At 74.4% G+C, this 45,769-nt stretch carries 50 protein-coding genes; 16 read left to right on the top strand and 34 right to left on the bottom strand.

What is annotated here, in order from left to right; genetic code table 11:
- Nucleotides 1-48: 48 nt before the first annotated feature.
- A complete protein-coding gene (locus tag Q7T67_RS12100; protein ID WP_304789575.1) occupies nucleotides 49-546 on the bottom strand; it encodes an NAD(P)H-binding protein in 498 nt (165 codons plus the stop codon).
- Between the two features lie 188 nt (nucleotides 547-734).
- On the opposite strand from Q7T67_RS12100, the gene Q7T67_RS12095 reads away from it, so the two are divergent.
- Nucleotides 735-2,177, top strand: coding sequence for a wax ester/triacylglycerol synthase family O-acyltransferase (locus tag Q7T67_RS12095; RefSeq protein ID WP_304789572.1), 1,443 nt, complete (start codon nucleotides 735-737; stop codon nucleotides 2,175-2,177).
- 32 nt (nucleotides 2,178-2,209) lie between these two features.
- Here Q7T67_RS12095 and Q7T67_RS12090 read toward each other — a convergent pair whose 3' ends face one another.
- From Q7T67_RS12090 to Q7T67_RS12070, 5 genes are all read right to left on the bottom strand, one after another.
- Nucleotides 2,210-2,443 (bottom strand): hypothetical protein, encoded by a 234-nt coding sequence (locus Q7T67_RS12090; protein ID WP_304789569.1) that lies wholly within the window; start codon nucleotides 2,441-2,443, stop codon nucleotides 2,210-2,212.
- Between the two features lie 139 nt (nucleotides 2,444-2,582).
- On the bottom strand, nucleotides 2,583-3,488 hold the full coding sequence (locus Q7T67_RS12085; protein WP_304789567.1) for a heme o synthase: 906 nt from the start codon (nucleotides 3,486-3,488) through the stop codon (nucleotides 2,583-2,585).
- A gap of 40 nt (nucleotides 3,489-3,528) precedes the next feature.
- The gene (gene ctaD / locus Q7T67_RS12080; RefSeq protein WP_304789564.1) at nucleotides 3,529-5,199 is read right to left on the bottom strand and encodes a cytochrome c oxidase subunit I; all 1,671 of its coding nucleotides are present in this window, start codon (nucleotides 5,197-5,199) and stop codon (nucleotides 3,529-3,531) included.
- 26 nt (nucleotides 5,200-5,225) lie between these two features.
- The gene (gene coxB, locus Q7T67_RS12075) at nucleotides 5,226-6,176 is read right to left on the bottom strand and encodes a cytochrome c oxidase subunit II (protein WP_304789561.1); all 951 of its coding nucleotides are present in this window, start codon (nucleotides 6,174-6,176) and stop codon (nucleotides 5,226-5,228) included.
- A 166-nt stretch (nucleotides 6,177-6,342) separates the two neighbouring features.
- Complete coding sequence (locus tag Q7T67_RS12070) at nucleotides 6,343-7,164, bottom strand: enoyl-CoA hydratase/isomerase family protein (protein WP_304789558.1); 822 nt, start codon at nucleotides 7,162-7,164, stop codon at nucleotides 6,343-6,345.
- A gap of 114 nt (nucleotides 7,165-7,278) precedes the next feature.
- On the opposite strand from Q7T67_RS12070, the gene Q7T67_RS12065 reads away from it, so the two are divergent.
- The 3 genes from Q7T67_RS12065 (at nucleotide 7,279) to Q7T67_RS12055 (ending at nucleotide 9,737) form a co-directional block, all read left to right on the top strand.
- On the top strand, nucleotides 7,279-8,217 hold the full coding sequence (locus Q7T67_RS12065) for a phosphatase PAP2 family protein (RefSeq protein WP_304789554.1): 939 nt from the start codon (nucleotides 7,279-7,281) through the stop codon (nucleotides 8,215-8,217).
- Between the two features lie 156 nt (nucleotides 8,218-8,373).
- Nucleotides 8,374-9,351: a thioredoxin-disulfide reductase gene (gene trxB, locus Q7T67_RS12060; RefSeq protein ID WP_304789550.1), complete on the top strand. Its 978-nt coding sequence runs from the start codon at nucleotides 8,374-8,376 to the stop codon at nucleotides 9,349-9,351.
- A 224-nt stretch (nucleotides 9,352-9,575) separates the two neighbouring features.
- On the top strand, nucleotides 9,576-9,737 hold the full coding sequence (locus tag Q7T67_RS12055) for a hypothetical protein (protein WP_304789547.1): 162 nt from the start codon (nucleotides 9,576-9,578) through the stop codon (nucleotides 9,735-9,737).
- Nucleotide 9,738: 1 nt separating this feature from the next.
- Here the strand turns inward: Q7T67_RS12055 and Q7T67_RS12050 are convergent, their stop codons facing one another.
- Nucleotides 9,739-10,182 carry a cyclic nucleotide-binding/CBS domain-containing protein gene (locus tag Q7T67_RS12050; RefSeq protein ID WP_370695395.1) on the bottom strand — a complete coding sequence of 148 codons (444 nt, stop codon included), beginning with the start codon at nucleotides 10,180-10,182 and terminating at the stop codon, nucleotides 9,739-9,741.
- Between the two features lie 185 nt (nucleotides 10,183-10,367).
- Here Q7T67_RS12050 and Q7T67_RS12045 point away from each other — a divergent pair, with 185 nt between their 5' ends.
- Genes Q7T67_RS12045 through Q7T67_RS12035 form a run of 3 tightly spaced genes read left to right on the top strand, consistent with a single transcriptional unit; the run spans nucleotide 10,368 to nucleotide 11,673 of the window.
- The gene (locus Q7T67_RS12045; RefSeq protein WP_304789542.1) at nucleotides 10,368-10,769 is read left to right on the top strand and encodes a helix-turn-helix transcriptional regulator; all 402 of its coding nucleotides are present in this window, start codon (nucleotides 10,368-10,370) and stop codon (nucleotides 10,767-10,769) included.
- Nucleotides 10,770-10,804: 35 nt separating this feature from the next.
- Nucleotides 10,805-11,083, top strand: a complete 279-nt coding sequence (locus Q7T67_RS12040) for a hypothetical protein (protein WP_304789538.1) — start codon at nucleotides 10,805-10,807, stop codon at nucleotides 11,081-11,083.
- Between the two features lie 32 nt (nucleotides 11,084-11,115).
- Nucleotides 11,116-11,673: a hypothetical protein gene (locus Q7T67_RS12035; protein WP_304789535.1), complete on the top strand. Its 558-nt coding sequence runs from the start codon at nucleotides 11,116-11,118 to the stop codon at nucleotides 11,671-11,673.
- Between the two features lie 109 nt (nucleotides 11,674-11,782).
- On the opposite strand, the gene Q7T67_RS12030 is transcribed toward Q7T67_RS12035, so the two are convergent.
- The 16 genes from Q7T67_RS12030 to Q7T67_RS11955 all read right to left on the bottom strand — a co-directional run bounded on the left by Q7T67_RS12030 (nucleotide 11,783) and on the right by Q7T67_RS11955 (nucleotide 26,418).
- On the bottom strand, nucleotides 11,783-12,493 hold the full coding sequence (locus Q7T67_RS12030; protein WP_304789532.1) for a hypothetical protein: 711 nt from the start codon (nucleotides 12,491-12,493) through the stop codon (nucleotides 11,783-11,785).
- Nucleotides 12,494-12,768: 275 nt separating this feature from the next.
- Complete coding sequence (locus Q7T67_RS12025) at nucleotides 12,769-13,182, bottom strand: HIT family protein (protein ID WP_304789529.1); 414 nt, start codon at nucleotides 13,180-13,182, stop codon at nucleotides 12,769-12,771.
- A gap of 31 nt (nucleotides 13,183-13,213) precedes the next feature.
- On the bottom strand, nucleotides 13,214-14,356 hold the full coding sequence (gene alr, locus Q7T67_RS12020; protein WP_304789526.1) for an alanine racemase: 1,143 nt from the start codon (nucleotides 14,354-14,356) through the stop codon (nucleotides 13,214-13,216).
- A 35-nt stretch (nucleotides 14,357-14,391) separates the two neighbouring features.
- Complete coding sequence (locus Q7T67_RS12015) at nucleotides 14,392-15,954, bottom strand: NAD(P)H-hydrate dehydratase (RefSeq protein WP_304789523.1); 1,563 nt, start codon at nucleotides 15,952-15,954, stop codon at nucleotides 14,392-14,394.
- Nucleotides 15,951-16,328: a holo-ACP synthase gene (locus tag Q7T67_RS12010; RefSeq protein ID WP_304789520.1), complete on the bottom strand. Its 378-nt coding sequence runs from the start codon at nucleotides 16,326-16,328 to the stop codon at nucleotides 15,951-15,953. Before Q7T67_RS12010 ends, Q7T67_RS12015 begins: the two co-directional genes overlap by 4 nt.
- Before the next feature lie 82 nt (nucleotides 16,329-16,410).
- Nucleotides 16,411-17,757, bottom strand: a complete 1,347-nt coding sequence (glmM, locus tag Q7T67_RS12005; protein ID WP_304789517.1) for a phosphoglucosamine mutase — start codon at nucleotides 17,755-17,757, stop codon at nucleotides 16,411-16,413.
- 13 nt (nucleotides 17,758-17,770) lie between these two features.
- Nucleotides 17,771-18,166, bottom strand: a complete 396-nt coding sequence (gene rpsI / locus Q7T67_RS12000; protein WP_304789584.1) for a 30S ribosomal protein S9 — start codon at nucleotides 18,164-18,166, stop codon at nucleotides 17,771-17,773.
- Nucleotides 18,167-18,540: 374 nt separating this feature from the next.
- Nucleotides 18,541-18,978, bottom strand: coding sequence for a 50S ribosomal protein L13 (gene rplM / locus Q7T67_RS11995; protein WP_370695394.1), 438 nt, complete (start codon nucleotides 18,976-18,978; stop codon nucleotides 18,541-18,543).
- 98 nt (nucleotides 18,979-19,076) lie between these two features.
- The gene (locus Q7T67_RS11990; protein ID WP_304789514.1) at nucleotides 19,077-19,589 is read right to left on the bottom strand and encodes a hypothetical protein; all 513 of its coding nucleotides are present in this window, start codon (nucleotides 19,587-19,589) and stop codon (nucleotides 19,077-19,079) included.
- Entirely contained in the window at nucleotides 19,586-21,253 is a 1,668-nt protein-coding gene (gene guaA, locus Q7T67_RS11985; RefSeq protein ID WP_304789511.1) for a glutamine-hydrolyzing GMP synthase, read from the bottom strand. The genes Q7T67_RS11990 and guaA overlap by 4 nt, the downstream gene beginning before the upstream one ends.
- 1 nt (nucleotide 21,254) lies before the next feature.
- Nucleotides 21,255-22,406, bottom strand: a complete 1,152-nt coding sequence (locus tag Q7T67_RS11980; RefSeq protein ID WP_304789507.1) for a GuaB3 family IMP dehydrogenase-related protein — start codon at nucleotides 22,404-22,406, stop codon at nucleotides 21,255-21,257.
- Between the two features lie 209 nt (nucleotides 22,407-22,615).
- Nucleotides 22,616-23,587, bottom strand: a complete 972-nt coding sequence (locus Q7T67_RS11975; RefSeq protein WP_304789504.1) for a 1-phosphofructokinase family hexose kinase — start codon at nucleotides 23,585-23,587, stop codon at nucleotides 22,616-22,618.
- A gap of 14 nt (nucleotides 23,588-23,601) precedes the next feature.
- Entirely contained in the window at nucleotides 23,602-24,867 is a 1,266-nt protein-coding gene (locus Q7T67_RS11970) for a D-alanyl-D-alanine carboxypeptidase family protein (protein ID WP_304789501.1), read from the bottom strand.
- Entirely contained in the window at nucleotides 24,860-25,162 is a 303-nt protein-coding gene (locus Q7T67_RS11965; RefSeq protein WP_304789498.1) for a LysM domain-containing protein, read from the bottom strand. Before Q7T67_RS11965 ends, Q7T67_RS11970 begins: the two co-directional genes overlap by 8 nt.
- Nucleotides 25,163-25,213: 51 nt before the next feature.
- Nucleotides 25,214-26,098 (bottom strand): orotidine-5'-phosphate decarboxylase, encoded by an 885-nt coding sequence (gene pyrF / locus Q7T67_RS11960; protein WP_304789578.1) that lies wholly within the window; start codon nucleotides 26,096-26,098, stop codon nucleotides 25,214-25,216.
- Nucleotides 26,099-26,145: 47 nt separating this feature from the next.
- On the bottom strand, nucleotides 26,146-26,418 hold the full coding sequence (locus Q7T67_RS11955) for an HU family DNA-binding protein (RefSeq protein ID WP_304789496.1): 273 nt from the start codon (nucleotides 26,416-26,418) through the stop codon (nucleotides 26,146-26,148).
- A 335-nt stretch (nucleotides 26,419-26,753) separates the two neighbouring features.
- Here Q7T67_RS11955 and Q7T67_RS11950 point away from each other — a divergent pair, with 335 nt between their 5' ends.
- Nucleotides 26,754-26,894, top strand: coding sequence for a hypothetical protein (locus Q7T67_RS11950; protein ID WP_304789493.1), 141 nt, complete (start codon nucleotides 26,754-26,756; stop codon nucleotides 26,892-26,894).
- A gap of 80 nt (nucleotides 26,895-26,974) precedes the next feature.
- On the opposite strand, the gene Q7T67_RS11945 is transcribed toward Q7T67_RS11950, so the two are convergent.
- Nucleotides 26,975-27,562, bottom strand: a complete 588-nt coding sequence (locus Q7T67_RS11945; protein ID WP_304789490.1) for a non-canonical purine NTP pyrophosphatase — start codon at nucleotides 27,560-27,562, stop codon at nucleotides 26,975-26,977.
- 47 nt (nucleotides 27,563-27,609) lie between these two features.
- On the bottom strand, nucleotides 27,610-27,921 hold the full coding sequence (locus Q7T67_RS11940; RefSeq protein WP_304789487.1) for a hypothetical protein: 312 nt from the start codon (nucleotides 27,919-27,921) through the stop codon (nucleotides 27,610-27,612).
- A gap of 215 nt (nucleotides 27,922-28,136) precedes the next feature.
- Between Q7T67_RS11940 and Q7T67_RS11935 the strand changes: the two genes are divergently transcribed.
- A complete protein-coding gene (locus Q7T67_RS11935; RefSeq protein ID WP_304789485.1) occupies nucleotides 28,137-28,835 on the top strand; it encodes a zinc ribbon domain-containing protein in 699 nt (232 codons plus the stop codon).
- Nucleotides 28,832-29,287 (top strand): hypothetical protein, encoded by a 456-nt coding sequence (locus Q7T67_RS11930; protein ID WP_304789483.1) that lies wholly within the window; start codon nucleotides 28,832-28,834, stop codon nucleotides 29,285-29,287. Before Q7T67_RS11935 ends, Q7T67_RS11930 begins: the two co-directional genes overlap by 4 nt.
- A gap of 19 nt (nucleotides 29,288-29,306) precedes the next feature.
- Here the strand turns inward: Q7T67_RS11930 and Q7T67_RS11925 are convergent, their stop codons facing one another.
- Nucleotides 29,307-30,341, bottom strand: coding sequence for a histone deacetylase (locus tag Q7T67_RS11925; RefSeq protein WP_304789481.1), 1,035 nt, complete (start codon nucleotides 30,339-30,341; stop codon nucleotides 29,307-29,309).
- 19 nt (nucleotides 30,342-30,360) lie between these two features.
- On the opposite strand from Q7T67_RS11925, the gene Q7T67_RS11920 reads away from it, so the two are divergent.
- The 5 genes from Q7T67_RS11920 to Q7T67_RS11900 all read left to right on the top strand — a co-directional run bounded on the left by Q7T67_RS11920 (nucleotide 30,361) and on the right by Q7T67_RS11900 (nucleotide 37,038).
- Nucleotides 30,361-31,830 carry an L-aspartate oxidase gene (locus Q7T67_RS11920; protein WP_304789478.1) on the top strand — a complete coding sequence of 490 codons (1,470 nt, stop codon included), beginning with the start codon at nucleotides 30,361-30,363 and terminating at the stop codon, nucleotides 31,828-31,830.
- A 132-nt stretch (nucleotides 31,831-31,962) separates the two neighbouring features.
- Nucleotides 31,963-32,412 (top strand): hypothetical protein, encoded by a 450-nt coding sequence (locus Q7T67_RS11915; protein ID WP_304789476.1) that lies wholly within the window; start codon nucleotides 31,963-31,965, stop codon nucleotides 32,410-32,412.
- 156 nt (nucleotides 32,413-32,568) lie between these two features.
- Nucleotides 32,569-34,602, top strand: a complete 2,034-nt coding sequence (locus Q7T67_RS11910) for a hydantoinase/oxoprolinase family protein (RefSeq protein WP_304789474.1) — start codon at nucleotides 32,569-32,571, stop codon at nucleotides 34,600-34,602.
- Nucleotides 34,599-36,215 carry a hydantoinase B/oxoprolinase family protein gene (locus tag Q7T67_RS11905; protein ID WP_304789472.1) on the top strand — a complete coding sequence of 539 codons (1,617 nt, stop codon included), beginning with the start codon at nucleotides 34,599-34,601 and terminating at the stop codon, nucleotides 36,213-36,215. Before Q7T67_RS11910 ends, Q7T67_RS11905 begins: the two co-directional genes overlap by 4 nt.
- Nucleotides 36,216-36,390: 175 nt before the next feature.
- Entirely contained in the window at nucleotides 36,391-37,038 is a 648-nt protein-coding gene (locus tag Q7T67_RS11900; protein WP_304789469.1) for a DUF1802 family protein, read from the top strand.
- A gap of 168 nt (nucleotides 37,039-37,206) precedes the next feature.
- Here Q7T67_RS11900 and Q7T67_RS11895 read toward each other — a convergent pair whose 3' ends face one another.
- From Q7T67_RS11895 to moeB, 7 genes are all read right to left on the bottom strand, one after another.
- A complete protein-coding gene (locus tag Q7T67_RS11895; protein ID WP_304789466.1) occupies nucleotides 37,207-37,623 on the bottom strand; it encodes a M67 family metallopeptidase in 417 nt (138 codons plus the stop codon).
- Between the two features lie 55 nt (nucleotides 37,624-37,678).
- The gene (locus tag Q7T67_RS11890; protein WP_370695393.1) at nucleotides 37,679-37,954 is read right to left on the bottom strand and encodes a twin-arginine translocase TatA/TatE family subunit; all 276 of its coding nucleotides are present in this window, start codon (nucleotides 37,952-37,954) and stop codon (nucleotides 37,679-37,681) included.
- A gap of 34 nt (nucleotides 37,955-37,988) precedes the next feature.
- Complete coding sequence (locus Q7T67_RS11885; protein WP_304789461.1) at nucleotides 37,989-38,963, bottom strand: PLP-dependent cysteine synthase family protein; 975 nt, start codon at nucleotides 38,961-38,963, stop codon at nucleotides 37,989-37,991.
- Between the two features lie 76 nt (nucleotides 38,964-39,039).
- Entirely contained in the window at nucleotides 39,040-41,154 is a 2,115-nt protein-coding gene (locus tag Q7T67_RS11880; RefSeq protein WP_304789459.1) for a RecQ family ATP-dependent DNA helicase, read from the bottom strand.
- Between the two features lie 53 nt (nucleotides 41,155-41,207).
- A complete protein-coding gene (locus tag Q7T67_RS11875; RefSeq protein WP_304789457.1) occupies nucleotides 41,208-42,767 on the bottom strand; it encodes an AarF/ABC1/UbiB kinase family protein in 1,560 nt (519 codons plus the stop codon).
- 182 nt (nucleotides 42,768-42,949) lie between these two features.
- A complete protein-coding gene (locus Q7T67_RS11870) occupies nucleotides 42,950-43,228 on the bottom strand; it encodes a ubiquitin-like small modifier protein 1 (protein ID WP_304789455.1) in 279 nt (92 codons plus the stop codon).
- Nucleotides 43,229-43,241: 13 nt separating this feature from the next.
- Entirely contained in the window at nucleotides 43,242-44,432 is a 1,191-nt protein-coding gene (moeB, locus tag Q7T67_RS11865) for a molybdopterin-synthase adenylyltransferase MoeB (protein ID WP_304789452.1), read from the bottom strand.
- Nucleotides 44,433-44,586: 154 nt separating this feature from the next.
- Here moeB and Q7T67_RS11860 point away from each other — a divergent pair, with 154 nt between their 5' ends.
- Entirely contained in the window at nucleotides 44,587-45,222 is a 636-nt protein-coding gene (locus Q7T67_RS11860; protein WP_304789449.1) for an SCO family protein, read from the top strand.
- Nucleotides 45,223-45,259: 37 nt separating this feature from the next.
- Here the strand turns inward: Q7T67_RS11860 and Q7T67_RS11855 are convergent, their stop codons facing one another.
- Nucleotides 45,260-45,511 carry a hypothetical protein gene (locus Q7T67_RS11855; RefSeq protein WP_304789446.1) on the bottom strand — a complete coding sequence of 84 codons (252 nt, stop codon included), beginning with the start codon at nucleotides 45,509-45,511 and terminating at the stop codon, nucleotides 45,260-45,262.
- Nucleotides 45,512-45,769 lie beyond the last annotated feature (258 nt).

The raw sequence follows: 45,769 nt of genomic DNA, 5'->3' as shown, positions 1-45,769 counted from the left end.
CCGGCGGAGCGGCGCGGCCGCCGCGGTCCCGCGCGACCCCGGATGGGCTCAGCCGCGGTCGCGCGCGACGATCCGCTCGATCGCGTCCGCGGCCGAGGCCGCCCACCCGTCGAGGTCGTCCGTGTCGTGGTGCAGCAGGCCCCACGGGATCTCGTTGTGCCGGCACATCCGCTCGACGGTGCGCGCACCCTGGCTCAGGAGCTCCACCGGCAGACCGCCGTTGCACTCGTAGAGGACGCCGCGCACGGTCGTGTCGATGACGCGCTCCAGCAGCATCTCCAGCCGGGTCTGGTGCAACGCCTGCACGCGCAGCGGGTCGCCGGTGGCGGTCCCCAGCGCCCAGATCAGGACGGTGACGTTGTCCAAGGCGTAGCGCAGCGTGCCGATCCGGTCGGGGTCCCCGTCGTAGGGCTCACCCCCGGCGGCCACGATCTCCGCGTGCCGAGCCGGATCGCGGGTGACGACCCGGACGGCGTGACCCTCCGCGGCGAGCAGCCGCGTGAGCGAGAGGCCGCGGGCGCCGCCGCCGATCAGGAGCAGCCGCACGACGCCTGGGGGGTCAGGGGATCCATCGGGCGAGTCTAGGGGCCGGGCCGTCGGGCGGTGGCGCCCGGCGCTCCGGCGGGGTCGTGGGGCCGACCGGGTGCGGGGCCACGGACGCCGGTGATGGCCGCCGGTGCGCCGTGGACGTCGAGTATGGTCGGCGGCGACCGGCTCCCCGGGCGACCCACCTGATGCCGACCCACCCCCTCATCGAGCTCACCGCCGCCGACGTCTCGCTGCTCCGCGAGGAGCGCGACGCCTCCGCGCACATGCACGTCGGCGGCGTCTCGCTCTTCGACGGGCCGGCACCGTCGATCACCGACCTGCGGACCCACGTCCTCGAGCGGCTCGAGCGGGTGCCGCGCTACCGGACCACGGTCGTCCCGCCCCCGCTGGGCATCGGCCGACCGCACTGGGCGGTCGACCCGAACTTCACCATCGAGTTCCACGTGCGGCACGCCGCGCTCCCGTGCCCCGGCGACGAGCGGGAGCTGCGGACGGCCGCCGCCCGGCTGTTCTCGCAGCGCCTGGACCGCCGCCGGCCCCTGTGGGAGCTCTGGATGATCGAGGGCCTCGAGGACGGCCGCTTCGCGATCGTCACCAAGTCCCACCAGGCGCTGGTGGACGGGATCGGCGCGGTCGACCTGATGACGGCGCTGCTCGACGCCGGCTCGGAGCCCGAGCCCGTCGCGCCGTCGAGGCGCGCGGGGATCTGGCTGGCGCCGCCGCTGCCCACGTCGGCGCAGCTCGTCGCGTCCGCGGCCCGCGACGCCGCCCGGGTGGCGATCGTCCGGCCCCTGCGTCTCGCCGCGCTCGCCGCCCGACCGGCCGAGGCCCTCGCCGGGGCGGCGGCGGGCGCGGCCGGGCTCGGCGATCGCGTCTCGCGGCGCCTCAAGCCCGCCCCGCCGTCGCCGTTGAACGTCCCGATCGGCCCGCACCGGCGCCTGGCCCGGACCGCGATGCCCGTCGCCGACCTCAAGCGCGTCAAGGACACGTTCGGCGGCACCGTCAACGACGTGGTCCTCGCGGTCGTCGCCGGCGCCGTCCGGGCCTGGATGACCGACCGCGGGCTGCAGACCGACGGCGTCGAGCTGCGCGTCGCGGTGCCCGTCGCGGTCGAGGCCCGGCGCCGCGAGGCCCGGCCGATCGCCCTGCTGCACGCCCCGTTGCCGATCGGCGAGCCCGACCCGCTCGTCAGGTTCGAACGCATCCGCCGGGCGATGTCGGAGGCGACCGCCGGCCACGACGTCGTGGCCGCCGAGCGCCTGACCTCGTCGGAGCGCTTCGCACCTCCGACGGTGCTGGCGCAGGTGGCGCGGCTGCGCTTCGACGAGCGCCGGTTCAACCTGCTGGTCGCCAACGTGCCGGGGCCGACGGAGGACATGTTCCTGCTCGGCCGACGCCTCGAGACCGTGGTCCCCGTGCCGTTCCTGTCAGGAGAGCGGTCGCTCGCGATCGCGGTGACGTCCTACGCCGGCACGGCCGAGTTCGGCCTGCTGGGCGATCTGGACAAGCTCGCGGACATCGACGTGCTGGCCGAGGGCCTCGACACGTCGATCGCCGAGCTCCTGACGCTCGCCCGGCGCGGGCGACGCTCCAGGCGGGTCCGGCGCAGCGCGCCCACCGCCGACTGAGACGCGGCGGGCGACGAGCGCCCGCGACGCGTCTAGTGCTCGTCGTGGTGCAGCGGCAGCGCGTTGGTCTCGCGGATCGCGTCGCGCACCCACGCGACGAGCGTGCCGACCGTGATCAGGAGGCCCACGGCGATGATCCAGTGGCTCGTCGTCACGCCGACGAGCAGGATGGTGACGCCGACGGTGAGGATCAGCGGCTGGGCGCTGTTGCCGGGGAGGTGGATCTCGTCGCCGACGGGCGGGACGGGCTTCTCGAGCTCGCTCATGATGCTCCTAGGAGACGTAGATCACGGCCGCGACGAACGTCAGCAGGAACATCACGAGGATGACGATGCCGGCGATCAGCGCGTCGCGCAGGTTGCGCTTGGCGAGGTTGCGATCCATGTGAGGGTGCTTCTTCCGGGGTCAGATCTTGGCGTCGAGGACCATGCCGGCGAACAGCACCGTCAGGTAGATCAACGCGTAGAGGTGGAGGGACAGCGCGGCGGCGCGGGTGCCCTTGCGCAGCAGCACGAACGACTGGCGCATGAGCTCGACGCCCAGCAGCAGCGCGATCGCGAGGTAGATCGTCCCGAACGCACCGGTGATGACCGGGACGACGGAGACGACCACCGTGATCGCGGACCAGATGACGATCGCCTTGAACGTGTAGGCGTCGCCCTTGACCACGGGCAGCATCGGGATGTTCGCGGCCGCGTAGTCGTCCTTGATCAGCATGGAGAGCGCCCAGAAGTGCGGGGCGGTCCAGGCGAAGACGATCGCGAAGGGGTACAGCGAGTCGACGGCGAAGCCGCCGGTGACCGCGGCCCACCCGACCATGGGCGGGAACGCGCCGGCCAGACCGCCGATGACGATGTTGTTGGTCGTGCGGCGCTTGAGCCACATCGTGTAGACGCCGACGTACCAGGCGAACCCGGCCAGGGCCAGGAGCGCCGCGGTGACGTTGGCCGCCAGCGCCAGCAGCGCGAACGACGCGATCGTCAGCCAGAGACCGACCCACAGCGCGACGTGCGGCTGCATGCGCCCCGACGGGATCGGTCGGTCCTGCGTCCGCTCCATCAGGCAGTCGATGTCGCGGTCGTACCAGTGGTTGACCGCGCTCGCCCCGCCGGAGGCGAGCGAGCCGCCGACGACGGTGGCCAGCACGAGCCAGATCGACGGGCTGCCGGCCGCGTACATCGCGGTGACCGTCGTCAGGAGCAGGAGGACCTGCACCTTCGGCTTGGTCAGCGCGACGATGTCGGCGACGAGCTGCCGCGCGTCGGAGTGGACCCGCACGGGTGCGGACCCGGTGGTGACGGAGGTCGACATGCGGGTCACCTCCCCCCGGAGGCGCTGAGGACGCGCCGGATCACGCGGAGACCGGGTCGGGCTCGTTGTTCCGGCGCTCGATCTCGGCGCGGATGTCCTTCATCGGCTCGACCGAGCGCACGCGCGGGACCGCGTCGAAGTTGTTCTGCGGCGGCGGCGACTGCGTGAACCACTCGAGCGTGTTGGCCTTCCACGGGTCGGGCCCGGAGACGGCGCCGTGCTTGAGGCTGCGCAGGGCGTTGATCGCGGTCAGCAGGATGCCGATGCCGAGGATGAACGCGCCGATCGTCGAGATCAGGTTGTAGATCGCCAGGTTGCCGACGTCCGCGTACTCCGGGATGCGCCGGGGCATGCCGTCCAGGCCGATGGAGTGCTGGACCAGGAACGTGGTGTGGAAGCCGATCAGCATGGTCCAGAAGCTGATCTTGCCGAGCTTCTCGTCCATCATCCGGCCGGTCATCTTCGGGTACCAGTAGTAGAGGCCCGAGAAGACCGCGAACACCGCGCCGCCCATCAGCACGTAGTGGAAGTGCGCGACGACGAAGTACGTGTCGTGCAGCTGCCAGTCCACCGGGTAGAGCGCGAGGATCACGCCGGTGATGCCACCGATGAGGAACGTGCCCAGGAAGCCGACCGCGAAGAGCAGCGGCGTGGCGAAGATGATCGTCCCGCGCCACAGCGTGCCGATCCAGCTGAAGATCTTGATGCCCGTCGGGATCGAGATCAGCATGGACGAGACCATGAAGAACACGAGCACGACGCTCGGGCTCGGCGTGGTGAACATGTGGTGCGCCCAGACCATCAGGCCCAGGAAGGCGATGGTGAGCGTCGAGGCCGCGATCGCCTTGTAGCCGAAGATCGGCTTGCGGGCGAAGACCGGGAGGACCTCGGAGATGATGCCGAAGCCCGGCAGCACCATGATGTAGACCTCGGGGTGGCCGAAGAACCAGAAGAGGTGCTGCCACAGGAGCGGCGAGCCACCCTCGGCCGGGTCGTAGAAGTTCGTCCCGAAGTGCCGGTCCGTCAGGAGCAGCGTCACGGCCGCGGCGATCGCCGGCAGGGCCAGGATCAGCAGGACCGAGTACGTCAGGATCGTCCACGCGAACAGCGGCAGGCGGCTCCAGGTCATGCCCGGGGCCCGGAGGTTGGCGATCGTGACGTAGAAGTTGACCGAGCCGACGAGCGAGCCGATGCCCGTCAGGTGGACGAGGAAGATCCACGCGTCGACGCCGCCGTTGGGCAGGTAGTCCTTCGACGCCAGCGGGACGTAACACGTCCAGCCGCACTCCGGCGGGTTGAAGAAGACCGAGGCGTAGAAGACGAGGCCACCCGCGGCCAGCATCCAGAAGGAGAGGGCGTTCAGCTTCGGGAACGCCATGTCCCGTGCGCCGATCATCAGCGGCACGAAGTAGTTGCCGAAGCCGGCCATGACCGGCACCACGAACAGGAACACCATCGTGGTGCCGTGCATCGTGATCAGCTGGTTGTACGTCTTGAAGTCCAGGAGCGTGTTGTCCGGGACCGCGAGCTGCAGACGGATGAGGAGCGCCTCGACCCCGCCCACGCCGAAGAAGGCGAAGGTGAGGACCAGGTACATGATCCCGATCTTCTTGTGATCGGTGGTCGTGACCCAGTCGACCCAGCCCTTCATGGGCTTCTCGACGGAGTGGGCGACGACCTGAGGGATCGGCGTGGCGGTGACGGTGGCCATGGGAAGTCTTCCTCGTTACCGGGCGATCAGCGCTGGGCGGCGCCGGCGGCGGACTCGGCGTCGGTGCTCGACGTCGACGCTTCGGGGGTCGTGGTCTCGTTCTCGGCGGCCTGGGCCGCCGCTGCAGCGGCATCGTTCTTGGCCTGCTGGTCGCGGAACTGCTGGGCCGCGACGCCGGCCTGGGCGAGGCTCTGCTTCTGGCCCGCGAGCCACTGGGTGAACTCGTCGGGCGTGACGGCGCGGACCCGCGCGGTCATGTTCGCGTGGTTGCGGCCGCAGAGCTCGGCGCACTGGCCGACGTACGTGCCCTCCTTGCCGCGGGGGATCTTGAACCAGGTGTGGTTCGTGTAGCCCGGGAGCGCGTCGGCCTTGCCGCCGAGCTTCGGGATCCACCAGGCGTGACCGACGTCCGAGCTGCGGATGTCGAGGGTGACGGTCGTCCCGGTGGGGACGACCATCTCCTCGTACGCCTGGACGTTGTTCTGACGGTCCTGGTCGGCGTCTGGGTACGTGAAGCGCCAGGCGTACTGCTGGCCGTTGACGTCGATGTTCAGCGACTTGCCGTCCTTGGGCAGGAGCTCCTTGTCCTTCGCCGTCTGGTACCCGGCGGGGATCGCCCAGCCGTCGGCGTCGGAGTTGTCCGGGTTGCGGATGCCCGGGAGCATCAGGAACGTGACGATGCCCAGGACGAGCACGATGCCCGCGGCACCGGCCGTCCAGCCGATCTCCAGGCGGGTGTTGCCGTGGAGCTGCTCCGCCACCGCGCCGGGACGGGCCCGGAACTTGACGATGGCGTAGACGAGGGCGCCGAAGACCGCGATGAAGATCACGACGCCGACGCCGAACACCACGGCGTAGAGCGTGTGGATGCGGTCCGCGTTCGGAGAGCCGCCGTGTTGCGGCGCCCAGAACGAGGCGGAGGCTGGTCCGGCGGTGACGAGCGTCAGGCCGATCGCGAGGGCGATCGCCGACGTCAACGTGCGCCAGGAAGCCCTAGTGAGGTGAGGGATCCGGTTCGAGCGTCGCAAAGCCTGCCGGATTCTAGTGACGGACTGCACCGGAAGGAACCACCCTCGCGTCGTCGGACCCGAAGCCCGTTGGAATGGGGGTTTGGCGTCGAACATGGGGAGCGGGAACGCGCCGTCAGCGGCCGATGTAGGTCGGCTGCTCCTTCTTCATGAACGCCGAGACGGCCCCCGCGAAGTCCGTGGAGTCGCCCAGGAGACCCTGCTCCCGGGCCTCGAGGGAGAGGACCTCCTCCAGGCTCCGGAGGACCAGCGCGTTGAGGACCCGCTTCGTCGCGGCGTGGGAGGCGGTCGGGCCGGCGGCCAGCGCCCGCACCTGCTCCTCGAGCGCGGAACGGAAGCCCTCGGTCGGACGGACGCGGTTGACGAGACCGATGCGGAGGGCCTCCTCCGCCTCGACGACGCGGCCCTCGAGCATGATCTCCGACGCCCGCGTCCAGCCCAGCCGGGCGACGAGGAAGATCGACGCGCCACCGTCCGGGCCCAGACCGATCTTCGTGAACGCGTGGTTGAGCTTGGCCCGCTCGCTGACGGTCACCAGGTCGCACGCGAGCGCGAAGCTCATGCCGATGCCCGCCGCGGTGCCGTCGACACCGGCGAGGACGGGCTTGTCCAGCCCGCGGACCGCGCGCATGATCGGGTGGTACCTGGCGTGGAGCAGACGCTCGAGGTCGGGGCGACCGGAGGCCCGGGTCGGGAGGCCGCCCTGGGACATCGACCCGAGGTCGGCGCCCGCCGAGAAGCCGCGTCCTGCGCCCGTCACCAGCACGGCCCGGACGTCGTCGCCGGCGCAGGCGTTCAGGGCGTCCACGAGGTCGGTCGCGATCTGGCCGTTCCAGGCGTTCAGGACCTCGGGGCGGTTCATCTCCACGATCGCCGCCGCGCCGTCGCGCAGCAGGTTGACCGTCTCGTACTCCTGGACCGTCTCGAAGTCGCTCATGCGCGCCAGGATGACAGACTTCCGGGCGTCGGCTGGCTGGCTGGCCAACCCACCTCGCGGGCCTCGTGCGACCGGGCGCCGGGGGTGCACGCTCCCCCGCTAGGGTCCGGCCTCGTGACGCCCCGGAACCTCATCCGCGCGGCCGCCTGGGCGGCGGTCGGGCTCGGCGTCGCCGCCCCCCTGGCCCGCCGTCGGCTGCGGCTCAAGCCGGCGGTCGTGCTGGCGACCGCCGCCGCCGCGCCGGTCGCCGTGACGTTCCTGGTGCCGCGGTCGCGGTCCCGCGACGCCGTGGTCTGCACCCTGCAGATGTGGGCCTACTTCGCCGCCTACGAGATGCCGGCGGACGACCCCGAGCGCCTGCGCTCGCGCGTCCGCGTGGACTACCCGATCCGGAGCGACCTCCGGATCGGTCGTGGCCGGATCCCCACGGTGCGCCTCCAGCAGGCCCTCCACCGCGACGGGACGTTCCAGTGGTGGGAGAAGGCGCTCAGCGTCAGCCACTGGGTCTGGTTCTTCGTCCCCCACTCCACCGTCGCGTACGTCCTCCTGCGCCACCCCGAGCAGTTCCCGCGCGCGGCGGCCCGCATCTACGGCACGTTCGACCTCGGCGCGGTCGTGTACTGGGCCGTCCCCACCGCCCCGCCGTGGTTCGCGGCCGAGGCCGGGCGGATCGACTTCGGCCCGGACGGCCGGCCGCTGCGCCGACTCATGCGGGAGTACGGCGAGGAGCTCTTCGGCGACCGCTGGCCGCAGCTCTACGACGCGCTGGGGGGCAACCCGCTCGCCGCGATGCCCTCCCTGCACTTCGGCACCTCGGTCGCGTCCGCCCAGGTGCTGCGCGACGTGGGCCCGGTGGCCGGCGCGATCGGCTGGACCTACGCGGCGACGCTCGGCTTCGCGCTGGTCTACCTCGGCGAGCACTACGCGACCGACATCATCGCCGGCGGCGCGCTGGCCGAGGCCGTCCGCCGGGCGACCCCGCTGGCCGCCGGGCCGCTCGTGCGCACCGGCGACGCCATCGGGCGCGTCGCGGGGCGCGCGCGCACGGCCTGAGGGCCTCCGGCCCCCGTCGCCTCCGTGCCGCGTACCGTTGGGCGACCGCGAGGAGCCTGACGACCAGACCCCTGGCGCCCGGGCACTTCATTTTGTAAAGTGCAGGAAGACGGTGGAACGCGACCGCGCCCACCCGACGACCGAGAAGGACCTTCAATGCCGAACCCCGAGAACGTCATCATCATCGGCAGCGGCCCCGCCGGCTACACGGCCGCGCTGTACACGGCGCGCGCCGAGCTCGAGCCCCTCGTCATCGAGGGCTGGAACTGGGGTGGCCTGCTCCAGCAGACCACCGACGTCGAGAACTTCCCCGGGTACCCCAAGGGCATCCTCGGGCCGGACATGATGCAGGACCTGCGCGACCAGGCCGAGCGCTTCGGCGCCCGCCTGAAGACGGAGCAGGTCACGAAGGTCGAGCTCAGCGACGAGCCCGGCGGGCTGCACTCCGTCTGGATCGACGACGAGGAGCACAAGACGCGCGCCGTCATCGTCTCCACGGGTGCCGAGCACCGCAAGCTCGGGGTCCCCGGCGAGGACGAGCTCTCCGGCCGCGGCGTCTCGTACTGCGCCACCTGCGACGCCGCGTTCTTCAAGGACCACGACACGCTGATCGTCGGAGGCGGCGACTCCGCCATGGAGGAGGCCATCTTCCTGGCGAAGTTCGGCCGCTCCGTCACGGTCGTCCACCGCCGGGACGAGTTCCGCGCGTCGGCGATCATGGTCGATCGCGCCAGGTCCGTGGAGAACATCCACTTCAAGACGCCGTTCGAGGTCGAGCGGTTCGAGGCCGCCGCGGGCGACGGCCTGAAGCCCCTCTCGACGGTCGTCCTGAAGAACACCGTCTCGGGCGAGACGGAGTCGATGCAGATCACGGGCGCGTTCATCGCCGTCGGCCACGACCCGCAGAGCGAGCTCGTCGAGGGCCAGCTCAACACGGACGACGAGGGCTACGTCGTCGTCGAGGGGGTCACGACCGAGACCTCCAAGCCCGGCGTGTTCGCCGCCGGCGACCTCGTGGACCCCTCCTACCGCCAGGCGATCACCGCCGCGGGCTCCGGCTGCAAGGCCGCCCTGGACGCCGAGCGCTACCTGCGCGACGTCCCGGTCCTCGCCGACGACGTCGCGCGGGTCTAGCGGCGCCCCGCCGGGCGCGGCGCGGCAGGAGCCGCGGCGCGCCCGGCGAACCTCCGTCCACGGCGTCGCGGTGCGACGCCGGCGGGCGCCCGTCCCGCCGGTCGGCCACCGTTCGTCCAGTCGCGGGGCCCCGGCTGTGGTCGGTGACGACCACGGCCGATCACCCGATCACGACGAAGCCACCGCAACCGCACGCCGGTTCCGGTGTATCAGGAGGTAGACCCATGACGGACCAGAACACGTACAGCTTCCCCAAGGTCTCGCCGGCCGATCCGCACGAGCTCCGCGAGAGCCTCCGCGCCCGCCGCCGCGAGACCTCCGACGCCGCCGCGAAGGCGCGGCGCGACGAGGCCGCCGACGGCCGCCCCGACGCCCGCCACCACTAGCTCACGAGATCGCGACCGCGTCCGCGTCCTTCGCGGTCGCCGGGCCCGCGCCCGGGTCGCCGAGCAGCCCGCGGTCCTTCGCCCATGCGCGGGTGATGTCCCGGACGGACAGCACGCCCTGCAGCTCCGGTCCCTCGAGCACGACGAGGTGGCGGAACCCCCCGTCGACCATCGCGGCGGCCGCGTCGTCGAGCGACCAGGACGGCTCGGCGTAGACCACCGACGTCGTCACGTGGCTCGACACGAGGACCTCGGACGGGTCCTCCCCCGCCGCGACCGCGCGCAGGACGTCCCGTTCGGTGAGGATGCCCGGCCCCTCGCCGTCGGGATCCATGACGATCGCCGCCCCCACGTTGCGCTCGGCCATCAGGCGCGCCGCCTGGCGGAGCGTGTGACCCGGTCCGACCTCGACCACCAGCGGGCTCATCGCGTCTCGTACCAGCATCGTCCTCGGAACTCCTCGGGTCGGGTCGTCGTGCCCTTCGGCACCTACGCTCGTGCCGTTCCGCACAAGGAGATGGAGTCTACGCCACCGGGCGGCTCCTCGCGAGGACGGCGTATCGGCCGACCCGCGACGGATCTCGCGGCCGGAGTGATCCCTCCGAGGGGCTGCTCCGTACCCCCTGTGACATGCGGCGACCCGACACCATCTTCATCCGCACGGCCCTGTACGAGGAGGCCGTCTCCGTCCTGCGCGAGGAGTACGCGTCCGACCTCACGGTCGCCGAGCTCGCCGACCGCGTCGCGTGCTCGTGCCGCCAGCTGCAGCGGGCGTTCCACGACATCGGCGGCACGAGCTTCCGCTCCGCGCTGATCGAGATCCGCATGGAGGAGGCCGCCGAGATGCTCGCCCGGGGCCCCGTGTCGGTCCGCGAGGCCGCGCGCTCCGTCGGCTACCGCCAGCCGGCGCAGTTCGCGAAGGCGTTCCGCCGGCACCACGGCGTCGCGCCGTCGCAGTACCGGATCGGCCGCCACATCGGTCGCCTGCGCGACCTCCGCGAGGCCGCCGAGCGGCCCGCCGTCGCGGCCTGACGCCCGGACCCCCGCGGAGCAGGTAGATTTCGCGCATGGCCGCACGTCAGCGCTACCGGTTTCGCGCGCCCTCCACGGGTCGCGAAGTCATCATCGAGGCCCAGCCCGGGCACACCTACCGGGACCGCGAGACGGGCGAGGTGCTCGACGTCGTCGGCAAGCTCGTCCCGCTCGCCCCGAGCGCGTCGCTCCTCCCGTGGTCGCTCGAGAACCTGCGCCACTGCCCCAACTGCGGGCAGATGGCCCAGCGCGACCTCAACGACTGCCCCACCTGCGGGCGTCGCATGGCCCCGGTCGAGACGGCCTCGGCCTGATCCCCGGTCCCGGACGCCGAACCGGACCGATCATGCGCACCGCCCCGCTCCGCCGACTCCTCGTCACGGGGGTCCTGTGCGCGAGCGTCGGAGGCCTCGCGGCCTGCGGCAGCTCCGAGCTGGCCACCGACATCGAGCCCTCGCGGGCCCCGGCGCTGACCTCCCCCACGGGTGATGGTCTCGCCTCGGGCGCCGGGGACCAGGCGGGCGCGATCAGCGACCTGCCGGCCACCACGACCACGGGCCCGGCACCCCCGTCCGGCGACACGGCCGACACGGGCACGGCGGGCGACACCGGCTCGGACACGTCGTCCTCGTCCACGGACAGCGGCACCGCGACCCCGTCGACCGGCGGTGGCGGGACGGCGACGACGACCTCCACCCCGTCGGCCGCGGCCGGCAGCGGCGGCACGGGCGGCACCGCGACGCCCAGCGGCGGCTCGGGTTCGGGCACCAGCACCTCCGGCGGCGGCTCGGGCTCGGGTTCGGGCACCAGCACCTCGGGCGGCGGCGCGTCGTCCTCCGGTGGCGGGGCATCGCCGAGCGAGTTCGGCGAGTTCTGCGACACGAATCCCGGCGTCTGCCGCTGAGTCCCGGGGCCGGGCGACCGCGACGTCGTCACGGACCGGCCGCGTCCTGCCGGCGCACCGCGGGGCGCCGTTGGGTCCGGCGACGCGCCGGACCGGGACGGCCCGGCTGCTAGCGCGAGGTCCTCTTCGCCGTCTTCGTCGTCTTCGTCGGCGTCGGGACCAGCGTGGCCGTGTAGGACATGCGCTCGGCCTTGTAGAGGCAGTTGAACGTGCCGCTGCGTCCGACCGACAACGTCGTGTCGACGTAGTAGTCCTTCTTGCGCTCGTCCGTGGTGCCGCCGCAGCGGCCGGTCGGGCGGCTGGCGCGCCACGACGTGTTCGTCCCGTAGCCCTGGACCAGCGTCGGCGCCCACGACGGCACGCTGAGGCCGAGGACGTCGCCCTTCTTCACGGCGATCGACGTCGGCAGCGCGAACGTCGTCTCGCCCCCGAAGTACGGGTCGAGCTTCTTGATCGACGAGCCCGCGACGACGGACGCCGCGACGCTCTTGCCGCGCCGCAGCACGACGAGGCCGGCGCTCGCACGGCCGAGCTGCTTCTCGAGCGCCTTGCGGTCGTCGTCGGACGGGGCGCCGAGCGTGATGCTCCAGGCGACGATCCGGCCGTCGGACGGCACGACGTAGACGTTGCGGTTGCCGTCGACGCTCGTGGGCAGCGCCGTGGTGCGGGTGACGACCGAGCACGCGTCGGGGCAGCGGGGCGGCCGGCCGTCCGTGACCGTCCCGACCTCGGTGATCTTCGCGGCTGACGCACCGGCCGGGACCACCGCCAGGGCGGTGACCGCGAGGCCGAGGGAGACGACGGTACGACGACTGCTCATGGTGTTCGAAAACCCTCCGGGGGGCTGGAAGTTGCGGCCGACGGACGCGCGATGACGCGCCCCGGGGTCGATCCGCCGGCGGATCGGGGTGGACGCGGAAGCGGTCCGTTCCGGCCGACGGCGTCCACATCGGACGCCCGGGGCCGCTCCTGGAGCGGCCGACACGCGTCCATCGTCCCTCATCCCCCGCCGGCCCGGGACGGCTGCAAGGGGGCGCCCGCCACCGGCGGGCGGGGGCGGTCGCCGGGAGGGCCGACGACCGGCCGCGCGCGTCGTCAGGCGGTCAGCGTCGCGTGGGTCGCCGTGATCTCGTCGCGGTCGCCCGGCGCGGGGACCCACGGGAGCGTCAGCGGGTCGTCGGCGTAGCGCGGCACGACGTGCACGTGGAAGTGGAAGACCGTCTGCCACGCCTGCGCGCCGCAGTTGTTCAGGAGGTTCACCCCGACGGTGTCGAGCCGGTCCGACAGCAGCGTCGCGACCCGGCGGGCGGTCGCGGCGGTGGCGGCGAGGGCGTCGTCGTCGATCGTCAGGAGGTCGCGGTGGTGGTCCTTCGGGATCACCACGGTGTGGCCGGGCGTGGCCGGATTGACGTCGAGGAACGCGACCGTGCGCTCGTCCTCGGCGACGACGAGCGAGGGGAGCTCGCCCGCGACGATCTTGCAGAAGATGCAGTCCGGATCCTGGGCCATGGGCCCAGCCTATCCGGCGACGCCCGGGGTCTCAGGAGCGGGCGTCGTCCTGACCGGACGCCGGCACCGGGACGCCGTCGCGATGGTGCTCGCGGGGCACCCGCGGGCCGATGGCGCAGGTGACCTCGTAGTTGATGGTGCCCAGGCGCCGGGCGACGTCCTCGGCGGTGATGCGCTCGTCGCCGTCCCGTCCCACCAGCACGACCGTGGCGCCCGGTGCCTCGGCTGCGTCGGGCCCCAGGTCGACGCCGATGCTGTCCATCGACACCCGACCGGCGATCGGGACCCGCCGACCCCCGACGAGCACCTCGCCGGGATCGACCGGGGCGCGACGGACCCCGTCGGCGTAGCCGGCCTGCACGGTGCCGATGCGGGTGGGCCGGTCCGCCACGTACCGTCGGCCGTAGCCCACGCTCTCCCCCGGCTCCAGCGGCTTGACCGACGACAGCCGGGCGATCCACTCCAGGGCGGGCTCCAGCCCGTGGTCGTCGGGGTCGCGGTTCATCGGGTCCATGCCGTAGACGGCGATCCCGGGACGCACGAGGTCGAAGTGGGCCGCGGGCTCCCGCAACGTCGCGGCGCTGTTGGCGGCGTGCAGGACGACGCCGGGGTGGCGTCGGCGGACGTCCTCCCCCCAGGCCGTGAACCGCGAGAGCTGCAGGGGGAACAGCTCGTCGTCCGGGTCGTCCGCGGTCGCGAAGTGCGTCATCGCCCCCGACAGCCGCAGCGGGGCGGTCGTGGCGATCCGGTCGCACAGACCGAGGGCGACGGCGGGATCGCGCTGCCCCAGGCGTCCCATGCCGCTGTCGAGCTTGACGTGGACGTCGGCCGGGCGCCCGGCCCGCAGGAGGCGGTCGACGCCCTCGTCGTCCCACACGACGACCTCGGCACGGGCGTCCAGGGCCTCCGACAGGTCCTCGTCGTCCAGGGGGCCCAGGACGAGCAGGCGGGCGTCGATGCCACCGCGCCGCAGCGCGGTCGCCTCTCCCGCGGTGACGACCGCGAGCCAGGTCGCGCCACCGGACACCGCGGCGCGGGCGGCCGGCACCGCTCCGTGGCCGTAGCCGTCCGCCTTGACGACGGCGCAGACCGCGGTCCCGCGGCCCACGCGGTCCTGCAGGAGGGCCACGTTGCGCTCGATCGCGGCGACGTTGATGCGGGCGACGACGCGCATCGTCCCCACGCTACCGGCCGCGACCGTCCGTGCGGTCAGCCGGTGGCGTCGCGGCGCGCCCGGCCCAGGCGCTCGGCGACGTCCCGGGCCGCCACGCCGTCCGGACCGTGCTCCTCGGAGGCCAGGGCGCCGGCCCGCAGGTGCAGCCAGACCCCGGCCGCGGCGGCCTCGAAGGCCTCCGTGCCGCGGGCGAGCAGCGCGCCGATCGTCCCCGCCAGGACGTCGCCGGTGCCGGCGGTCGCCAGGCCGGGGACGCCGCCGGGGCTGACGCCGACCCGACCGTCGGGCGCGGCGACGACGGTGTCGTCGCCCTTCAGCACGACGACCGCCCGGGCACGGGTCGCCGCCGCCCGTGCGTGGTGCAGCCGGCGGGCGGCGACCTCGGCCGTCGGGACGTCGAGCAGACGGGCCAGCTCGCCGGCGTGCGGCGTCAGGACCGCCTGCCTGCCTGCCGGGTCGGGACCCGCGAGCGCCTCGGGATCCCCCGCGACGGCGGCCAGGGCGTCGGCGTCGAACACGACGGGACCCGCGTGGCGGGCGACGAGCTCGCGGAGCAGCGCCCCGCGCGATCCCCCGCGCCCCAGTCCCGGGCCGACCACGAGCGTCCCTCCGTGGCTGCCCAGGGCGTCCAGCACCGCGACCGCCGCCTCCGAGGTCACCCCGCCGGCGTCGTCGCAGGGGAGCACGAGCCCGAGCGTCTCCGTGGGGGCGCGGGCGAGGATCGCCGCCTCGATGCTCGCCGGCGCGGCGACCGTGACGTAGCCGGCCCCGGCGCGCATGGCGCCGTGCGCGGCCAGGCACGGGGCGCCGCTCATGCCGGGCGCGCCACCGAGCACCACGACGTGGCCCGAACGGAACTTCGTGCCGTCCGCGCCGCGGGTCGGGAGCGCCCCCACCACGCGCTCCGTCAGGACCCCGCACCACGGCGCGGGAACGTCCGGACCGGTCCGCTCCGGGATGCCGATGGGCGCCACCTCGACCCGGCCGGCGTGCGTCTTGCCGGGCGCGATCCAGTGCCCGGGGGCGGCGGCGTGGAAGGTGACCGTGGTCGTGGCCGTCACCGCGTGCTCGCCCGGGGTCTCGCCCGTGGTCGCGTCCACGCCGCTGGGGACGTCGCAGGCCACCACCGGGACGTCGATCCCGGCGAGCGCCTCGATCGCCTCGGCCGCCACGCCGCGCGGTGCGTCTCGTGCGCCGGTGCCGAGGATCGCGTCGACGACGACGGCTGCGCCCTCCAGGGCGCCGGCCCGCCAGGGCTCCGCCGCCCCGGTCGCGTCGCGGGCGGCGGCGGCGTCTCCCTGCAGGCGCTCGTCCGGGACCGTCGAGACCAGGCGCACGGGCCGGCCGCGTCCGCGGAGCAGGCGGGCGGCGACGTACCCGTCGCCGCCGTTGTTGCCGGCACCGCACACGACGACGACGAGGCCCTCGGGGACGAGCCGCACGACGGCGTCGGCCAGCGCCGCACCCGCGGGCTCCATCAGCGCGCCGCCGACCATGCCGAGCTCGTCGATCGCCCAGGCGTCCGTGGCGTGCATCGCCTCGGCGTCGACGAGCGGGTCCAGGCCCGCCGGGAGCGCCGGCCGGTCCGTGGTGCTCACGCCGCCGCCCCCGTGCCGCCGACGGCCCACGCGACGGCGGCCGCGCTGCGCCGCTCGTGCGTCAGCGAGATCACGACGGCCACCCCGAGCTCGCGGGCCCGCTCCGCCGCCGCACCGTGCAGGCGGACCTCAGGGGGTCCCCCGTCACCCACGACCTCGATCTCGAGCGGCCGGAACGCGTCCAGGCGCAGCGCCTTGGTCACGGCCTCCTTCGCGCAGAACCGGGCGGCGAGACTCCGGACGGCGCGCGGCCGGCCGGCGTCCGAGGTGTGCTCGCCGGGGTGGAAGAGACGGTCGCGCAGCCCGGGCCGGCGGTCCAGGGCGGACGCCAGGCGGTCCACGTCCATCAGGTCGATCCCGACGCCGTCGTTCATGGGCCGAGACTACCCGCGGGCCCGTCCTGCCCACACCGCCCCGCGGGCGACCCGCGGACCCGCCGGGCGATGCCCCGCGGACTCAGGGGCCGACGCGGCCCGGCAGACGCTCGACGAGGGCCTGGCAGACCTCGCGGGCCTCGGCCTCCGTCGGGGCCTCCGCCATGACGCGCACGAGCTGCTCGGTGCCCGAGGCGCGGACGAGCACGCGTCCGCGGCCCGCCAGACCGGCGTCCGCGGCACCGACGGCCTCGAGCACGACGGGGTCCGCCATCACGCCGTCGCGGTCGGACACCGGGACGTTGATCAGGACCTGCGGCAGGCGCTCCATCGCGGAGGAGTCCGCCAGCGGCGCGCCGGACAGCGACTCCATCAGCAGGAGCGCCGCCGCGACCCCGTCGCCCGAGGGTGCGAAGCCCATCTCGATCAGGTGGCCCGACTGCTCGCCGCCGAGGGTCCAGCCGCGCTCGTCGAGCGCGGCGACCACGTGGCGGTCGCCGACCGGCGTGGTCTCGACCTCGATGCCCGCGGCGTCCATCGCCGCGTGGAAGCCGTAGTTCGACATCACGGTGACGGCCACGCCGCCCGTCAGACGCCCCGCCCCGTGCAGATGACGGGCCATGATGGCGAGCAGCTCGTCGCCGTCGTAGGCCCGGCCGGCCCCGTCGACGGCGAGGACGCGGTCGCCGTCGCCGTCGAACGCGAAGCCGATCTCGGCCCCGGACTCGACCACGAGCCCCTGGACCGCGCCGGGGTGCGTGGACCCGACGCCCAGGTTGATGTTCCGGCCGTCGGGCTCGTCCCCGAGGACGACGACCTCGGCGCCGCGGCGCCGGAACGCCTCCGGTCCGACGACGGACGTCGCGCCGTTGGCGCAGTCCAGCGCGACGCGGACGCCGTGCAGGTCCAGGTCGCCGAATCGCTCGTCGAGGGCGCGCAGGTGGTCCTCGACGGCACCGTGGAAGACCGAGACGCCGCCGATGTCCGTGCCGTGCGCGGCGTCGTCCGGCAGGTCCTCGACGAGGCCGGCGACGCGCTCCTCGAGCGCATCGGGCAGCTTGCGCCCGTCCGGCCCGAACAGCTTGATGCCGTTGTCGGCGTGCGGGTTGTGCGACGCCGACACGACGGCGGCGAGGTCGAAGCCGAGGCGGCCGACGATGATGGCCGCCGCCGGGGTCGGGACGACGCCCGCCAGGTGGACGTCGGCGCCCGAGGCCGACGCGCCGGCCGCGAACGCGGCCTCGAGCATCGGCCCGGACTCCCGCGTGTCGCGGACGACCAGGACCCGCGGACGCGCGGGACCGGCGGGTCCGCCCCGGGGCGCGACGCCCCCCAGAACGGCAGCACGGCCGAGTCGCAGGGCGAGCTCGGCCGTGAGGACCGCGCCGGCCCTCCCGCGCACACCGTCGGTGCCGAAGAGCCGGGACATGTGGAGCCTGGTCCTAGCGCTTCGAGAACTGCGGGCGCTTACGGGCCTTCTTGAGGCCGGCCTTCTTGCGCTCCTTGACGCGCGCATCACGCGTCAGGAAGCCGCGCTTCTTGAGCTCGCCACGCAGGTTCGGCTGGGCGACCAGCAGCGCGCGGGAGATGCCATGGCGCAGCGCACCGGCCTGGGCCGAGACGCCGCCGCCCTGGATGCTGACGCGGACGTCGAGGTTCTTGTCCTGGCCGACGACCTCGAGGGCCTGACGGATGTTGCGGCGCAGCGCCTCGCGCGGGAAGTACTCGTCGAGGCCCTTGCCGTTGACGGTGTAGGTGCCCTCGCCCGGCGAGAGGATGACGCGGGCGATCGCGGACTTGCGCTTGCCCGTGGCGGCGTAGCGCGCGCCGGCGGACAGGTCGATCGAGACGTCGGCGATCGGCTCGTCGGACGCGTCGTCGCTGTCGGCGTTCTCGCCCTCGGCGGTCTCGCCGTCGGCGTCGCCCTCGGCGTAGTAGCCGAACTCGTCGGGCTTGTCGCCCTGGGCGCCGGCGCCCTCGAAGACGAGGTCGACCTCCAGGTCGGCACCCGGGATGGAGGGCTTCACGCGGGGCGCGTCGTCCTCCTCGTCGGAGTCGTCCTCGGCGACGGCCTCCTCGGCCGGAGCCTCCTCGGCGACGGGCTCGTCCGGCGTCTCGGCGACGGGGGCGGTCTCGGCGGCGTCGGCCTGGGGTGCGTCCTCGGTGACCGCGGGGGTCTCCTCGGGCGTCTCGTCGGGGGTGACGTCGTCAGTCATCGGGCGTTGATCTCCAGGGCCTGCGGCTTCTGGGCCACGTGCGGGTGCTCGGGGCCGGCGTAGACCTTGAGCTTGGTCAGCTGCTTCTTCGCGAGGCGGTTCTTGGGCAGCATGCCCTTGACGGCCTTGCGGATGATCTCCTCGGGCTGCTTCTCGAGCTGCTCCTCGAAGGTGCGCGTGTACAGACCGCCCGGGAAGCCCGAGTGACGGTGGTACAGCTTGTCCGTCCGCTTCTTGCCCGTGACCGCGATCTTCTCCGCGTTGATCACGACGACGAAGTCGCCGGTGTCCACGTGCGGCGTGTACTCCGGCTTCTTCTTGCCGCGGAGCTGCTCGGCGATCTGGGTGGCGAGGCGCCCGAGCGTCAGGTTCGTGGCATCCACCACGTACCAGGAGCGTTCACGGGTCTCGGAGCTGGCGACGTACGTCTTCACAAGGATCTCGGCTGGCGCGGGCAGGGATGGACGCGCAGCGACGGGGGAGAATAGCGCAGGCCCCCCGGGGGACGCCGTCCGGTCGGGACGGGCGTCGGTCAGGGCCGCGGACCGGCTGCGCCGAGCTCGCGGTCGCGAGCCCAGAGCAACAGGTTGACGGCTCCGAGCAGGAAGAGCAAGGCCGCCCACGTGATCGGGCGCTGCAGGGCCGGGACGTCGAGGTCGTCCAGCAGGGTCGCGACGGTCGCCGCGACGGCCAGGAGCGTCGCCGCGACGCCCCAGGGACGGCCGGCCAGCTCCAGCAGGACCACGCAGGCCAGGCCGACGCCCGCACCGACGCCCGCGGACGTCTCGCGGGCGACGTCGGAGCCCACGAGGTCGCCGGCCTGCGGCGCGAGGAGCGCGCCGGCCCCGGCGCCGGCGACCACCAGGGCGGCACCCCAGGGGCCGTCCTCGGCACCGCCGGCGAGGCCGACGAGGACCAGGACCGCGGCGACCGCCAGCGCGGTCCGCGGCAGGTCGAGGGTGTCCGTCAGGACGCCGGCGGCGACCGCCGCCGCGCCCGCGAGGTAGAGGACGGCCCGGGGACCCCGGGCCGGGCTCCGGCTCACTCCCACTCGATGGTGCCGGGCGGCTTGCTCGTGATGTCGAGCACGACCCGGTTGACCTCGCGGACCTCGCCGACCATCCGACCGGCGACGCGGTCGAGCAGGTCGTAGGGCAGGCGGGCCCAGTCGGCCGTCATCGCGTCGTCCGAGGTGACCGCGCGGATCGCCACGACGTAGCCGTACGTGCGCTCGTCGCCCTGCACGCCCACGGTGCGGACGTCGGGGAGGACGCAGAAGCTCTGCCAGAGGTCGCGGTAGAGGCCCGCGGCGCGGACCTCCTCCTGCAGGATCGCGTCGCAGTCCCGGAGGATGTCGAGCTTCTCCTGCGTGATCTCGCCGCCGACGATGCGGATGCCGAGGCCGGGGCCCGGGAAGGGCTGGCGCCAGACCATGCGCTCGGGCAGGCCGATCTCGTGGCCGACCGCGCGGACCTCGTCCTTGAACAGCGCGCGCAGCGGCTCGACGAGCTCGAAGGTCATGTCCTCCGGCAGGCCGCCGACGTTGTGGTGGCTCTTGATCGTCGCCGCCCCGGTGCCGCCACCGGACTCGATGACGTCGGAGTAGAGCGTCCCCTGGACGAGGAACTTCGCGCCGGTGTCGCCGCCCGCGGCCTCGACCTGGCCGTACGTCTTCACGTCGGCCCCCTCCACGTCGGAGGCCCCCGCCCCGACCGCGAGCTTCAGCGCCTCCTCCTCGAAGATGCGGATGAACTCGCCGCCGATGGCCTTGCGCTTGGCCTCGGGCTCGGTCACGCCCTTGAGCCGCGCGAGGAAGCGGTCCTTCGCGTCGACGACGACGAGCGGCACCTGGAAGTGCTCGCCGAAGGTCTTCTCGACCTGCTCCGTCTCGTTCTTGCGCATCAGGCCGTGGTCGACGTAGACGCACGTGAGCTGGTCGCCGACCGCCTGGTGGACCAGGAGCGCCGCGACGGAGCTGTCGACGCCGCCGGACAGGCCGCAGATGACCTTCCCGTCGCCGACCTGACGGCGGATCAGCCGGATCTGCTCCTCGGCGATGTTGGCCGCGGACCAGTCCAGGCGGCAGTGGCAGATGTCGCGCAGGAACGTCTGCAGCGTCTGCTGGCCGTACGGGGTGTGGACGACCTCGGGGTGGTACTGGATCCCGTAGAGGCCGCGGTCGACGGACTCGAAGGCCGCGACGGGCGACGAGGTCGAGCTCGCGAGGGCGACGGCGCCCTCCGGCGGCGTGTAGACCGTGTCGCGATGGCTCATCCAGGCCGGCTGCTCGTCGGGCTGATCCTTCAGCAGGGTGCCGTGCTCGGTGACCGTCAGCTGCGACCGGCCGTACTCGCCGATCTCGGCGGACTCGACGCGACCGCCGAGCTCCTTGGCCAGGAGCTGCATGCCGTAACAGATGCCCAGGACCGGCACCCCGAGGTTCAGCAGCTCGGGGTCCAGCGGCGGGGCGTCCGGGGAGTACACCGACGCGGGGCCGCCGGAGAGGATGATCCCCTTGGGCTTCCGGCGGCGGACCTCCTCGGCGCCCACGTGGTGCGGGAGCAGCTCGGAGAACACGCCGCACTCGCGGACGCGACGGGCGATGAGCTGGCTGTACTGGCCGCCGAAGTCGAGGACGACGACCTCGTCGACGTCCGCACCGGCGGGCAGCGGGTTCTCGGGGGCGGGCGTGGAGGCGGAGTCGGTCACGTCAGGCGATGGGGTGGTTGGCGGCGGGCGCGACGGCGATCTGCGCGCGGTTGAACTCGGCGAGGTCGAGCGATCCGCAGGTCGCCATGGAGCGCTTCAGCGCGCCGATGAGGTTGGTGGTGCCGGAGCCGTCCGTCCCCGGTCCGAGCAGGACCTGCTCGAGCGGACCGGCGGTGCCGACGTGCACGCGGCCGCCGCGGGGCAGCTCGCGGTGGGCGGCCGCCGGGGTCCAGTGCCAGCCGCGGCCGGGGGCCTCCGCGGCCCGCGCCAGCGGGGCGCCGAGCATCACGGCGTCCGCGCCGCACGCGATCGCCTTGGCGATGTCGCCGCCGGTCCGCATGCCGCCGTCGGCGATGACCTGGACGTACTCGCCCGTCTCGAGGACGTGCGTGGAGCGGGCACCGGCGACGTCGGCGATGGCGGTGGCCTGCGGCAGGCCCACGCCGAGCACGCGGCGGACCGTGGAGCCCGCGCCGGCCCCGACGCCGACGAGCACGCCGGCCGCACCGGTCCGCATCAGGTGCAGGCCCGTGTGGTAGCTCGAGCAGCCGCCGACGACGACCGGGACCGGCACCTCCGCGATGAACTCCTTGAGGTTCAGGACCTCGTGGAGCGCCTCGCCCGAGTTGGGGTCGTCCTTGGCCACGTGCTCCGCCGAGACGACGGTGCCGAGGATCGCGAGCACGTCGAGCCCGGCCTCGAGGGCGACCTCGTAGTGCCGGCGGACGCGCTGCGGGGTGAGCGCCCCGGCCACGACGACTCCGGGCTCGGACTTGATCTCGCGGATGCGCTCCGTGATCAGCTCGGCCTTCACCGGCGCTGCGTGGAGCTCGCGCAGGCGGTGCAACGCCTCGGCGTCGGGCAGGTCGGCCAGGGCGGCCAGCTGGGCCTCGGCGTCCTCGTGCCGGGTCCAGACGCCTTCGAGGTCGAGGACCGCGAGACCGCCGAGCCGCCCGATCGTGCGGGCCGTGGCGGGCGAGATCGCCGCGTCCATCGGCGAGGCCACCAGCGGCAGCTCGAAGCGGTAGGGCCCGAGCTTCCAGGCGATGTCGACCTCGTCCGGGTTGCGGGTCCGGCGCGACGGCACGATGGTGATGTCGTCGAAGCCGTAGGCGCGGCGGGCCTTCTTGCCCCGCCCGATCTCGATCTCCATTCACGGAAGGATCGCGCAGCGGGCGGACGGGCGTCGGGCGCCCGCCGTGCGGAGACCCGTCCCGGGTGGCCCGAGCCCGGCCGGGTCGGGATGCGCCCAGGACCCGCGACGCTCGGGTCGGGGCCCGGGACCCCCACCGGGTGGCCCGAGCCCGACCGCATCGGGATGCGCCCCGGAACCGCGACGCTCGGGTCGGGGCCCGGTCTCCTCTATTCGTCGTCGAGGGAGATGCGCTCGATCTCGACCTCGTGCACCAGCCGCTCGACCTGGCGCGGGTCGACGAGGCCGGCGCCGAGGCGCTGGGTCGCGTCGGCGCCGCAGGCCACGGCGTAGCGCAGGGCGCCCTCGTCGTCGCGCTGCTCGTAGCGCGCGGCGACCATGCCGGCGAGGAACGCGTCGCCGGAGCCGATGCGCGCCACGGTCTCGCGCACGTCGATGCGCGCGCGCAGCAGGTGCACGCCGACGGGCCCGCTGGCCCCGCCGTCGTGACGGACGCCGGCGACGCACCCGTCCTGCAGGGTCATGACGGCCTCGCGGACGCCGTGGTCGAGGAGCTCGCGGATCGCGAGCGCCCGGTCCTCGTCGTCGGCGAACTCGTGCCCGACGATCTCCTCGGCCTCGAGCTGGTTCGGCGTCAGACCGTCGGGCTCGGACTTCAGGAGGTGGCGCAGCGGCTCGCCGTCGGTGTCCGCGTAGACCTTGACGCCGATCTTGTGCAGCTCGCGGACGAGATCGCCGTAGACGGTGTCCGGCACGTTGCGGGGGAGCGACCCGGCGAGGACGACGATGTCGGCGCCGCGCGCCAGGTACAGGAGCTTGTCCTGGAACAGCTCGAGCTCGCGGGCGTCGACGCGCGGGCCCTTCTCGTTGACCTCGGTCTGGACGCCGGAGGTCGGGTCGAAGATCGCGGTGTTCGTGCGGGACTCGTCGGCGATGCGGACGAAGTCGTTGAGGATCGACTCGCGGGTCAGCTGCTCGACGATGCGGGTCCCCGTCGCGCCGCCCGCGAACCCCGTGGCGATGACGGGCTGGCCGAGCGTCTTCAGGGTGCGGGCGACGTTGACGCCCTTGCCGCCGGCGAGCGTCGTCTGCTCCACCGCGCGGTGCCGGTGCCCGAGGCGGATGTTGGGCACGACCAGCGACCGGTCGATGGCCGCGTTCAGGGTGACGGTGATGATCATCGCTCGGGGCCAGCCTACGGGGTCGGCGAGCCGCCGCGGCGCCCGCCACGGAGCGTCGCCCGCGAGCGCCCGACGAGCACCGCGAGGACGATCAGGCAGACGACGGCCAGCCCGATCAGGAACCGCACCCAGCCGCGCTGCAGCTGGTCGTCGAGCCGCTCCCAGAACGTGGCCGCGGCGACGTCCGTCGCGGTGACCGCCGGGACGCGGGCGACGACGCGATCGCGCTGGAGCACCTCGATCGTCCCCAACCGCGTCCCGCGCGGCAGCGGGCCCTCGACGTCGCGCGGCAGGCCCACGACCCGGTTGCGGAGCCGCTCGCCCTTGCGGGCGGTGCGCGTCACGGTGGAGGCGGCGACGACCCGGACCCGCTCGTCGCGGTAGCGCAGGGGCAGCCGGCCGGCGACGGCCAGGCGGCGCAGCGGGCGGACCCGGTCGTACAGCGAGGTCGCGTACCGCAGGAGCGCGATGCTGTCGCTGTCGCGGGCGGCCTCCGAGCCGTCGCCGAGCACGGCGCTGATGACCGAGATCCCCCGGCGCCGCGCCGACCCGACCAGGGCGTACCCCGAGGCGCGGGTGTGCCCGGTCTTGACCCCGTCGACCCACGGGTACTCCTGCACCAGGCGGTTGCGGTTGACCACCGTGATGGCCGGTGTGGCCGACTCGAGGGTCATGGACCGGCGGTCGACGATCTCCTTGAAGGCGGGGAAGCGCCGCAGCAGCAGCGTGATCTTGACGAGGTCCGCCGCGCTGGCGTGGTGCCCGTCGGCGTCCAGGCCGACCGGGTTGCGGAAGCGCGCGTCGATGCCCATCGCCCGCGCCCGGTCGTTCATCAGCCCGACGAACGCCGGGACGGACCCGGCGACGCTCTTGGCGATCGCCTCGGCCGCGTCGTTGCCCGACGGCAGCAGCATGCCGGCGAGCAGGTCGCGCATCGTCATCCGGTCGCCGGGGTGGAGGTCGGCCAGGGACTCCCCCGCGCTCGCCGCGTACCGCGGCACGGTGAAGCGCTCGGACAGGTCCGGCTCCCGCTCGAGGGCGACGAGGGCGGTCATGAGCTTCGTCGTCGACGCGATCCCGCGCTGCTGGTCCTGGCGGCGACCGAGGACGACGTCCCCCGTGGAGAGCTCGACCACGATCGCCGCGGGCGCCTGCACGTCCGGCCGGCCGTCGGCGGCCCCGGCGACCGCCGGGAGGGCCAGCGGCCCGGCGAGCAGCGCGAGCGGGAGCAGGAGGACGCGGACCAGGACGGCCACGGCGCGACGACGGGCGTCAGTCACGCGGCCGCAACCGGATCCGCTGGCCCGCCCGGAGCGCCTGGGGATCGACCTGGGGGTTCAGCTCGACGAGCTGCGTCACGTCGAGCCCGTACCGCGTCGCGATCGACGAGAGGTTGTCGCCCCGGCGCACCGTGTAGGTCCGGCGGGTGGTCGTCGGGGCGACGGTCGTGGTCGTCCCCGCCACCGGCCGGTCGGCCGGGTCGTCCGAGCCGGGATGGGCGACGAGCCAGACCGCGACGAGCACGGCGATGAGGGCGAGGGGCGGGACCACGCGGAACGGGCTGCGCGGTGGCATCGCGGGAAGGATAGGCCGCGGACGGACGACGACGTGCCGACGCCGCGTCCGTCACAGCGCGGCGGCGAGGGCGCGGAGCTCCTCGGCGGCGCGGCGCGCGGCGGGTGCGGGGTCCTCGGCCCCGTCGTCGGCACCCACGACGGAGCGCGACGCCGTGACGATCGCGCTGCCGGGTCCGGGGGCGAACGCCGGGGCGAGGTCCTCGACGCGACCGCCCTGCGCTCCGACGCCGGGGAGCAGGAACGGCGTGGCGGGCATCAGCTCGCGCAGTCGGCGCAGGCGCTCGGGCGCCGTGGCCCCGACGACGGCGCCGACGTCCGAGACCGCGTCGGCCCCGGCCACCGAGGCCTCGCCGAGAGCGGCGACCATGCGGGCCACGCGGGCCCACACGGGCTCGCCGTCCTGCATCGCGTGCTCCTGCAGGTCCGCCGCACCGGGGTTGGAGGTGCGGACCAGCACGAAGACGCCGCCGCCCGTGGGGCGCCCGGCGTCGATGAAGGGCACGACGCTGTCGCGGCCCATGTACGGCGCGACGGTCACGGCGTCGGCGGCGACGCCGGGGACCGGGCCCCACGGGGTCTCGACGCCGGAGAAGGCGGCGGCCGCGTACGCGGCGGCGGAGACGTCGATGTCCCCGCGCTTGGCGTCGAGGAGGACGAGGAGGTCGAGCTGCCGGGCGTGCTCCGCGACGTCGCGCAGGGCGCGCAGCCCGTCGGGCCCGAGGCGCTCGAAGGAGGCGCTCTGCAGCTTCACGGCCACGCAGGCCGGGGCCGTCGCGTCGAGTACGCGTCGGCAGTGGTCCGCGACGGCGGACGCCGCGGCGCGGCCGGGATCCGTGCCCGAGGGGACGGCCACCCCGCCTCGCCACAGACGGGCGGGGTCGGGGTCCAGCCCGACGGCGATCGCGCTCTCGCGTCGCCGTACCGCGGACGCCAGTCGGTCCCCGAACCCGGGAGCCGACCGGTCGTCGAGGACCTGGGTCCTCAGGCGACCGACTTCTTCAGCGCGGCGCCGGCGGAGAACTTCGGCAGCTTCTTCGCCGCGATGTCGATCTGCTCGCCGGTGGCGGGGTTGATCCCCTTGCGGGCGCTGCGCTCGGCGACGGAGAACTTGCCGAAGCCGGAGAACGTGACGTCGCTCCCGCGGGACAGCGCGTCGGTGATCGTGTCGAGCACGGCGTCGACGGCGGCCTGCGCGTCCTTCTTGCCGAGACCGGCCTTCTCGGCCACGTGGTCCACGAACTCTGCCTTGGTCATCTAACCGCTCCTCCTATGGTGGGGCACGCTTCGGATTGCGACGCTATCGCGTCTCCACGCCTCCCGCAGGAGCGGGAAGGCGGTCGGACGGGCGATGCGTCGCACGTGCCGGACGGCGAGAGTGTGCCTGCATCGCAGGACGGAACGTCGTCCGACCGCCCGCCCCCGGCCGGTCGCGGACCGCCGTGGGGAGCCCGCCGCGCCGCGACCGGAGCCCCGTCGGCGCGCCGACGGCCGGGGCGACGCACCGCACCCCGGCCGTCCGGCGAGGCGCCGGTGGAGCCCTCCGGTCGCCCCGGCGACCCCGGCCGGCCTCGAGGTGCTTGGATGTGCGCATGACCCTCGAGCGCGCCGCCTGGTCGGTCGTCATCCTGGCGTGCCTGATCACCGCGATCGTCCTGGTCGTGCGGGGATTCCTGGGCTACGCCGCCGTCTCCACGGCGGTCGGCCTGGCCGCCGCGACCAACCTGCGCTGAGCCCCGCCCCGGGCCCCGGCCTCGGCCCGACCCCGCCGCCGGTCGGCGTCGGGGCGACCCCGGGACCGGCCGACCCCTGCTCAGCGTGCCGCGGCCGTGAGCAGCGCGAGCAGCTCGCGCGCAGCCGCGCCGCGGTGCGAGATCGCGGCCTTCTCGGCGGGCGCGAGCTCCGCCATCGTCCGCCCGGCCGCGACCTCGACGTCGTCGGGCAGGAACACCGGGTCGTAGCCGAAGCCCCCGTCGCCGCGGGGCTCGGGGGCCATCGTGCCCGTGCAGCGACCCTCGACGCGGTGCTCCGTGCCGGTCGCGGGATCGACGTAGGCGATGGCGCAGACGTAGGCGACCGCGCTGCCCGCCGGGACCCGGCTGCGGAACAGCGCGAGGTTCTCGGCGTCCGTCGCGTCCTCGCCCGCGAACCGCGCGGAGCGGACGCCGGGGGCGCCGTCCAGCGCGTCGGCCTCGATGCCCGAGTCGTCCCCGAACGCGGCGGAGCCCGTGGCCGCGGCCGCGGCCCGCGCCTTGCCCATGGCGTTCTCGGCGAACGTCGTGCCGGTCTCGGCCGGCAGGTCCACCGAGTCGGGCAGCGCACCCACGGTCCAGGGCGCGAGGAGCTCGGCGAACTCCTCGGCCTTGTGCGGGTTGCGGGTCGCGAGCACGAGACGGGGCACGCGGCCATCGTAGGACGGCCGCGGGACGCCCGCCGGGCCCGTCGGGACTACTTGACCTTCGGCGCCGCGCCCGCGGTGCCGATGGCGGACTTGACCTTCTCGACGACGGCCTGGGCGATGCCGCCGCCCTTCAGGCCGCCGGCGGCGAGGACGACGCCGGCCATGACGGCGGCGATCAGCATCGCCAGGGCGACGTACTCGACGGTGCCCTGACCGCGGTCCTCCGACCGCAGGCGACGGACGGCCGCGCCGTCGTGCAGACGCAGCAGGCGGTGATGGGCGCGCGCGGCGAGGGCGAGCGACGGTCCGGGGGTGGCGACCGGGGAGGGCTGGGCGGTGACGAGGGCGGTGCGGGACACGAGGGTCTCCTGGGGTTCCGGAAGGGGTGCGGATGCGTCCCCATGGTCCGGCCGGCGCCCGTGTCGTCTCCACCGCCCGAACGTGCCGGACCTGCGCCGGAACCGCCCGCGCTCCCCGCCCCGCACCCCGTGGGGGCCCGGCGATCGGTGGGCGTGTCGTCGCTACACTCGCACCGCGGTCCGGCGTGACGAGAACCCGCGGGGCCGTCCGATCTATGAGCGACTCCCCCGACCGCACCCCCCACGACGCCGGCGAGGCCGGGCCGCGCCCGACCCCCGGCGAGGCCTCCCGGCCCGGCGAGGAGCCCACCCAGGTCCACCGGACGGCAGAGCCCGGGCGCCCGGACGGCAGGCGGCAGGACTCGAGCATCACGGCCTTCACCCCGGGCCCCGGCCCCGAGCCCTCGGCGCCCGGGACGGGCTCCGCGGCGGCCGCCGCAGAGCCGGCCGCCCAGGTCGCCCCGCAGGCCGTGCCGCGCAAGGTCAGCGTGCGCAACCGCGGCCGCATGCGCCGGCGCCTACGGTACCTGCGCCGGGTCCGCGAGCTCGGCTACCGCGACCTCGGCGGCCTCGTCTTCGAGCTGCGCCGCGCGGGCGTCGAGAACGAGGTCCTCGTCGGCGCGAAGGTCGACGCCCTGCACTCCATCGACCAGGAGCTGCACGTCCTGGAGCACGGCCTGCGCGACTTCCTGAGCGTCGAGGAGCTCCACGAGCCCGGCGTCTCGGTCTGCCTGCGCTGCGGTGCGCTGCACGGCAGCGACGCGAACTTCTGCCCCCAGTGCGGCATCCGCGTCGACCAGCAGCAGACCGGCCACGCCCCCGCCGACCCCGCGACGGTCGCGGCCGCGCCGGGCGCCGGGACGACCGGGTCCTACCCCGGGGCCACGTCCGCCACGGGCTCCGAGCGCCGATGAGCCGCACCCCGCCGACACCGGTGGTCTGCCCGCGTTGTGGGAACACCGTCGGGGCCGAGCAGTCGTGGTGCCTGAGCTGCGGCGCACCGGCACGGACGCGCATGCGCCCGACGCCGAACTGGAGGCTCCCCGTCGCCACGGTCGCGGCCGTCGTCCTGATCGTCGCGGGCGGCACGCTCGGCGCCTTCGTGGCGCTGACCACCACGGGCGACGACCCGGTGCCGGCCGCCACCACGACGACGGTGGCCCCCGCCGTCCCCGAGCCCGACCCGCAGCCGACGGCCGCCGTGCCCGCCACGCCGACGACCTCGACGCCCGCGGTGACGACGACGACCGCGCCCTCCGGCGGCACCCCGGCACCCGGGACGAGCACCACGTCCGGCGCCACCACCGCACCCGGCACGACGACGGCCCCGGCCCAGCCCGGGGCGGGCACCGCCACCACGCCCTGACCGGCGTGGATCCCGCCGCTCAGCCCGCGGCGTGCGCCAGGGACGGCCAGCCCGGCGCGAAGAACTCCCGCGCCCGGCGGACGACGTCGTCCTCCGGGACCGGCTCGGGTGCCGACGCCGACGCCGGGTCCTCCGACCACGCCTCGAGCGTCCGGGCCACCGACCGCGCGAGCGCGTCGACGTCGTAGCCGCCCTCGAGCACCAGGCCGAGCGGGACGTCGAGCTCCTTGGCCAGGCGGTGCGCCGCCCCGGCGATCCGGGCGAAGCCGTCGTCGGTGACCTCGCAGCCCGCGAGCGGGTCGTCCGCGTGGGCGTCGTAGCCCGCCGAGACCAGGACGAGCTCCGGGGCCCAGTCGCGGGCGATCGGTGCGACCACGTGCTCGACCATCCCGACCCAGGTGCGGTCCCCCGTCCCGCCGGGCACCGGCAGGTTCACCGTCAGGCCCTTCCCGGCACCGTGGCCGGTCTCCGTGGGCCGGCCCGTCCCCGGATACAGGGGGAACTCGTGGATCGAGGCGAAGAGCACCTCGCCGCTGCCGGCGAAGATCTCGGCCGTGCCGTTGCCGTGGTGGACGTCCCAGTCGAGGACGAGCACCCGCCGCAGGCCGTGCGTCAGGACGGCGTGGCGCGCCGCGATCGCGACGTTGTTCAACAGGCAGAACCCCATCGGCTCCGCCGTCTCGCAGTGGTGCCCGGGCGGGCGGTGCAGCGACGCCGCGCGGGTCGCCTCGCCCGACAGGAGGGCGTCCACGACGGCCACCGCGCCGCCCGCGCCGTGGACGGCGGCGTCCCAGGACCCCGAGGAGACGATCGTGTCCGCGTCGATCCGTCCGCCGCCCGACCTGGCGAGCGCACGGATCCGCTCGACGTGGGCCCGGGGGTGGACGGCGAGCAGCTGCTCGTCCGTGGCCTCCGGCGAGTCGCGGGGGACGAACCCGCACCAGTCGCGGGCCTCCAGCTCGCGCTCGATCGCCACCATCCGGTCGGCGCGCTCGGGGTGCGACCCGGTCTCGTGACGGAGGGACGACTCGTGACGGAAGAGGGGGCGGGCCACGACGGATACGGTACCCGCCATGTCCGCCGCCGCCGACGCGACCACCGACGCCCTGGTCGTCGGAGCCGGGGCCGCCGGGCTGTACGCCGCCCTCTGCGCCGCGCGCGACGGGGCGCGGGTCACCGTCGTGTCCGCCACGCCCCTCGCGGAGACCGCGTCCTACTGGGCCCAGGGAGGCGTCGCCGCAGCGCTGGCGGTCGACGACAGCGCCGCCGCCCACCTCGCCGACACGGAGCGGGCGGGCCGCGGTCTCGTGCGCCGGTCGGCCGCCGAGGTCCTCTGCCGGGAGGCGCCCGACGCGGTCCGCGACCTCGAGACGCTCGGCGTGCGGTTCGACGCCGACCGGCACGGGCGCCGCGTCCTCGGGCTCGAGGGCGGGCACACCCACCGACGGGTCGTCCACGCCGGGGGCAGCGCGACCGGCAGGCGGCTCGTGCGCCAGCTCTCGGCCCGGCTCGTCGCCCACCCCTCGGTCACGGTCCTGGAGGACACCCGGGCCGCGGCGGTGTGGACCACGGACGGCCGGGCCGTCGGCGTCGTGCTCGAGGACGGCAGGGCGATCGCGGCCCGCGCGACGATCCTCGCCTGCGGCGGCTCCGCGGCGCTCTGGAGCCGGACGACCAACCCGCCCGGGTCCGTCGGGGTGGGCGCGCAGCTCGCGTTCGCGGCGGGCGCCGAGCTCGCCGACCTGGAGTTCGTGCAGTTCCACCCCACGGCGGTCGCCGGGATCCCGGGCCGCGAGGGGTTCCTGGTGACGGAGGCGATCCGGGGCGAGGGCGCGACCCTCCTGGACGGGGCGGGCGAGCGGTTCGTCGACGAGCTGTCGCCGCGCGACGAGGTCGCCCAGGCCGTCTGGCGGACGATGCTGGCCGAGGGGGCCGACCACGTCCGCCTCGACATGCGGGACGTCGACCCGGGGGCCTTCCCGAACGTCGTCGGGGCGCTGCGCGAGTCGGGCCTCGATCCTGTGACCGAGCTCGTGCCGGTCTCCCCCGCCTGCCACTACACGATGGGTGGCGTCGCCTGCGACCTCCAGGGCGCCACGAAGGTGCCCGGCCTCCACGTCGTCGGCGAGACCGCGTGCACCGGGCTGCACGGGGCCAATCGCCTGGCGTCCAACTCCCTGGCGGAGTGCATCGTCTACGGCGGCCGGGCGGCCCGCGCCGGCCTGGACGCGCCCGCCCTGCCGCACCGCCTGGGACCGCCGCCCTCCGCCCCGGCGGTCGTCGCGCCGTCGCGGGAGAGCCGCGAGGCCCTGTGGCGGCACGCGGGCATCGAGCGCGACGCCGACGGGCTCCGGACCCTCCTGGACGACCCGCATCCCCTGGCCCGCGCCATCGGCTCGGCCGCCCTGGCGCGTGAGGAGAGCCGCGGTGCCCATCGTCGCCTGGACCACCCGGGCACGGATCCGGAGCTCGACGGGGTTCATACGGTCGTCCAGCCCACCGACGGCGTGCCGGTCGCCCGGCGCGAGCGGTGGGACGTCTAAACGGCGTATAACGCCTCGATCAATAAATCGGCCTTTATCACTCTCGCGAGGAGAAGGCGCCACATCTTCATCGAAACCCAACATTCGGGGTGTTTCGAGGGGTGGACGGTTCCGACCCACCGTCCCACTCTCATGTACCACCTCTCCAGGACTCTCTACCGCGACGTCACCCGCAACCTCCCCGGCGGTGCCTCCCGCACGACCCAGGAGCGCGTGCTCCGGGCGTGCGAGCGCACCATCGAGCGGCTCGTCACCGACCCCCACTACTTCGCGCACCCGGCGAAGAGCCTCTTCACCGAGATCAGGTTCCTCTTCCCCATGGCCGCCCAGGCCCAGGTCTGGCGGACCGTCGACACGTACGTCGGCACCGTGGCGGAGGAGCTCCGGCGCCGGCCCGACCTCGGGCACGACCTGACGGGCACGAAGCCCACCTGTCAGGCGACCACCCGGCGCGGGCAGCCGTGCCAGCGCGATCCGCTCCACGGTTCGCGCTACTGCCCCTCCCACCAGCACCTCAGCGAGACCGAGGAGCCCGTGGAGGACTTCGCGGAGCGCCGCCCGCTCGAGGCCCTCGCGGCCTAGGGACCCCGCGGGCCGCGGGCGCCCGGCGGGAGGCCCGGCGTGCGCGGTCCCCGGTGGGGCCCGCCCGCGACGGCCCGCGACGCCGACCGGCACGTGCACCCCCGCGGGGCGCACCCGACCCGGACCCCCGTGCCGGCCGGCGCTACGCTCGGCCCGATGCTCCTCGGGGTCGACGTCGGCGGCACGTTCACGGATGCGGCGCTCGTCGCGGACGGGCGCGTCCACACCGCGAAGACCCCCACCACGCCCGAGGACCAGTCCGAGGGCGTGCTCCGCGCGATCCGGGACGTCCTCCGGACCGCCGGCGCCGGTGCGGCCGACGTCTCCGGCCTGCGCCACGGCATGACCGTGGCCACCAACGCGCTCCTCGAGGGCCGGGTCGCCCGGACCGTCCTCTGCGCCACCGAGGGCTTCGTCGACCTCGTCGAGCTCGGCCGCCAGGACCGCCCCCACCTCTACGACCTGGCGCGGCCGCGCGTCGCGCCGCTCGTGCCACCGGCGCTGCGGGTGCCCGTCCCCGAGCGCTGTGGTCCCGACGGCCCCGAGGTCGCGCTGACGCCGTCGGCCGCCGACGCGGTCGCCGCAGCCGTCCTCGCCCTGCGGCCAGAGGCGGTCGCGGTGGTCCTGCTGCACGCCGACCGGCACCCGGAGCACGAGCGCACGCTCGGGGCGGCGCTGCGTCGCGTCCTCGGCGACGAGGTCCACGTGTCGCTCTCGCACGAGGCGGTCGGGACGTTCCGGGAGTACGAACGCGCCGCCACGACCGAGGTCGACGCGGCCGTCTCGCCCCTCGTCGGGCGCTACCTTCGCCGACTGGCCACGCGCTGCGAGGACGCCGGGCTCCCCCGCCCCCAGGTCCTGCAGTCCTCCGGCGGGGTCTGCGCCCTCGAGGTCGCCGCGGCCCGTGGGGCGACGACCGTGCTGTCGGGCCCGGCGGGCGGCGCGGCGGCCGCGGCGATCGTGTCGCGCACGACCGGCGAGCCCGACCTCCTGTGCTTCGACATGGGCGGCACCTCCTGCGACGTCCTCGTCGTGACCGGCGGCCGGGTCCGCGAGACGGGCGGCGGCACGATCGCGGGCCGCCCGATCGCGCTCCCGACGGTCGACATCCACACGGTCGGCGCGGGCGGCGGCTCGGTCGCCTGGACCGACGCGGGCGGCGCCCTGCGCGTCGGCCCGCGCTCCGCCGGGGCGGTGCCCGGTCCCGCGGCCTACGGCGGGGGTGGCACCGAGCCGACGGTGACCGACGCCCACGTCGTCCTCGGGACTCTGGACCCGGCCGCCCCGCTCGCGGGCGGGGTCGCGCTCGACGTCGACGCCGCCCGTGCCGCGGTCGGTCGCCTCGCGGGGGCGACGGGGCTCGACGTCGACGCGTGCGCCCGCGGGATCCTGCGGGTGGCCGACGCCGAGATGTCCCGCGCGCTGCGGGTCATGACCGTGGAGCGGGGCGTCGACCCGCGCGGCTTCGCGCTCCTGGCGTACGGCGGCGCGGGTGGTCTGCACGCCGCCGGGCTCGCCGCGCGGCTGGGCATCGGGCGGGTGCTCGTCCCCCGGGCCGGCGGCGTCCTCTCCGCGTTCGGCCTCGCCGCCGCGGAGCGGCGCACCGACACCGCCCGCACCGTCCTCCTGCGCGGGGACGCGATCACGACCGAGGCGCTGGGCGGTGGCCCGGAAGGCCGGTCGTCGGGGCTCGGCCGCGACCCGGGTGGGGCCACGGCCGCGGACGGATCGACCGGGACGACGGGCGGCGCCGGCACCGAGGGCGCGGGCCTCCCGGGCGACGCGGAGCCCGACACCCTCGGGGCCCGCGGGGACCGCCTCGAGCGCGCCTACGACCTGCGGTACGCCGGACAGGCCTTCGAGCTGACCGTCCGCGACGTCGCCCCCGACCCCGTCGCGCTGCGCCGCGCCTTCGACGCGGCGCACCGGGAGCGCTACGGGTTCGACGACCCCGACGCCGTCCTCGAGCTCGTGACGATCCGCGAGACCGTGCGTGGTGAGGCGCCTGCGGTGGCCCTCGGCGTCGGCGGCGACGGGACCACCGCCGAGGGTCCCGCCGTCGTGCGCCTCGACGGCGCCACCGTGGTGGTGCCGTCGGGCTGGACGGCCCGGACCGACGACCACGGGACCCTGCACCTGGAGGCGGACGATCCCGTCCCCGCCCCCGCGCCGTGGGAGGACCGGGCGTGAGCGCCGGCGACGGCACGACCGGCGCCGGCCCGGGCGCCGGCGGGGCGGGCGGCGGCGGGACCGGCACCGGGGACGCCGCGCTCGACGCGGTGGACCTGCAGGTCCTCGTGGGCGGCCTGCGCGCGGCGTGCGACGAGATGGGCGCCGTCCTGGTGCGCAGCGCCCACTCCCCGAACATCACGGAGCGCCGGGACTGCTCCACCGCGCTCTTCGGTGCGGACGGCGGGATGATCGCCCAGGCCGAGCACATCCCGGTCCACCTCGGCGCGATGCCCGCGTCGGTGGCCGCGGTGCGCGACCGGGAGCACCGGCCGGGCGTCTCGTGGATCCTCAACGACCCGTACGCGGGTGGCTCGCACCTGCCCGACATCACGGTCGTCACGCCGGTCTTCGTCGCCGGGGCGCCGGCCGGTGCGCCGATCGGGTTCGCCGCCGCCCGCGCCCATCACGCCGACGTGGGCGGCCGGACCCCGGGGTCGATGCCCGCCGACTCGACGACCCTCGAGGAGGAGGGGGTCGTGATCACCCCGCGGGCCCTCACCCCGGGTCTCGTCGACGACCTGGCCGGCCGCATGCGCCACCCCGGCCAGCGGCGCGCGGACCTCCGCGCCCAGGTCGCCGCCTGCGAGGCCGGGGCCGCGCGCCTCGCGGACCTCGCGGCCGCACGTGGGACCGACGCGCTCCGATCGGCCCTCGGCGAGGTGCTGGACTACGGCGAGCGGCGGATGCGCGCCGCGATCGCGTCCCTGCCGCCGGGGCGCCACACGTTCGACGACCTGCTCGAGGGCCGCGAGGGCCCGATCCCGCTGTCGGTCGTCGTGACCGTGGCCGACGGCGAGGTCGAGGTCGACCTGCGCGGCGCCCCCGACCAGGGGCACCACAACCTCAACTGCCCGCGGGCGGTGACCGAGTCCGCGTGCCTCTTCGCCGTCCGGGCCGCCGTCGCGGACGCCGAGCTGCCGACGGACGACGGGACCCGACGCTGCGTGCGGGTCCTGACGCGTCCCGGCTCGATCCTCGACGCCCGTCCCCGGCCCGACGGCACCCGGCCGGCGGTCGTCGCCGGCAACGTCGAGACGAGCTCGCGCGTGGCGGACCTCGTGCTCGGGGCGCTGGGCCGCGCCCTCGGGCAGGGCACGATGAACAACGTCACGCTCGGGGACCAGCGCCGCACGATGTACGAGACGATCGGCGGTGGGCAGGGCGCGCTGCCCGACGCCGACGGCCCGTCCGCCGTCCACGTCGCGATGTCGAACACGCGCAACACCCCGATCGAGGCCCTCGAGGTCTCGTTCCCGGTGCGGGTCGTGCGGTACGAGGTGCGCCGGGGGAGCGGCGGCGACGGACGTCACAGGGGCGGCGACGGCGTGGTGCGCGAGCTGCAGGCGCTGGAGCCCCTGGAGTACCAGGTGCTCGGGGAGCGCCGGACCGTGGGAGCGCGCGGCGCGGACGGCGGGCACGACGGCCGCCCGGGCCTGCACGCACTGGACGGGCGGGTCCTGCCCCCGAAGGCGGGCGGCCGGATGGAGCCCGGCCAGACCCTCCGCATCGAGACCCCCGGCGGCGGGGGTTGCGGGGTCCCCGGGTCCGGGTCCCGCGCCGACGGGTCCTGACGTCGGCGACGCCTAGCACGAACGGCACGAATCCGTGCGCTGCCGCACGGAGTTGCACCAATCGCTTGGATTTTGCAGCGGTCTCTGCAACGATGATTTCTCCGGCCTGCAGCGATCTCCGCTCGGTATTGCGTGTGCGCGCAGGTTCGTTTCATCTCCGACAGTTGGTTCCGCCATGCCGATTGCTTTCAAGGAATGGGCGGTCACGGTCCGTGCCCTCGCCGAGGGTGAGCAGCTGCTCACGCTTCGCAAGGGCGGAGTCCGGGAAGAGCACAAGCACTTCCGGCTCGACCACGATCGATTCTTCCTCTACCCCACCTTCGATCACCAGCGCAACGACGTCATCCGGGAGTCCCACCTCCCGGAGCTGCGCCGTGCCCTCGAGGAGGGCGTCTGGCCCGACGGCGATCCGCCGGCGGCCGCGCTGACCGAGGACGGTGGCATCCCGCAGCCCGAGCGCGTGCGCATCCGGGCCTGGGCCGAGGCCGTCGCGCACTACACGGTCACGGACGCCCGCATCGTCGAGGCGCTGTCCCCGTACTACGTGTGGACGCCCGACTACGCCGAGAAGCGCCTGAACTGGAAGCACCGGCACCCGCTGCACGTCGTGCTGCTGCGCGCCTACCGGATCCCGCGTCCGGTGACCGTCCGCGTGCGTGACGACATGGGCGGTTGCCGCTCGTGGCTCGAGATCCAGCGCGACCTCCCCTTCGAGGGCACGCCGGTCCTCTCGGACGACGAGTTCACCCGCGCGACGGACCAGATCGAGTCGATCCTCGACGGCACCGCCGAGCGCGCGGAGCTGCCGGCCGCGCTGATCTAGCGGCGCGGCCCGGCCTCCGCGGAGGCCGGGCCCGCAGGAACGACGAAGGGCCGCCCTCGAGCGGCCCTTCGTCGTTCTCCGGCCGGGTGTCGTGCGTCGGTGACCGTCCGGTCGCTCGCACGACGGCCGCCGTCCGCCGTGGGCGGCCCGACGCCCGCGGGTCCTCCGTCAGTCGAGCACGGTGACCGGGACCTCGGTCACCTCGCCGTCCGCGTCGATCAGGTAGCTGCGGACCTCGGGCTCCGCGCCCTTGGTGCCGACGATGAGCCACTCGACGCCGGGCAGCCGGTTGCGGTCGCGGCCGAAGTTGATGTCCGTCTGCGACGGGTAGGGCGCCGACCGCGTGTGCGAGTGGTAGAGGACGCTGGCCTCGGCGTCCTCGTCGTCGATGGCCATCATCGCGCGCGGGTACGACGACCCACCGAGCTCGAAGCCGAAGACCTTCGGCCCGTTCAGCACGTTCTCGAGCTCGTGGACACCGACGACGTCGCCGTCGCGGACCGCGAGGAGCCCGCAGCACTCGTCCGGGGCGTCCCGGACGGCGTGGGCGATCACCTGATCCAGGTGTGCGCGGGAGATCCTCATCGCCGACCCCGGAGGCCGGCCGACGGGTGCGGGCCGGAGCCCGCGGCGGCCCCCGTCACGACTTGTTGGCGCCAAAGGCGTCCTGCGCCTCGCGGCTGTCCTCGTCGGACGCCTTCGCCGTCGGGACGTCGTCGTCCTCGGTGCCGATCGGCGCGGCGGCGACCTGCTGCGCCGGCGTCTTGCGCGGCGCGGGGCGGTCGTCGTCGTCGTCGTCGAACGGGTTCGCGCTCGCGAGGCTGTCCTTGAACTCGCGCATGCCCTTGCCGAGCGACTTGCCGACCTCGGGGAGCTTCTTGGGGCCGAGCACGAGGAGCGCGATCACGAGGATCACGATCAGTTCCGTAGGTCCGATAGGGCCCATCAGGTCACCACCAAAGCGTAGATTCGAGGTCCTTGATCTCTTCGATCGGGCGCGTGTAGATGCCCGACGAGAGGTACTTCCAACCGTCGTCGCAGACGATGAAGACGACGTTGCCCTCGTCCATCTCGTTGGCGATGCGGACGGCGACGCGGGCGATCGCGCCGGAGCTGACCCCGACGAAGAGGCCCTCCTCGTCGAGGAGCTTGCGCGTCCAGACGATCGCGTCGGAGTTGGTGACGAAGATCTTCCGGTCCAGCAGCGAGAGGTCGATGATCGGCGGGATGAACCCGTCGTCGAGGGACCGCAGGCCCTGCACGGGCTCGCCCTGCATGGGCTCGGCGGCGACGATCGTGACGCGGTCGCCGAGCTCCTCCTTGAAGCGCCGGCCGTTGCCCATCAGCGTGCCGCCGGTGCCCAGGCCGGCCACGAACGCGTCGACCTGGCCGTCGAGCTCGTCGAGGATCTCCACCGCGGTGCCGTTGTAGTGCGCCAGCGGGTTGGCCGGGTTGCCGTACTGGTACGGCATCACGTACCTGGGGTCCGACGCGGCCATCTCGGTGGCCATGGCGACGGCGCCGTTGCTGCCCTGGTCGCCCGGGGAGTAGACGATCTCCGCGCCGTACATCTTCAGGAGGTCGGTGCGCTCCTGCGTGACGTTGTCGGGCATCACGACCTTGAGCTTGTAGCCCTTGCGGCTGCAGATCATGGCCAGCGCGATGCCGGTGTTGCCGGAGGTCGGCTCGAGGATGACGGAGTCCGGGCCGATCGTCCCGCGCTCCTCCGCGTCCTCGATCAGCGCCTTGGCGACGCGGTCCTTGACCGAGCCGGTCGGGTTGGCCGACTCGAGCTTGGCCCAGATCCGCACGCCGGGCTTGGGCGACAGGCGCTTGAGCTCGATCAGCGGCGTGTGACCGATCGACTGCACGATGTCGCCGTAGCGACCCGCGCACGGCCGGTTCTCGAGAGGGGGCATCGCCATGGGCCACCAAGTGTAGCCGTGCCGGATCCCGGCCCCGACCGACCGGGGCCGTACGCGGCGCGTCGCCGCTCGCGGGTCAGTTCGTCGTGCTGAGGACCAGCGGCGAGACCGGGCCGGCGCCTCGCCTGCGGAGCTGGCCGCCGACCATCGCGAGGGTCCACCCGCTCTGCCGCAGGTCGTCCACGAGCAGGCACCGACCGGCGGGCGGGTCCGCCGTGACGGCGAAGGCCCCGCGGACGTTCGCCGCCTGCTGCGCGGCACCCCGCTGGCCCGCCTGCCGGGGCCGGTCCTCGCGCCGGCCCACGGTCGCCACCCACGGCAGCTCGAGCGCCGCCGCGAGCCGTTCGGCGACGTCGGACACCGGGTCCTGGGGGCGCCGCGAGGGCACCGCCGTGACCCACTCGGGGCGCACGCCCCAGCCCCGCACGAGCTCCGCCAGAGCCTCGACGACGTCGTCGCCCAGCCGACCGGACTCGAGCTCGGCGCGGACCTGGGCGTCCCAGCCGGCATCGCCGCGGCGGGCGAGCGCCCGTCCGGCGTCGGTCCTGGCGGCCTCGGGGATCTTGCGCATCGTGCCGCTGCCGGCCTCGGGCGCCATCCGCTTGGGATCGAACGAGACCGGCCGCGACCGCAGCGCGGTCTGCCCGGCCCGCACGAGCTCGCGGTCCGGGGCCTCGCCGTAGCGCGGGGCGGTGCAGACCGCGCAGCGGCCGCAGTCCCCCGCGTCGGGGTCGTCGAGCTCCTCCTGCAGCGCACGCATCAGGCAGCGCCCGTCCGTGCCGAAGGCCGCCATCGCGTCCTGCTCGGCCCGGCGCAGCTGCGTGACGTGGGCGTAGCGCTCCTCGTCGTAGGTCCAGTCCGCCCCCTCGACGTGGCCCCACCGACCGTGCGAGCGCCAGACCGCGCCCTCGACGTCGAGCACCTTGAGCATCGATTCCAGCCGCGTGAGCCCGAGGTTGACCTGCGCCTGGACCTCGCGCGTCGTCGCGCCGGCCTCCCCCGCCTCCCGGAGCACCTCCCGGACCTCGGCGACGCGCTCGGCGCTCGGGAACGCCTGGGTGATGAAGAAGTCCTGGATGCGGCGGTCCTCGGCCCCGCGCAGCAGCACGACCTCGGCGTGGTCCACGCCACGGCCCGCACGGCCGACCTGCTGGTAGTACGCCACCACGGAGCCGGGCGCCTGGTAGTGGACGATGAACCCGAGGTCGGGCTTGTCGTAGCCCATGCCCAGCGCGCTGGTGGCGACGACGACCTTGACGTCGTCGTGCTGCAGGCGCTCCTCCAGCGCGATGCGGTCCTCGGAGGCCTGCTGACCCGTGTAGGCCGCCGCCGCGATGCCCTGGTCCTTCAGGAACGCCGCCACCTGCTCGGCGTCCGCGACCGTCAGGGCGTAGACGATGCCCGAGCCCTCGAGCGCGTCGGGGCCGCTGAGGTGCTCGACCAGCCAGGCGAGGCGCTCGGCCGGGTGCGGCAGCTCGACGGTCTCCAGGCGCAGGCTGGTCCGGGCGAGCGAGCCGCGGTAGGTGCGCAGCGCCGCCGGGTCCGCCGTCCCGTCGGCGCCGGCCGGTGCGGTGAGCTGCTCCACGACGTCGGCGACCACGCGGTCGTTGGCCGTCGCCGTCGTGCCGAGCACGGCGGCGTCGGACGGCAGGTTGGCCAGCACGTCCTTGATGCGGCGGTAGTCCGGCCGGAAGTCGTGCCCCCAGTCGGAGACGCAGTGCGCCTCGTCGATCACGAGGAGGCCGGTGCGGGCGGCGACCACCGGCAGCAGGCGCTCGCGGAAGCGGTCGGCGTTCAGGCGCTCCGGCCCGATCAGGAGCAGGTCGACCTCGTCCGCCTCGATCAGGCGCTCGATCTCGGCCCACTCCCCGGCGTTGGTCGAGTTGATCGTGTGGGCCCGCAGCCCCATCGACTCCGCGGCCTGCAGCTGGTTGCGCATGAGCGACAGCAGCGGCGAGACGATCAGCGTCGGCCCGGCGCCGCGGGCGCGCAGGAGCGCGGTGGCGACGAAGTAGACGGCGCTCTTGCCCCACCCCGTCCGCTGGACGCAGAGCACCCGGGCCCGGTCCTCCACCAGATCGGAGACCGCGTCGAGCTGATGCTCTCGGAAGACGGCGTCCGGGTTGCCGGTGAGCTGCCGGAGGCGTCCGAGCGCCTCGTCAGCGAGGGGGATGTCCGTCGCGGTGACCACGTCCTCCATGCTGCCCTACGACCACGGCCCGGTGGGTGCCGGGCCGTGCCGGATCAGCTCCGGATCGGCTCCGAACCCGCGAAGAAGCCCGCCTCGTCCTCGCCCAGCGGCGTCACGGGCCCCATCCCGTAGAGGACCTCGCCCACGATCCCGCCCCAGTCCGCGCCGGCGCGCAGCTGGCCGAGGACGATCGCGACGACGTCGAACATGCGGCGGGTCAGCACGGCCTCGGAGGGCAGGGTGAAGCGGTTGGCCTCCGCGCGGACGGCCTTCATCTGGGCGCGGTCGGCGGCGCGGTCGCGCTCGGCCGGAGCCGCGGGTGCGGCGGTCGCCGGGTCCTCCCCCGGGGCCGCGTCGCCGACCGCGGCGACCGCTCCGGGCGCGAAGCCTCCGACGGCGCCGTCCTCGCCCTCCGGCGTCGTCCACACCCGCGGGTCGCCGGCGTCGCCCCCGAAGCGCCGCTCGCCGGCCACCGCGTACCACCCGGCCATCGCCCGCATGAGACGCAGGACGAGGTCGCCGTCCATCTCGGCCGCGCGCTCCGGCGGCAGGTAGCCCGTGGAGATCAGGGCCTGGCGGAGCCCCTCCGCATCGGCGTCGCGGGCGGCGGCGGCGATCGCGCGCTCGCCGTCGAGGTAGGCGGGCGAGACGTCGCGCAGCAGCCCGAAGTCGAGGAAGCAGACCTTGCCGTCGGCGCAGCGCAGGTAGTTGCCCGGGTGCGGGTCCCCCAGCGCGATGCCCTCGCGGAACAGCAGGCCGAAGAAGAAGCGGACGACGATCTCGCCGTAGCGGTCGCGCTCGTCCTGGTCCAGGCGGCGGACCTCCTCGAAGCGCTGCCCCTCGACGTACTCCGAGACGAGGACCCGGCGGGTCGAGAGCTCCGTCAGGACCTTGGGGATGCGGACGAACGGGTGCCCGCGGTAGAGCCGCTCGATGCGGCGGTGGTTCTGCGCCTCGAGCTCGTAGTCGAGCTCCTCCGAGATCCGCTCGCGGAGCTCCTCGGCGAGCGCCTTGGCGTCGAGGCCCGGGGCGAGGCGCTTGACGAGCGGCAGCAGCAGCATCGCGTTGCGCAGGTCGGTCTCGACGGCCTCGGCCACCCCCGGGTACTGGACCTTGACGACGACGTCCTGGCCGTCGAGCGTGGTGGCGCGGTGGACCTGCCCGATCGAGGCCGCCGCGAAGGCCTCCTCCTCGAACGACGAGAAGACCTCGGAGAGCGGACCGCCGAACTCCTCGCGCATGAGCTTCTCGAGCTTGCGGAACGGGACGGGCGGGACGTCGTCGCGGAGCTTCGCGAGCTTCGCCTGGAGCTCGCCCCGCTGCTCCTCGGGCAGCCCGTCGAACTCGACCATCGAGAGGATCTGCCCGATCTTCATCGCGGCACCGCGCATCTGGCCGAGCTGGTCGACCAGCTGGCCCACGAGCTTGGCGGTGCGGTCGGAACGGGCCTCCTCGGCGCGCTCCGGCGAGCGGACCTTGTTGGCCGCGCGCATGCCGGACCACCGCAGTCCCTGACCGGCGACGAGGCGTCCGACCCGCGCCGTGCGCGCGACGCGGCCGGTCGGGAGCTCCCCGGCGGCTTCGGGGGAGGTCTCGTTCGGTCCGTCGGGCACCTACTGAAGGTACCCGCCGACCATGAGGGCCCAATCAGGAACGGGTCACGCGCCGGGGGCGTGGTCGGCGTGTGCCCCGACCGGGCAGGTCGGCCCGCACGGACCGGGGGCCGCGCGTGCGGCCTGCCCGGGACCGCGCGCGGGCCGGGTGGGGAGGCGGGCCCCGGGTGGGCCCGCCTCCGTCAGGCGGCGCCGCCGGCCATGGCCGGCAGGATCTGGAGCGTGTCGGCGTCGCCGACCTTGGTGTCCAGACCGTCGAGGACGCGGACGTCCTCGTCGTTGAGGTACACGTTGACGAACCGGTTGAGCTCGCCGTCGGCACCGAAGAGCTGGGTGCCCAGCTCCTCGTGCGACGCGACGAGGGCCTTGAGGACCTCGCCGACGTCGGCGCCGTCGGCCGTCACCTGGCGCTCGCCGCCGACGGACGGGCGCAGGACCGGGGGGATGCGAATCGTGGCCATGAGGTGCGGGACCCTAGCCCGCCGCGGCGCAGAACGCCTCGTAGTCGGGGAAGACGCCCATCTCGTCGTCGGAGATCGAGTCGCGGTCGCGGGAGCACACGGGGCACTCCGGGTCCTTGCGGACCTTGACCTCGTTGAACTCGGCGGCCAGTGCGTCGTACATCAGCAGGCGGCCGCGGAGCGAGTCGCCGACGCCGATGATGAGCTTGATGACCTCGGTGGCCTGGAGCAGCCCGGCGGTGCCCGGCAGGACGCCGAGGACGCCGTTGGCACCGCAGGACGGGGCCAGCTCGGCGGGCGGCGGGACCGGGAAGAGGCAGCGGTAGCAGGGGCCGTCGGGGTGCGAGGTGTCGAAGACCGACAGCTGCGCCTCGAAGCCGAGGATCGCGGCGGAGACGACCGGCTTGTTCAACCGGACCGCCGCGTCGTTGATCAGGTAGCGCGTCGGGAAGTTGTCGGTCCCGTCGACGATGACGTCGTAGCCCTTGAACAGCTCGAGCACCGAGTCGGCGTCGAGCCGCTGCTGGTGCTGGACGACCGTGACGTCCGGGTTGAGGTCGTTGATCCGCTTGGCGGCGGACTCGACCTTCGGCGTGCCGATCGTCGACGTGCCGTGGGCGACCTGGCGCTGCAGGTTCGACAGGTCGACGACGTCGTCGTCGACGATGCCGATCGTCCCGATGCCGGCGGCTGCGAGGTACAGCGCGTTCGGCGAGCCCAGCGCGCCGGCGCCGATCAGCAGCACCTTCGAGTCGATCAGCTTGATCTGGCCCTCGAGGCCGACCTCGTTGATGAGGATGTGGCGGCTGTAGCGCTCGCGCTGCTCGGCGGAGAGCGTGCGGGGGACGTCGACCTCGTAGCCGCGGTCCTTCCACAGCGTGTAGCCGCCGGTCATGGACTCGACGTTGTCGTAGCCCAGGTCCTCCTTCAGCGTGCGCGCCGCCAGTGCCGAGCGGTTGCCCGAGGCGCAGTAGAGGACGACCCGCTTGGAGCGGTCCCCGACGGCGCCGTCGATGCGCGACTCGAGGAATCCGCGGGGCACGTGGACCGCGCCGGGCAGCTTGCCCGCCGCGACCTCGTCGCTCTCGCGGACGTCGACGAGGACGACGTTCTCGTCCCACAGCACGTCGTGGACCTGCGCCGGATCGACTTCCTCGATCTGGCCCTTGATCTGGCGGACGAACTCCGCTCCCGAGGGGGTCATGGCTTCACCTGAAGGTCCATAGGGTTTCCTTGCTTTACAAAGTGTAGCGCCCCGGAGATCCCGGCTCCGGGCCTCGACGGGGCTGCGACGTCGTCACCGGTCGTCGGCCCGCTCGGCGCGGCCCGGATCGTCGAGCGACTACCCTCGGGTGGTCGTGAACGCTCGCCTCAGACTCTCCCTGATGACGACCGCCGTCGTGGTCCTCGGCGTGCTCGTCGTGCTCGTCCTGGCCCGTCCCGGCGGCTCCGGCGACGGCGCGGACGACGGCATCCAGCAGGCCGGGTCGCCGTTCAAGGGCTCCCGCGGGGTCGGGGCCGCGGCCCCCGGGTTCCGCCTCGCCGACCAGGACGGGCGTCCGACATCGCTCGCCGGCCTGCGCGGCCGCCCGGTCATCCTCACCTTCATGTACAGCACCTGCGAGGACACCTGCCCGGCGACGGCCCGGCAGATCGCGCAGAGCCTCGACGACCTCGGCGAGGACGTGCCGACGATCATCGTGAGCGTCGACCCGAAGAACGACACGAAGGCCACGGCGCAGCAGTTCCTGAACAAGATGCGCCTGCGCGGTCGGGCGCAGTTCGTGCTCGGCACCCGCGCCCAGCTCGCGCCGATCTGGAAGAGCTACGCCGTGCTCCCCCAGGGCGAGGGCTTCGAGCACTCCGCGGTCGTCCTCGTGCTGGACGCGCAGGGACGGCAGCAGGTCACCTTCCCCGTCGACAAGCTGACGTCCTCGGACCTGGCCCACGACGTGCGCGCCGTGCAGGACCGGGCCACGCCCAGCGCCCGCTGAGCGGACGCGGCGGGCGTTGCCGAGCGCCGGCGGCGCGTCAGGCGACGACGGCGGACCGCAGGGCCGCCACCGCGGCGTCCTCGCGGTCCCGGGCGGCGAGGTAGGCCGCCCACGGCCCGACGCCGGGGCGGCGGGCCCACCGGGTCCAGGCGTCGAGCGCGTCGTCGCGAGCGGCCTCCCAGATCGCCTGGGCGAGGTCCTCGGCGTCCGCCCGACGCACGATCACGTCACGGGTGTCCGGGACGGAGTCCAGCAGCTCGTGCAGCTCGTGGGTGTCGCAGGATTGCATCGGTGGTCCACGTATCGGACGGTCGGGGCTCGCTCTTGAGGTCCCCGTCGAACGTCACGCAACCCCGCCCGGACGACCCTCGTGGGCGGTCCGGCGCGGTCGGTGCGGGGTGCGCCGGGTGCTCTCGTCCGGGGTACGGCGCGCGTCGGTCGCCGGACGCGTGCCCGGCGAGGTCGTGCCGGGCCACGGACTCAAGCTCGGCTACTACGCCCAGGAGCACGAGACCCTCGACACCTCCCGCACCGTGCTCGAGAACAT

It is taken from the genome of Patulibacter sp. (assembly GCF_030655195.1).
GTDB lineage: Bacteria > Actinomycetota > Thermoleophilia > Solirubrobacterales > Solirubrobacteraceae > Patulibacter.
This window is presented reverse-complemented; position numbering and strand designations above follow the sequence as displayed.

Coding starts and splice junctions, on each gene's coding strand:
- Q7T67_RS12070 (WP_304789558.1), bottom strand. CDS start 7,164: ATGAGCGACTTCGAGACGGTCCAGGAGTACGAGACGGTCAACCTGCTG.
- alr (WP_304789526.1), bottom strand. CDS start 14,356: ATGCGCGTCGTCGCCCGCATCAACGTCGCCGCGATCGAGCGCAACGTG.
- Q7T67_RS11915 (WP_304789476.1), top strand. CDS start 31,963: ATGTACCACCTCTCCAGGACTCTCTACCGCGACGTCACCCGCAACCTC.
- Q7T67_RS11955 (WP_304789496.1), bottom strand. CDS start 26,418: ATGACCAAGGCAGAGTTCGTGGACCACGTGGCCGAGAAGGCCGGTCTC.
- Q7T67_RS11930 (WP_304789483.1), top strand. CDS start 28,832: ATGAGCCGCACCCCGCCGACACCGGTGGTCTGCCCGCGTTGTGGGAAC.
- Q7T67_RS12040 (WP_304789538.1), top strand. CDS start 10,805: ATGGCCGCACGTCAGCGCTACCGGTTTCGCGCGCCCTCCACGGGTCGC.
- Q7T67_RS11885 (WP_304789461.1), bottom strand. CDS start 38,963: ATGGCGATGCCCCCTCTCGAGAACCGGCCGTGCGCGGGTCGCTACGGC.
- Q7T67_RS12035 (WP_304789535.1), top strand. CDS start 11,116: ATGCGCACCGCCCCGCTCCGCCGACTCCTCGTCACGGGGGTCCTGTGC.
- Q7T67_RS11895 (WP_304789466.1), bottom strand. CDS start 37,623: ATGAGGATCTCCCGCGCACACCTGGATCAGGTGATCGCCCACGCCGTC.
- glmM (WP_304789517.1), bottom strand. CDS start 17,757: ATGTCCCGGCTCTTCGGCACCGACGGTGTGCGCGGGAGGGCCGGCGCG.
- Q7T67_RS11855 (WP_304789446.1), bottom strand. CDS start 45,511: ATGCAATCCTGCGACACCCACGAGCTGCACGAGCTGCTGGACTCCGTC.
- Q7T67_RS11935 (WP_304789485.1), top strand. CDS start 28,137: ATGAGCGACTCCCCCGACCGCACCCCCCACGACGCCGGCGAGGCCGGG.
- Q7T67_RS12085 (WP_304789567.1), bottom strand. CDS start 3,488: ATGTCGACCTCCGTCACCACCGGGTCCGCACCCGTGCGGGTCCACTCC.
- Q7T67_RS11900 (WP_304789469.1), top strand. CDS start 36,391: ATGCCGATTGCTTTCAAGGAATGGGCGGTCACGGTCCGTGCCCTCGCC.
- Q7T67_RS11965 (WP_304789498.1), bottom strand. CDS start 25,162: ATGCCACCGCGCAGCCCGTTCCGCGTGGTCCCGCCCCTCGCCCTCATC.
- Q7T67_RS11950 (WP_304789493.1), top strand. CDS start 26,754: ATGACCCTCGAGCGCGCCGCCTGGTCGGTCGTCATCCTGGCGTGCCTG.
- Q7T67_RS12025 (WP_304789529.1), bottom strand. CDS start 13,182: ATGGCCCAGGATCCGGACTGCATCTTCTGCAAGATCGTCGCGGGCGAG.
- Q7T67_RS11980 (WP_304789507.1), bottom strand. CDS start 22,406: ATGGAGATCGAGATCGGGCGGGGCAAGAAGGCCCGCCGCGCCTACGGC.
- Q7T67_RS12090 (WP_304789569.1), bottom strand. CDS start 2,443: ATGAGCGAGCTCGAGAAGCCCGTCCCGCCCGTCGGCGACGAGATCCAC.
- Q7T67_RS12010 (WP_304789520.1), bottom strand. CDS start 16,328: ATGAACGACGGCGTCGGGATCGACCTGATGGACGTGGACCGCCTGGCG.
- Q7T67_RS12030 (WP_304789532.1), bottom strand. CDS start 12,493: ATGAGCAGTCGTCGTACCGTCGTCTCCCTCGGCCTCGCGGTCACCGCC.
- Q7T67_RS12095 (WP_304789572.1), top strand. CDS start 735: ATGCCGACCCACCCCCTCATCGAGCTCACCGCCGCCGACGTCTCGCTG.
- Q7T67_RS11870 (WP_304789455.1), bottom strand. CDS start 43,228: ATGGCCACGATTCGCATCCCCCCGGTCCTGCGCCCGTCCGTCGGCGGC.
- Q7T67_RS12050 (WP_370695395.1), bottom strand. CDS start 10,182: ATGCTGGTACGAGACGCGATGAGCCCGCTGGTGGTCGAGGTCGGACCG.
- Q7T67_RS11975 (WP_304789504.1), bottom strand. CDS start 23,587: ATGATCATCACCGTCACCCTGAACGCGGCCATCGACCGGTCGCTGGTC.
- trxB (WP_304789550.1), top strand. CDS start 8,374: ATGCCGAACCCCGAGAACGTCATCATCATCGGCAGCGGCCCCGCCGGC.
- ctaD (WP_304789564.1), bottom strand. CDS start 5,199: ATGGCCACCGTCACCGCCACGCCGATCCCTCAGGTCGTCGCCCACTCC.
- moeB (WP_304789452.1), bottom strand. CDS start 44,432: ATGACCCCCTCGGGAGCGGAGTTCGTCCGCCAGATCAAGGGCCAGATC.
- Q7T67_RS11920 (WP_304789478.1), top strand. CDS start 30,361: ATGTCCGCCGCCGCCGACGCGACCACCGACGCCCTGGTCGTCGGAGCC.
- Q7T67_RS12055 (WP_304789547.1), top strand. CDS start 9,576: ATGACGGACCAGAACACGTACAGCTTCCCCAAGGTCTCGCCGGCCGAT.
- Q7T67_RS11910 (WP_304789474.1), top strand. CDS start 32,569: ATGCTCCTCGGGGTCGACGTCGGCGGCACGTTCACGGATGCGGCGCTC.
- Q7T67_RS12045 (WP_304789542.1), top strand. CDS start 10,368: ATGCGGCGACCCGACACCATCTTCATCCGCACGGCCCTGTACGAGGAG.